We start from the raw sequence: 55,295 nt of genomic DNA on the forward strand, positions 1-55,295 counted from the left end.
ACTGGAACCGGCTTCCGGGATTTAATCTGCTAACGCTGGTAGTGAATAACGTCCCGTTTAAGGACGGGGTACAGGTCCACGAAACATCAGATCAGATCGTTGCCTGATTGCTCCGTACACCAGATTTGACAATAACTCGAAAGTGCCAGGACTTCAACACTCTTTTTATCTTCCCCCGCTCGACTTTCGGCCGTCACTTCAAAGCGCGCACTCACACCTTCAACATTTTTTGGAATAACCACTTCCACCGTAGCGCCTTCCTGAGTTTTGGTGTAAATGCGGGCATCACCCGCAATACGTTTCCAGCGATAACTCACATCGGCCTGATTACTGCTGGCAGTCACGCTATACCCGAAACTGGTGTTGTAGGTCGCCACGGCCGCGATCTTATCCCGACTCAAGCTTATCTGCAGGCCTTGCTCTTCACCCGGCTGAGGTAACTTCATATCGGCCACTTTTTGTCCTGCCGTCGCGCTGAAGAGTAATCCCCATTGAGTGAAGTATTGGCGCAAGTCATATCCTGCCGCCTGGCTGTAAGCCACGACACTAAAGTCAATCACCTTTTCTTTCGAACCCAGAACGTAATTTGTCTTATCCCCCTGGCTACTACCCGGTGCGGCCTGAATGGCTTTTAAACGGGCTTGGTTAACTTTAGGGAAGAAGTTCTCTCCATAAGAAAAGCGCAGACGAGAGAAGAAACCCAGCTGCTTAAACAGGTCTTTAATTGCGCTGTAGTCTTGATATTGAACGTTTGATGCCAGGAAGTTTTCAACGGCCTGCTTATCCCAATTCCCATCTTCAGCAGTAATATTCGAATGACACTGGTTCAGCGGAACTTCACGGCCCTTAAACAATTGGCAGGCTTCTATCGAATATCGGTTAACTTGTATTTCAGAAAAGAGATTCAAGCCTTCACGGGTTGGCTCATACTGATGCCCTAATTCATGCCAAACTCCCCAGTCATTGTGCATCTTGTCGGAACTAAATCCGATCCCCACATACCCATTACGATAATCGGCATAACAGCAGGTGTCATAGTTTGCGAACATGGAGCCCATCGAGGAGGTAAAGAGAGGGTCTGAGCCATCCATACCATTTATCTTCTCGTATAAGGCAATGGTGCGAAGGTTAGTCCCCAGTTCTTTGCCAATGACTTCATTGGTGCGCTGAGCCATCTTATTGGGAACGACGGTATTAGCATGACCATCATAAAGGAACGCGAAGCCCACACGGCTGGCAGTAGTCTTAGCGGCCTGCCAGTCATCCTGGGTACTTTGGCCTAAAATAAACAGGTTACTTTTTTCTGCACCACTGACTTTGAACGGAACAAATTGTCCATTCTGTTGTTTGTCGGGATCACCACAACCTAATAGCAAAATGCCTGATTGTTTAAAGGTGTAATAGTTATCACTTTTGGCTGTGAGAAGGTGTTGATCCAAATACATTTTATCTTTATTGGTAAAATCTCGCCCCGTCGCCGCATAGCAACTCGCGCCTTTTGGGATATTACCGACGTTGATGGTCACCGTCTGCCCGGCTTCGCCAAAGGTGCGGGTAAAGAAGAATATCCCCCGACCCATCGTGGCATAAAGCCCGTTAGGCCAGTCTTTGGTTTCATGGTGTGCAACAGGCATGTTATAGCGATCGGGCGTTGCAGGAGGATACATATCCATCGTGCGTTTGAGCCAGAATAAAGGGGTGCGACTGTCGGCGGATTCTTGCAGCCCCTTATCGGTATCCTGGCGTAATGCTTCGAGGCTATAGCCGATGTGTGGCAAAGCTTCGACAAACCCTGCTTCAGAGCTGAATGTCTCCCACCACGGTGAACTGTTTGCACTTACTACACCTGTAAGCAACATGGGTGAGAAGGCCAGGGTTATCCCCAGCGTTAATGGATTAATTTTCACAATGTCCCTTTGAATTAATAAATGGCAGTAACATTTTTAATTCTTTTGAAATATTTACATACCAGACACGGGGTTTGGGCGCGAAGGAGATGTCTTGATTTGAAGGGGAAAAGTGGGGCCAGAGGGGGAGATTTCTCTAAATCTGCATAAAAAAACAACGTTCAGCAAGGCTAACTCATAACAGAAAAATACTTTATCCCGGTTATGAAAATAGCGGTCAGTTTACGTCTTTACTACAGAGCGTGAAGGAAGAGAGATAAACCGCAGCCAGGGCATTGCTTTATGCCTGTAGCGACGTCAGAAATCAACGTTGCTACAGGCCAACTGGCGATGCCCTGATTTAGATTTATGCCACAGCGGAAGGCAGCAGTTTAGCAATAGCCTCAGGCCAGCTGTCACTGCAGCCCCAAAGACGCATCTGTTCAATATCCGGCGCCAGTAGACGATCTTTGTCCAGGAACGCTACGCGCTCACGGATCTCACCGAAGACGTTCTCCAGCAGCGGAGAGCTGCGAAGCGGCCTGTGGAATTCAATACCCTGAGCGGCAGCCATCGCTTCGATCCCGACAACGGCAGCAGTGTTAAAACACATAGCGCCCAGGCGACGTGCGGCATAGGTTGCCATGGAAACATGGTCTTCCTGGTTAGCCGAGGTCGGCAGGCTATCGACGCTGCCGGGATGCGCGAGCGATTTGTTTTCGGAAGCCAGCGCCGCCGCCGTGACCTGCGCAATCATAAAGCCGGAGTTAATCCCCCCTTCCTTCACCAGGAACGGCGGCAGCCCCGAAAGTCCGGTGTCCAGCAGAAGCGCCAGGCGACGCTCAGAAATAGCCCCAATTTCCGCAACCGCCAGCGCAATGATGTCGGCGGCAAAGGCCACGGGTTCGGCGTGGAAATTACCGCCTGAAATCACCTCACCGGTATCACTGAACACCAGCGGGTTATCGGAAGCGGCGTTGGCTTCAATCTGCAAAACGCGCGCGGCATGGCGCAGGTTGTCCAGACAAGCGCCCATCACCTGGGGCACGCAGCGAATTGAGTACGGGTCCTGAACGCGCCCGCAGTGCAAATGTGAATCAACAATTTTACTGCCGCCAAGGAGATCGCTCACCGCCGCCGCCACATCAATTTGGCCGGACTGGCCGCGGGCCTGATGGATCCGCGCATCAAACGGCTTTACGGAACCTTTGATCGCTTCCAGCGACAGCGCACCCGCCACCAGCCCGGCAGCAAACACCTTCTCGCCTTCAAACAGGCCTCGCAGCGCAAGCGCCGTAGAAACCTGCGTCCCGTTCAGCAGCGCCAGGCCCTCTTTTGGCCCCAGCACCAGCGGCTCAACGCCTGCCAGCTTGAGCCCCTCGACGGCAGGGATCTGCTCGCCGTTAACCCTTACGTTCCCCTCGCCCAGCAGCATCAGCGACAAATGCGCCAGCGGAGCCAGGTCACCGGATGCGCCCACAGAACCTTTCTCCGGGATAACCGGCATCACGCCCGCGTTGAACAGCGCAATAAGGCTGTCAATCACCAACAGGCGAACGCCCGAATGCCCACGTGACAGGCTAATGATTTTGCTGGCCATCACCAGCCGGACAACGTCATCAGGCAACGCTTCGCCAAGCCCGACGCTGTGGGAAAGTACCAGGTTACGCTGAAGCTCGGCGAGGTGATCGGTTGCGATGGTGGTTTGCGCCAGCTTGCCAAACCCGGTGTTGATCCCATACACCACATCACCGTGGGCGACGATGGACTCTACGGTACCCAGCGCGCGCTGAACCGCGGCAACGGCACCGGGATCAAGCCTCAGCAGCACTTTGCCGTGATAGATTTCTCGCAGGGTGGCCAGTGAAACGGAACCGGGAGTAAGACTGCATAGCTTCTTTTGCGTTGACATGTCAGCATCCTGTTTGCATCGGGTTTTGTCTATATTTGTATATACAACTTAACTAATAAACCAAATAATCCGCCAGCGGGTCATAGGACTTTTTTATCGAACGGTGAGCCGGATCGCGCTTGTGAAATTTATCCAGCACGGGATGCTGTAAAGCGATTGCAAGAAAGGGAAAGGGATAGCAAAACCGTGTATAAACAGCACATTTAGAGGTTAATCAGCAAGAAGAAAGACAATAGCCCGGCACAACATCCGGGCATCCGGCAACCCTTTCAGAGCTACAAATAGGTGATTTCGCTAAACAGCAGCTGCCCTTCATTTTTTAACAGACGCAGCGTATGGGTGCCTTCCTGCCACCATGCCCCCTGGTCCGGTGAAAGCAGTTTATCCCCAAGCTGCCACTCGCCGCTCAGCACATAAACCACGCCGCCCCGCGTACCAAAAGTGGTAAAGGTTCTGTCCGCCACGCGCACCTGTGCCCGGCAGCGATCGCGACGTGTCATAATATTAAAATCCATCGACATTCCGCGCGTCAGCTCCGCTTTCACCGGCTGTTCTCCGGCAAAGGTAAACGGCTGATGGCGCTTTAGCGTATGCCGGAACGCTTTCCCACCGTCGAGCACGATCTCGCTTCCCTCCAGCAGCGTCATCACCCGGTCAACCTGCGGGAAGACAGGAAACTCACCGTTATGGGCCAAAGAGGCAATGCTGGCCCGCCAGTTGAAGTCGCGCGTGGCCGGTGGAAAGCAGCAAATTTCGCGAGTTTCCCCTGCACCGTTGCGCCACAGATTCACCGGCACCTTTCGTATATCAAAGAATTCCATCACCACTCCTGAGGACGCGCGATGCTCGCACGCCCTGGCAATTGCTCTTTAAATTGAGCGGCACGCCGGACGGTGATTTCCGTTCTCAGCGGCCCGCTCATCAGTTCTCTGTTTTGTTCGCCGGATCTCTGTCAGGCTCCAGTATTATCGGCAGCCGCGGGCGGTTGCTGTAGCCCTGGTTCTATTTTTGTGACAATGATTTAGCGACTTTTCTGTCAGGAAGCAAAGCAAATTTCTTTCTCTGCGCGGCGGGCGGCAAAATCTGAGGAGTCAGCTGCAATTTTCAGTGTAAGTTGCTGAAATTGAGTGTTTAAAATGACTTGTATGGCCAGCGTGGCCCATGAATAAACAGCCGTTATACTCCGGGAGTCGCGTGAAACCGGGAGTTAAATGAGAAAACCGCCGGTCCTGTTCACAGCGTACATCGCTATTGTGAACAAGACCGGCGGTCTTAATTTAGTTGCTCAGGCTTACTGAGCTGCTGGCATTTTACCTTCATGCGTTGAACGTTCTGTCAGACGCTTCTCAAAATTCGCATTAAACTGCTTTTTCTGTTCCGGCGTCAGAATGTTGTAGATCTTGTTCTGGGTTTGCAGATGCGCCAGCATGCGCGTTTTGTTCTGCTCTGCCATTTTATCTACCTGCGCCTGAGCTTTAGCCTGGTCGAAGCTGTCGCTGGCAATCAGGTCGTGCATCGCCCGGCGTTCGTCAGCAGACGGACGCTGCATTTTGCCGCGCTGTTCTTTCATGATGTCTTTGATTTGCTGTTTCTGCGCATCGGTCAGGTTCAGGTCTTTGAACATCATCTCATGCATCGGGCCGCGCATCATTTTATGGTGCATCATCGGCGCATCGGTTTTTGCATCAGCAGCCGGAGTCGCATCTGCAGCGTGGGCCAGGTTAGCGGCGCCCAGAGCCAGGGTGGAAGCGACGAACAGTGCAGTTAATTTACGCATATTTTTTAACCTTCTCTTTTCATTAAATTGACGGCTCGCTTAAAACACGGTGCCGTGTTGACGAGAATGAGTTTACGAGCCTTATCGTCAAGGTGGCGGTGGCATTGGTAAATCATTGAAAGGGTATAAAACAATAATGCGTCAATTATGGAGGAAATAAGAATTAAGGCTGGAAAGAGTGCAACAAAATATAACAACACGATGATTTAAAAGATAATATGGAGAGTGTACAGTAATCACTCTGGTGAAGGAACCCTGTTTCCAGGAATTGTCTGTAAATAAATGCACAACACGAAATGATTAAGCAGCTCAATTATTCAGAGCTGCTTAAAATTTAAATGACTTCCAGCATTAATCCCGCCCGCAGCCCCAGCGCAACGTCCGGGTTGGGGAATAAAACGTACTCTTTTTCCCCCGCGACGACATAACGTTTGTCGCCATCTTCAGCCAGCAGAGTCCCCTTTGGAAATGCGGTAAAATTCTGCGTCTGCCCGGACATATGCAGCACAAACTTCTCTGACTGTCGGGTGATTTGCTGCGCCACCCGGTAGCGCAGCGGCTCGGCCTCCGTGGCGGGCGATTCTGCGCCGCTTAGCAAAGCTGAAATCGCCTCCTGGGTTACCGCAAACTGGCTCAAATCGTTCTGCCCAAACGGCTGCGCCTTTCCCAGCTCCAGCGTGCAGCTCAGGGCGCCAAAATGCTCGCTGCTGAAGTGGCTAAAGGTGCCGCCCGGTTTTTGATGGAACACCAGCGCCTGCAGGCCGGCACAGCCCAGCCACGTTAAAAACGCCTCGCTATAAGGCAGCGGCCTCGCCGGAAGTACCCCAAAGCGGGGATGATAAGAGCCACGAATGGCGGTATGCATATCGAGGTGCCAGCGTTCTTGTTCATCACTTCGCGACCAAAATTGCTCAAGAGCATGCTCAAGCCTTGCGGCTCGCTGTGTTTCGACGCTTTCCGGGAACTGCTGCCAGCGCCCGCCAAACATGCGGTTCATGTCGCTGTGGGTATAGCGTTTATCGACGCGCAGGGCCGCCGGGTTTCCGAAGATAATCATCGTGCGCCACTGCAGCGGCAGCTGCCCCGCGATCAACCTGTCGGTCAACTGGCTGAGGATCTCCACCGGCGCCGTTTCGTTACCGTGGATCCCGGCAGAAATCACTAACGCCTTCCCCGTCGCCTCGTGCGGCGTCAGCGTCAGGATGCCTTCGTCCCACCAGCGCCAGCTGAGGTGAGTATTTTCCCCGGAAGTTTGTTCAGGCGCCTTGCCGGCCAGCGTCTGCGCCAGAAAATCCATCATGCTTTCTCCTCTATTTCTGGAACGGGTATACCGAACCTAAATCCAGAATCCGCGTCAGTTCGTCAAGCGCTTCGCGCCCCTCACGCAGCAGCAGCGGGTCGGCTAAATCCGCCTGCGTTAAGCGGTCGCGGTACCAGCGATCGACCCAGCCATTCAGCGTCATAAACAGCATATCGTTCATCATCACCGCCGGGTTAACCGCTATTAACTCTTCATCCGTCAGCACCACCCGCAGGCGCAGGCACGCCGGGCCGCCGCCGTTGGCCATGCTTTCCCGCAGGTCAAAGACCTGCAGTTCGCTGATGGGGTTTTCCGCCTCCAGCAGCTGATTAAGGTAACGCCAGACGCCGGAATGCTGACGAGATTCTTCCGGCAGCACCAGCGTCATGCCGCCGTCAGCCCGGCTCAATAGCTGGCTGTTAAACAGATAGGTTGAGACCGCATCGGCAACCGAAACAAGATTGTCCGGCACTTCAATAGCCTTGAAGCCGGGAACATGTTCACCCAATTGCTGATAAAGCCCTTGCTGTTCAACAAACGCATACTGATGGCAAAACAGCACCTCACGGTTAGAAACCGCGATGACATCGTTGTGGAACACGCCCTGGTCGATAACCGCCGGGTTCTGCTGAGCGTAAATCACCTGTTCAGGCCGCACCTGATTTAAACGGGCAACCGCCTGGCTGGCTTCCAGCGTTTGACGAGCGGGATAGCGAGCGGGCGCCTGCCCGCTTTTCGAATCCTCTCGTCCATACACAAACAGCTGCACGCCTGGGTCGCCGTATTCACCGCCTAAACGGTTATGGTTTGCCGCGCCCTCGTCGCCGAATAGCGCAACCTGAGGCAGCGCGCCGTGTACGGCAAAGCGCCCGGTATCACGGAACATCGCCCGCAGCACGTTTTCCGTCGTCGGTGCTTCGCTGGCGCGGTGGAATTTATTATTCAGGTTGGCGACGGTGAAGTGCACTTTCCCGTCCAGCGTATCGGCCGAAGGCGCCACCGTCGCCGCGTTCGCCACCCACATAGATGAAGCCGAGCTGGCGGCAGACAGCAGTTGAGGAGCCTGGCGAGCCGCACGCTCGACAACCTGCTCATCGCTGCCGCTAAAGCCAATCTGCCTGAGCACGCCGATATTAGGGCGCTCCTGCGGAGCAATCACGCCCTGCGGATAACCCGCGTCCGCCAGCGCTTTCATTTTTAGCAGCCCCTGCTTCGCCGCCAGCTTCGGATTAGACACGCGAAACTGGTGCTTAGTCGACGCTTCATTGCCAAACGACAGGCCGGCGTAATGGTGGGTCAGCCCCACCAGTCCGTCGAAGTTTGCTTCGCGCGCGCGCTTCATGGCTGCTCCTCGCGGCTAAAATCGAGCCCCGGACTTAACGTCTGCGGCAGCGCAAAGCTCGTGCTTTCCAGCGAGGCCATCGGCCAGGCGCAATAGTCAGCCGCATACCAGGCGCTGGCGCGGTGGTTGCCCGAAGCGCCCACGCCGCCAAACGGTGCGGTACTGGCTGCGCCGGTCAGCGGTTTATTCCAGTTCACGATCCCGGCCCGCGCTTCCAGCAGCAGCTGGTCAAACTGCTCGCGGGACGGCGAGATAAGCCCGCTTGCCAGGCCATAACGCGTGTCGTTGGCCATACGGATAGCGTCGTCAAAGCTGTTATAGCGGTAGATAGCCAGCAGCGGGCCAAACACTTCTTCATCCGGCACGTCGGCCACGCCGCTAAGCTCGACGATGCCCGGCGTCAGTAATGATGTACCCGGGCGGATCATTTTCGGCTCCAGCAGCGGCTTGCCGCCGCGGGCGATGTGTTCCTGAAAGGCGGTGAGCACGCGCTCGGCGGCCTGCACCGAAATCAGCCCGCCGATGAACGGCTGCGGAATGGCGTCCCATTCCCCCGGCTGCAGGCGGGAAGAGACTTCAACCAGGCGGCAAATAAATTCATCCCCCTGCTCGCCCTGCTTCACCAGCAGGCGACGGGCGCAGGTACATCGCTGCCCGGCGGTGATAAACGCGGACTGAATAGCCACGTGAACGGCCCCGTCGATATCCTGCGGATCTTCGACGATAAGCGGATTATTTCCTCCCATTTCAAGGGCGAGGATCTTTTCCGGCTGCCCGGCAAACTGGCGGTGCAAATGGTAACCGGTGCCCGCGCTGCCGGTGAACAGCAGGCCATCGAGATCCGACTGCTGCGACAGCGCCTGGCCGGTTTCGCGCCCGCCCTGCACCAGATTCAGCACGCCGGCAGGAATACCGGCTTCTTCCCACAGCTTCATCACCTGCTCACCGATGCGCGGCGTGAGCTCGCTCGGCTTAAAGACAATGGTGTTCCCGGCCAGCAGCCCCGGCACGATGTGGCCGTTAGGTAAATGGCCCGGTAGATTATACGGGCCAAAGACCGCCAGCACGCCGTGAGGACGATGGCGTAAAGTTGCCGCGCCGTCCGGCATCGCGGTCTTCGTTTCACCGGTTCTGGTGTGGTAAGACTTGATTGAGATGGCAATCTTGTTGACCATCGCGGCCGCTTCGGTCGCGGCCTCCCAGCGCGGTTTCCCGGTTTCCTGGGCGATAGTCTCGGTGAGTGCGGCTTTATTCGCTTCCAGCAGCCCGGCAAAACGCTCGACAATCTCCTGGCGTTCGGCAAACGGGCGCTTCGCCCAGCCGGGGAACGCTACACGCGCGGCACGACAGGCTTCATCTACCTGCGTTTTGTCCGCCACCAGCCCTTCCCACAGCAGCGAGCCGTTCACCGGGTTATGCTTTAACAGCGCTTCGCCGCGTCCTGGAACCCATTGTCCGTTAATCCAGTTAGTCATACTTTTTTCTCCTCGGGGCACAGGCGCACCACGCGCACGGTGTCTCCGCTGGCGCACTTCAGCGCGTCGGCGGTGGCGGCATCAAGAACCAGTTTCTCGCCTTTCGGGTCAGCGTTAATCAGCATGACGCGGAACTGGTGGTAATTTTCATTGGCGACCAGGCAGACCGGCAGCGCGTCGGTAGCGGGCTGGCCGATAGCCACGGTCTGCAGGCGGCTTTTACGGATAGCACGCACGCGGTCGATATCACATTCCAGCGTCGGGCCGCCGTCGAAAATGTCGACATAGTTCCGGTAGCGGAACCCTTCTGCTTCAAGCACGGTGCGCGCAGGGGCCGTTTGCGGATGCACCTGGCCGATAACCGCCTGCGCCTCTTTAGAGAGGAAGTCGGTATAAATTGGGTGCTTTGGCATCAGCTCGGCGATAAACGCTTTCTGCCCGGTGCCGCACAAATAGTCGGCACGGGCGAACTCCATCGAGAAGAAACGGTTGCCCAGGCTTTCCCAGAACGGCGAGTGCCCGTGTTCGTCGATCACGCCGCGCATCTCGGCAACCACCTTTTCGTTAAAACGCTCGCGGAAGGCCGCCATAAACAGAAAACGGGATTTCGACAGCAGATAACCGTTCCCCTCTTTACGCCAGGCCGGATCGAGGAACAGCGTACAAAGCTCGCTCGCCCCGGTGTGATCGTGGGTGAGAAAAAGCGTAGGCAGCGCGTTGTAGATATTTAACTCTTTGGAGGCATGAACCAGCGTCCCGACCCGGTAGTTGTACCAGGGATCGTTCAGCCCTACGGCCACCTCAATGGCACAAATCCCCGCTACCTGGCCACTGCTGGTATCTTCAAGGACAAAAACATAGCCCTGGTCTCCCTTCGACAGCCCGCCCTGCCAGGTCTGCAGCGAGCGTTCGATTCGGTCGGCCAGCGTTTTTTCATCGGCGGGGAGCGAGGTCAGCCCGCCGCCGGTTTTCCCGGCAAGCTTAAGCAATCCCGACAGATCGCCTCGTTCGATCGGGCGAATAACCATCATGATGAGACTCCCGCAAGGTAGCGTTCACAGGCACGTTCAAAGCGATCCAGACCGAGCTGAACTTCCGCCTCGCTGACGATGAGCGCAGGCGCAAAACGCAGCACGTTAGCGCCGGCAATCAGCATCATCAGGCCTTCCTGCGCGGCGGCCTGCAGAATAAGTTTCGCTTTACCGGCATGTTCAGGGCGCAGCGCGCAGCCGATGAGCAGCCCTAAGCCACGGACTTCGCTGAACAGCTGATGTTTCTGGTTAATATGGTTCAGGCGCTCAACGAACCATTCATGGCGCTGCTTCACGCCGTTTAGCACTTCCGGCGTATTGATGATTTCCAGCACGCGCCCGGCCACCGCAGAAGCCAGCGGGTTACCGCCGTAGGTGGTACCGTGGGTGCCGACAACCATCACTTTGGCAAAGCGGTCGGTGGTCAGCAGCGCGCCGATAGGGAAGCCACCGCCCAGCGCTTTAGCCGTAGAGAGTACGTCCGGCGTCACGCCATAGTGCATATAGGCATACAGCGAGCCGGTGCGGCCCACGCCGGTTTGTACTTCGTCAAAAATCAGTACCGCGTTGTGTTTATCGCAAAGTTCGCGCAGCCCCTGGAGGAACTCTGGCGTGGCGGGGACTACACCACCTTCACCTTGCATAGGCTCGACGATAACCGCACAGGTTTCGTCATTAATCAGGTCACGAGCAGACTGCAGATCGTTAAAGACCGCGTGGTTAATCTGCGGCGGCAGCGGCGCAAAATCCTGAGAATAAGCGGGCTGGCCACCGGCCGTGACGGTAAACAGCGTGCGGCCGTGAAACGCATTCTTGAACGCCACAATGCCGCTTTTCTGCGAGCCAAAATTATCATGGGCGTATTTACGCGCCAGCTTCAGCGCGGCTTCGTTGGCTTCTGCACCCGAGTTGCAGAAAAACACTTTCTCGGCAAAGGTGGCGTCGATCAGCTGCTTCGCCAGCTTCAGCACCGGCTCGTTGGTGTAGCCGTTGCCGGTATGCCAGAATTTTGCCGCCTGCTCTTCCAGCGCTTTACGCATTTCAGGATGAGCATGCCCCAGGGCGTTAACCGCGATGCCACCGGCAAAGTCGATGTAGTCTTTTCCCTGTTGATCCCACAGGGTGGAACCCTCGCCACGAACCGGAATAAAAGGCGCAGGGGCATAAACCGGCATCATCCATTCGTCGAAATGTTGGCGTGTAATTGACTGCGACATAGTGACCCCTCACGGTAAACAAAAAGTTTATTAAATGTTAAATAATTGAGTGTTTGCGCTGTAAATGTAGATTGCAGGCATCGTGCCAGCCAGCGATAAAAACGCATAAACCGGGGGGTGAAACGAAAAATCAATAACTTAAGAACACTCAATATTCATATAAAATGAATAAAAAGTGCATAGTTTTAACGTACCGCCTGATTCGCAACACGAAAACAAGAAATATTATGCAGTGGTAAAATATAATGCTGGAATTGTGATCGCCTTCGGGATTTGCCTGCCGTTTTCGCCCCCTTTTTGCGCATTGAGATCAATTTTGGTGCAAATGTTGCTTTATTTCTGCCCGTCAGGCGCGCCTATGGCAGTGATTCGCTTCAGCGCAGCAACCTGCGCCGTTTTCTGCTACCATCCTGCAACAATTAACCTGACAACCTGGCAGCGACTATGAAATTTGTCTCTTTTAATATCAACGGCCTGCGCGCCCGTCCTCATCAGCTTGAAGCCATAGTAGAACAGCATCAGCCGGACGTTATCGGTCTGCAGGAAACCAAAGTGCACGACGATATGTTCCCGCTGGAAGACGTGGAGAAACTCGGCTACCACGTGTTTTATCACGGCCAGAAGGGCCATTACGGCGTGGCGCTGCTGACCAAAGAGAAGCCGATTGCGGTGCGTAAAGGCTTCCCAACCGACGACGAAGACGCTCAGCGTCGCATTATCATGGCGGAAATCCCGTCTGAATTTGGCAACCTCACGGTGATCAACGGCTACTTCCCACAGGGCGAAAGCCGCGATCATGAAACCAAGTTCCCGGCCAAAACCAAGTTTTACCAGGATCTGCAGGACTTCCTGCAGGGTGAACTGCGCCCGGAAAACCCGGTGCTTATCATGGGCGACATGAACATCAGCCCGACCGATCTGGACATCGGCATTGGGGAAGAAAACCGCAAGCGCTGGCTGCGTACCGGGAAATGCTCGTTCCTGCCGGAAGAGCGTGAATGGATGGCTCGCCTGCTCGGCTGGGGCCTGGTGGACACTTATCGCCACGCCAACCCGGAAACACAGGACAAATTCTCGTGGTTTGACTACCGCTCAAAAGGCTTCGACGATAACCGCGGCCTGCGTATAGATCTGCTGCTGGCAAGCCAGGGGCTGGCGCCGCATTGCGTGGCAACCGGGATCGACTACGACATTCGTGGCATGGAAAAACCGTCCGACCACGCCCCTGTTTGGGCGCAGTTTAAGCGGTAAGGGAAATACTGAAGATCGACACATCTTCAGACAAGGACAGCGAGATGCGGTTTTTCCCCCTGACGAGGCGCGAACAGAATGCGTAAAATCCTGTTTTTGCTGCTGGCCACGCTGGTCATCTCGCTGTTAATCCTGCTGCCGCCGGGCACCCTTAGTCTGGCGACGCTGCAGAAATATCACGCTCAGCTTAGTCTCTGGCATGCGGAGCGCCCGGCGCTAGTGATGGGTGCCTTCTTCCTCGGCTATTTCCTGATTTCCGCCCTTTCCATTCCCGGCACGCGCATTATGACGCTGATGGGCGGCGCGCTATTTGGGCTGATTGAAGGCACCGTGCTGGTCGCCACCGCCGCCGCCAGTGGCGCAACGGTGGCCATGCTGCTCAGCCGCTACCTGCTGCACGACTGGGTGCAGCGGCGTTTTTCCGCGAGAATGACGAAGATTAACGAGGGCATTAAGCACAATATCACGCAGTGCCTGTTTGCCCTGCGTCTGGTGCCGGTATTGCCCTTCTCCATCATCAACCTGCTGATGGGGCTAACGCCCATCTCCGCCGTCCGTTTCGCGGTGGTGACGCTACTCGGCCTGCTGCCGTCCATCGTGCTGTACATCAGCACCGGCCGCCAGCTTAGCCAGATAGAAAGCCTGCGGGACATTATTTCTCCCGCCATGCTGCTGCTGTTTGCGCTGATTGGCCTGCTGCCGCTGGTTTCCCACTGGCTGATAAAAAGAGCCCGGCTCAAAAACTAAACGCCCCCTGCTAGCGAAGGCGTTTTGTCATTACCCTTGCGAAAGCAACGTCACCTCGATATTGCCGGTAATCGCCCGCGAATAGGGGCAGGTTGCATGGGCCGCTGCCAGTAAAGTTTCGCGCTGGGCTTCGCTTAGTCCCGGCAGCTTAACGTTGAGCGTGACGGCGAGAGCAAAGTGGCTGTCGTTATCCACTTTACCCAGCGAGACGCTGGCATCGACAGCGGTCTCCTCCGGAATGCGGATAGCCAGTTTTTTCCCCGCCAGCCCAATCGCCCCCATAAAGCAGGCGGAGTAACCGACGGCAAAAAGCTGTTCCGGATTAGTCCCCGGTTTGCCGGACCCCGGCGTGCTGAGCTGCACGTCCAGGCTGCCGTCGTCCGAACGGCCGTGCCCGCTGCGGGTGCCAACGGTGGTGGTGTGGGCGGTATACAGCACTTTTTCGAGTTTGGCAGACATGGTGATTCCTCAATCGTGGGTGGCAAGAGGCGTCATTTAACCGCTGCCGTGTATCTGCAATATGTCCAGCGCCGGGTCAAAATGTATAAGCCTGTATCCACTTCATGACCTGGCTCAAGAAGTGGAAGAGTTCAGGCACTCCGGAATAAACACTTCGCTATACTCCACGCCTTTACGGGGTCGGAGCTTGCATGACGATGGGCAAGCAAAAGAAAAGGATTACGCGTGCGTAAGATAATCTTCGCCCTGCTGGTGATAGCCGTGGCGCTCTTTCTTTTCCTGCTGCCACCGGGAACCCTGAGCCTGCAGGCGCTTCAGCATTCTCAGGCACAGCTTGTTCACTGGCACGCACAGCATCCTGTGCTGGCGGCAGGCGCTTTTTTCTTCTGCTATTTTTTTACTGCGGCTTTTTCCATTCCGGGCGCTACGCTGTTAACGCTGCTGGGCGGCGCGATGTTTGGTCTTGTGCAGGGATCGCTGCTGGTTGCTTTCGCCGCAACCGGAGGCGCCACGGTGGCCATGCTCATCAGCCGCTATTTGCTTCGGGACTGGGTTCAGCGCCGCTTCTCGCGCATGATGGAAAAGGTCAACCAGGGCGTACAGCGAGATGGCGGTCATTACCTTTTTGCCCTGCGGCTCGCGCCGGTCTTCCCGTTTGTGCTGGTGAATTTGTTAATGGGGCTGACGCCGATTGGCGTGGTCCGCTATGCCGTAATTAGCCTGTTGGGCATGCTGCCCGCCATCGTGGTGTAAATCAACACCGGCAGGCAGTTGAGCCAGCTGGAAAGCCTGAGCGATGTTCTCTCGCCCGGCATGATGCTGATGTTTGCCCTGTTAGGGCTGCTGCCGCTGGCCTCGCGCTGGCTGGTCAGACTCACCGCTCAATAACGTTTTAAGGACACTCTCTTGCAACGCTTTATTCCTGGAATGCGGGCGCTGATGCTTGCCCTGTCGCTGGTCGGCTTTAGCGCCGCCACTCACGCTCAACGCTGGCAAGAGGTCCGTCAGCAGGCGAACGGCCAGACGGTTTATTTCAACGCCTGGGGCGGCGATCCCGCCGTTAACGCTTACCTGGACTGGGTCAGCCATGAGGTAAAAACTCACTACGGCGTGACGCTCAAGCTTGTGAAGCTGGCGGATGCGGCCGATGCGGTCAGGCGTATTCAAAGCGAAGCGGCGGCAGGCAGAAAAAACGGCGGCTCGGTAGACCTGCTTTGGGTCAACGGTGAAAACTTTAGCGTGCTCAAGCAGGCAGGTTTACTCAGCGAAAGCTGGGCTGAGAGCCTGCCAAACTGGCGGTATGTCGACCTTAATAAGCCGGTGCGCGAGGATTTTTCAGTGCCGGTTAACGGCGCAGAAGCCCCCTGGGGGGGAGCGCAGTTGATGTTTATCGGCGATAAGCAACGCACGCCCGAGTTCCCGCAGAATGCACAGCAGCTGCTGGATTTCGCCAAAGCTAACCCTGGCAAGCTTAGCTACCCGCGCCCGCCGGACTTCACCGGCACGGCGTTTCTGGAGCAGCTGCTGATTGTGCTGACCGAACGACCGGACGCGCTGAAAACCGCGCCCAACCCGGCGAGCGTAGAAAAGGTCACCGCCCCGCTCTGGCGCTACCTCGACCAGTTGCATCCTTACCTTTGGCAGAAAGGCAAAGCCTTCCCGCCGACGCCTGCGCGAATGGATCGTATGCTGGCCGACGGCGAGCTGCTATTTTCCGTGACCTTTAACCCGGCGCACGTGGACAATCTGATTGCCCGCCGCCAACTTCCTGCGTCGGCAGTCTCCTTTGGCTTCCGGGAAGGTATGCTGGGTAACGTGCATTTTGTCGCTATCCCGGCGAACAGCGGCGCAAAAGCCGGTGCGCAGGTGGTTGCCAACTTCCTGATGTCCCCGGCAGCGCAAATTCGTAAGGCTGACCCGGCGGTCTGGGGAGATGCGAGCGTGCTGAACGGCGAGGCGCTGCCCCAGAGCCAAAAAGTACAGCTGCAAAAGCTGGCGCCAAAAAGCCAGCGTCCGGTTCCCTTCCTTGCCGAACCGCACGCCGCGTGGGTCACCGCCATCGAACAGGCATGGCTTCAGCGCTACGGATCCCGATGAGCCGCAGCTTTACGCTTGCCGGATGGCTGGCGGCAGGCCTGGTGTTTATCCCTGTGCTGCCAGGGCTTGCCCTGATGGTTCCTCCTTTACTAAGGGGTGAAACCTGGCTTGCCCTCTGGCAGGACTCACAGTGGCCCGCAGCTCTACTTGCCACGCTTACCTCCACCCTTATCAGCGCCGGCGGCGCATTGCTGCTGGCGTTAATCATCATCTGCGGCCTGTTTCCCGGCGCGCGCTGGCAGCGCTATCTCCGACGTCTTCCGCTGCTGCTGGCCTTGCCGCACGTTGCTTTTGCCAGCGGCTTTTACTTTCTGTTTTCAGACAGCGGCTGGCTGACTCGCCTTCTCGGCCTCTCTCTGCCGCCGGATAACTACGGCGTTGCCCTCGGCATTATGCTGGCGTTGAAGGAAGCCTGGTTCTTGCTGTGGTTCTCGGCCGCGCAGCTGCAAAGCGAACGGCTGAGCCAACAGCTAACGCTCGCCAGAACGCTCGGCTACGGCGAGCTTCAGTCGCGTCTATTTGTGCTCGTGCCGCAGCTTTTGCCACGCCTGGGCTGGGCGCTGGTGGCCGTGGTTGCCTACAGCCTGTCCGTCGTGGATGTAGCGTTGATACTGGGTCCCGGTAACCCACCGACGTACGCCGTGCTGGCCTGGCAATGGCTAACGGACAGCGACATCTCCCGCCAGCACATGGGGCTTGCCGCATCCGGCGTACTGCTGCTGATACTCGGAGGTGTTGTTATTTGCGGGCGTGTGGTGTGGAAACGAATAAAGCAGCGCAGCACACAATTCTCAGGAAAACGTCATCCGCTGAGCATCACTCTCATTGGTGAAGGGGTAAGCCGGGCGCTTTCAGCTTTTGCTCTCGCGGCTGTCCTGATGCTGGCAGTCTGGTGCTTCGCCGAAGGTTGGTTTTACCCCGCGCTATTTCCGGAGTACCTTACCCTAAGCGGCTGGCGGCAGGCAGAACTTGCGCCGCTGTGGACAGGCCTTGCTGCGGGGCTTATCAGCGCCCTTCTCGCGTTGCCCATTGTGCTACTTTGGCTACAGGGCTGCCCTCGCCGCTACGATGGCTGGCTCTTCCTTCCGCTTTTCCTTCCCGCGCTGCCGCTGGCCGCCGGGCAGTATCAACTGTTGCTCAGGCTGGGGCTTGAAGGGACATGGCTCGCGCTTATCTGGAGCCATCTTTTATGGGTCGTGCCCTACACGCTGCTGATCCTGAAGCCCGCCTGGCAGCAAATCGATCCGCGCCTGGTGCTCGCGGCACGGACGTTTGGCTGGTCGCCCGGCAAAATTCTGTATCTCACCAAAGTCCCGCTGCTGGCTCGCCCTTTGCTGGCGGCGATGGCGGTTGGTTTTTCGGTGAGCATCGCGCAATATTTACCTACGCTTTATGCCGGAGCGGGTCGCTTCGCCACCGTAACAACGGAAGCGGTAGCGCTCAGCAGCGGCGGCGATCCGCAGCAGTCTGCTATTCAGGCCCTGCTGCAAACATTGCTGCCAATGCTGATGTTTATCGCCACCGCCTGGCTTAGTCGCGTCGTTGGCTCCCACAGAAGAGGATTACGCTAATGCTCAGCGTACGGAACTGCTCAATATTGCGCGACGGCAAGCCGCTGCTGGAAAGTATCAGCTTCAATGCCGTTCCCGGTGAAGTGGTTACGCTGATGGGGCCATCTGGCGCGGGCAAATCAACGTTCCTGAACTGGATGATCGGCGATTTACTCCCGCCGTTCAGTGCCAGCGGAACGCTTCTCCTTAACCAGCGCAGCCTTGAAATGCTGCCAGTCGAAGATCGTCGTATCGGGATCTTGTTCCAGGACGCCCTGCTGTTGCCGCATCTCAACGTTGGGCAAAACCTGCTGATGGCGGTACCGGCTAATATCAAAGGGCGCTCGTCGCGACAACGCCTTGTCGCAGAGGTGCTGGGAAATGCCGGGCTGGCAAACTGTGAACGCAGAGATCCCGCTACGCTTTCCGGCGGCGAGCGTGCGCGAATCAGCGTGCTGCGCGCCCTGCTTGCCGAGCCTGAAGCCCTGCTGCTGGATGAGCCTTTTTCCAGGCTGGATCTGCCGCTGCGTCAGAGTTTCCGCGAATTTGTCTGGCAAAAAACCAACCAGCTCGGGCTGCCGGTGGTACTGGTCACCCACGATGCCCAGGATATTCCTGATCGCAGCCAGGTTATTCAGCTTTAGCCCACCGAACATGAGATATCGCAAAGAAGCGAGAACCCACGGTGACTAAACTGGCGGCTCTTTTGCTATCCTTCAGGTTATTAGATGAAACGTGTTTCTCAGTTAACCACCGCCCTGCTACTTGCCGGGCTGTCCCATATCACTTTGGCCGCCGCGATGCCTGCTGAAATGAACCTCTCAAGCGTAAAAGCCGAAAACGGCGTGGTGATCGACACCCGTCCGAGCGCGTTTTACAACGGCTGGCCGCAAACCGTAAACGCCGTCGGCGGCCATGAACCTGCCGCGTTGAATCTCTCTGCATCGTGGCTGACGCTGATGAGCGACGAACAGCTTTTAACGTGGGCTAAACAGCATCAGTTGAACAAGTCTGGATTGATGGCGCTGTACGGTGACGACGCTCAGACTGTTAAAGCTCGCTTAGAAAAACTGGGCTTTACCCAGATTTCAATGCTCAAAGACGGGCTGCAGGATCCTTCCCGCCTGCAAAAACTGGCACATTTTGAGCAGCTGGTTTACCCGCAGTGGATCCACAATTTGCAGAATAAAAAGCCGGTGACCGCCGCGCCTGCCGGGGACTGGAAAGTGATTGAAGCGGGCTGGGGTTCGCCGAAAAAATACCTGCTCAGCCATATTCCCGGCGCGGGCTACATCAACACCGAAGAAGTTGAAAGCGAGCCGCTGTGGAACAAAGTGTCCGACGACAAGCTGAAAGCCATGCTGGCGAAGCACGGCATCCGGCACGATACCACGGTCATTTTATATGGCCGTGACGTCTATGCTGCGGCGCGCGTAGCGGCGATTATGCTGTATGCCGGAGTGAAAGATGTGCGCCTGCTGGACGGCGGCTGGACAACCTGGAGCGCGGCGGAGCTGCCTGTTGAACGAGGCCTTCCGCCCCAACCGGCTCCGGCTGACGATTTTGGTGCCCCAATTCCAGGCCAGCCGCAGCTGATGCTGGACATGGAACAGGCCCGGGCGCTGCTGCATCGCAAAGATGCTTCCCTGGTCAGCATTCGTTCCTGGCCTGAATTTATCGGCACCACCAGCGGCTACAGCTACATCAAGCCAAAAGGCGAAATTGCGGGCGCGCGCTGGGGCCACGCGGGATCTGACTCCACGCATATGGAAGATTTCCATAATCCGGACGGCACCATGCGCACCGGGGACGATATCGCCGCCATGTGGAAAACCTGGAATATCACGCCGGATCAGCACGTTGCTTTCTACTGCGGCACCGGCTGGCGCGCCTCAGAAACGCTCATGTATGCGCGGGCCATGGGCTGGAAGAACGTCGGCCTGTACGACGGCGGCTGGTATGAATGGAGCGCCGATCCGAAGAACCCTGTGGTGAGCGGCGAGCGCAAGCCAAACTGATTCTGGCTTGAGGATTATGCCTCTCACCCTCTCCTTAAAGTGGAGAGAGTGAGGGGTCTTAATCTGCGGATTTCCCCAGCCGTTTTAACGTCTTATACCCGCCCCAGACGCGGTTCAGCGTCGTGAGCCAGCACAGTCCGCCAAAGATCCACGCCAGCCAGGCAAACCAACCTGGAAACAGACAGCCAAGCACAAACAGCAGGATAGTTTCGGTGCCTTCCGTCAGCCCGCCCAGATAGTAAAACGACTTATGGGCATAGCCCGGGTTGGCGATGTCGTGCTTCTGCGCCAGGGCAGCGAACGCCAGAAAACTGCTGCCGGTGCCGATAAACGAAAACAGCAGCCACGCGCCGGCGAACGCATTTTGCGACGGGTCAGCGAGGATAAAACCAAACGGCACGAGGGCGTAAAACAGAAAATCCAGCGCGATATCGAGAAAACCGCCCGCGTCGGTTAATCCTCTTCGCCTTGCCAGCGCGCCGTCCAGGCCATCAAGCAGGCGGTTAAACACAATGGCGATCAGCGCCAGGCTATACCATTGCAGCGCCAGGAAAGGCAGCGCCAGCACGCCCAGGGCAAAGCCCGCCAGCGTAAGGCGATCCGGCGTTATGCCAGGTTTGTCCAACGCAGCGGCGAGGCAGTTAAGGGCGGGTTTGATACGCGGATGAAGATAGCTGTCGAACATTTATTTTTTCCCGTTCGTCGGGCACAGCCCCTGCGATGGGATATCCAGCGCGGCGTTAAAGCGGGCAGAAAGATTTTGAAAAGCAATCAGGGCGGTAAGCTCTGTCACCGCCTGGTCGTTGAAATGCTGCTTAAGCGCCTGTTTGAGTTCGTCAGGTACCTGCGGCGGCGTGGCGGTCATCGCTTCGGCGTAGGCCAGCGCGGCCCGCTCTTTCTCACTGAAACCCGGTTCGCTGCGCCAGTTGGCCACCGCCAACACTTTCTCCATCGACCCGCTGCGTTCCGCCAGGCGCAGGCCGTTCGCGTCGATACAAAATTCACAGCTGCACTGCTGCGACACCCTGGTCATCACCAGCGAGCGGGTTACCGGGTCTATTTTTGCCCGACGTCTTTCCAGAAAACCGATAAATAGCGCCACCAGCCAGAATAAATAGGGCAGCCTTCCCCACCAGCGGGTCGGGTTCAGCACCGCGCCAAAATGTTTTTCCTGCATCGCCACAATCGGGCGCAGGCTTTTGGGCAAAGTTTTCAGCGGCGCAATCCAGGGCGCGCATTTCGTTTCCATTGTTCAGTCACTCTTCTGATCGGATGTGATGGCGGGTATTATGCCACGCCTGCCCCATTGAGAATGGACACCGATGCTAAAAAACCTTGATGTTGTCGCGGCTATTATCGAGCGTGAAGGAAAAATTTTGCTGGCACGTCGCCCCGAATCAGGCGATCAACCGGGGCTTTGGGAGTTTCCCGGCGGCAAAGTGGACGCCGGTGAAACGCAGCCCGAGGCGCTGGCCCGAGAGTTACGGGAAGAACTGGGGATTGCGGCACAAATAGGCGGCTACGTTGCCAGCCATCGGCGCGAGGTCTCCGGCAGGGTGATTCATCTGCACGCCTGGCACGTCGCAACATTTAGCGGCGAGTTAATAGCCCATTGCCACAGCGAACTGGTATGGTGTAAACCGCCGGAAGCGTTTGGCTATGCCCTCGCCCCGGCGGATGTCCCTCTGCTAACGGCGTTTATGGCTTCACGCGGCGCCAGACCAGCGGATTAGTCCCCAAGACTTTTTCATCGCGCTGGCACTGCAGCAGAATACCTTCGCTTTTGACGACCGCGCCTTCAGAGTAGTTTTTATTTTCATAAATACAGCACTGGTTGCAGGGCGGCGTCTGCGGCTGGTTGCTGTTGGTAAACACTTCCGGCGGCACCATCACGTCAACGTCAGGCTGACGGTGCTGCACCGCCATCGCTGGCAGACTCATCATTAGTACCGCGGCGGCGGCGAGCAGGCTTTTTACTGGCATCATCACTTCCCTCTTTTTTGGCCCAACGTTTCGATTTTTTACCGTCATCCTGGGCTTTGATGCCCTCAAATGCATGGCGCACCGGCGTGGTTCGCGCCTGATGGATCAGGTTATAAAGCGTTTGCACCAGCGGCTGCATAAAGTCCTGATAGCGGCACTGCTTTTCGCTGATTTGCGTCAGCGTCGACTCCCAGTGCGCGGTCATATCCGGCCTTGCGGCCAGTTCCGGCAGCGAGTGGATCAGCGCCCGCCCGGCGTCCGTAGAATGAATATAACGCCCTTTCTTGACCAGGAAGGCGCGTTTAAATAACAGTTCGATGATCCCGGCTCGCGTTGCTTCGGTGCCTAATCCGTCCGTCGCGCGCAGGATCTTTTTCAGATCTTTATCCTGCACAAAGCGCGCAATCCCGGTCATCGCCGACAGCAACGTCGCGTCCGTAAAATGGCGCGGCGGCTGGGTTTGCCGCTCAACGACCTCACCGTGTTCACACAGCAGTTCGTCACCCTTCGCCACCACCGGCAGCGGCGTGCCGTCGTTTTCCTCATCGCGTTCTTTGTTGCCCAGAAGCGCACGCCACCCTGCTTCAGCGAGGAAACGCGCTTTGGCAATAAATTTGCCGCCGGCGATATCCAAATCGATGGTGCATTTGCGGAACACCGCATCAGCGCAGAACTGCATTAAGTATTGACGGGCTATCAGGCCATAAACTTTAGCCTCATTTTCACTTAATGAAATAGAAGAGCTGCGGGCGGTAGGAATTATGGCGTGGTGCGCGTCGACTTTTTTGTCATCCCAGCAGCGATTACGCAGGTCGGCATCTACCGCGGGCTGCGGCAGTAAATCCGGCTGATGCACGCTGATAGCGTTCAAAACCGCATGGCGCCCGGCGAAATGCTCTTCGGGCAGGTAGCGGCAGTCGGAACGCGGGTAGGTAATCAGCTTGTGGGTTTCGTACAGTTTCTGGCAGATATCCAGCACGTTCTGGGCACTCAGCCCAAAGCGTTTTGCCGCTTCAATTTGCAGGCTCGACAGCGAAAACGGCAGCGGTGCGGTTTCCGATTCCCGTTTATCGTTATAGGCAGTCACCAGGGCCGGATGGCCGTTGATACGCGCCACAACGTGTTCCGCCAGCTTGCGGTTGAGTAAACGCCCTTCTTCGTCCTGATGCGGCTCGCAGGATTCACTCGGCTGCCAGACGGCGACAAAACGCTCGTCGGCAGGCGTCACAATATGGGCTTTCACTTCAAAATAATCTTTGGCGACGAAGTTCTCGATCTCTTCATCGCGGCGCACCACCAGGCCCAGCACCGGCGTCTGCACACGGCCAACGGAAAGGACCCCCTGATAACCTGCGTTGCGGCCAAGAATGGTGTACGCGCGAGTCATGTTGATGCCATAGAGCCAGTCGGCGCGGGCGCGGGCCAGGGCTGACACACAAAGCGGGATAAATTCGCTGTTGGCGCGCAGGCGGGAAATCGCCCGCTCCACAGCCTGCGGGTTGAGGTCGTTTATCAAGCAGCGCTGCACCTGCTGGCGTTTTTCCGGCGCAAGCTGGAGGTAGTCCAGCACCTCATCCACCAGCAGCTGCCCTTCACGATCCGGGTCACCGGCGTGAACCACTTCGGTTGCCTGAGCCAGCAGCTTTTTGATCGCATTAAGCTGTTTTGTCACTGAAGGGCGCGGCTGTAGCTGCCATTTTTCCGGCACGATGGGCAAGTCCGCCAGGTTCCAGCGGGCATAGCGCCCGTCGTAGGCGTCCGGCTGTGCCTGCTCCAGCAGGTGACCGATACACCAGGTCACCACCTGGCCGTTGCCGCATTCGATAAACCCGTCGCCACGGCGATGAGGTTTGGGCAGCACGTCGGCAATCGCGCGCGCAAGGCTTGGTTTTTCCGCAATAAACAGCCGCATCGAATTAACGGATCTCAATCATTGGGCGACCGGCACGGGCGTCTCTGAGCTCCCCGATTGGGCTGAGATGAATACCGTTACGCGCCGCGACGGCAAAAACGTCGGCTTCTGCGTCAGCGCGCACCGCCAGCAGCAGGCCGCCGGAAGTTTGCGGATCGCACAGCAGGTTGCGCCATGCTTCAGGCATCTCGCCAATCAGCTGGCCGTAACTGGCGAAGTTACGGGAGGTGCCGCCCGGCACGCAGCCCTGCTCAATGTAGCTTTCCACGTCCGGCAGTTTCGGCACGCATTCGTACCACACTTCCGCCTGAACGCCCGCGCCTTCACACATTTCGCTCAGGTGGCCAAGCAGGCCAAAACCGGTCACATCGGTCATCGCGGTCACGCCCGCGATGTCGGCAAATTCCGCGCCGACTTTGTTCAGCTGGCACATGGTTTCTGCCGCCAGCCCCTTGTGCTCCGGCTTCAGCAATGATTTTTTCTCGGCGGTGGTCAGCACGCCAATGCCGAGTGGTTTGGTGAGGAACAGCTTACAGCCAGCTTCGGCGGAGCTGTTTTTCTTCACTCGCTCAGTAGGCACCACGCCGGTCACGGCAAGGCCAAAAATAGGTTCAGGGGCGTCAATAGAGTGGCCTCCGGCCAGCGAAATCCCCGCCTGCTGGCAGACGTAACGCCCGCCCTCAATCACTTCACGGGCGATTTCCGGCGCCAGCGTATTAATCGGCCAGCCGAGAATAGCGATCGCCATGATCGGTTTGCCGCCCATGGCATAAATGTCGCTGATGGCGTTAGTCGCCGCGATGCGGCCAAAATCGAAAGGATCGTCAACAATCGGCATGAAGAAGTCGGTGGTGCTGATGATGCCGGTGCCGTTGCCCAGGTCGTAAACCGCCGCGTCATCGCGGGTTTCGTTCCCCACCAGCAGATTCGGATCGACAAACTTCGCCTGCTCGCTGTGCAAGATAGTTTCTAAAACCTTTGGGGAAATTTTGCAGCCGCATCCTGCGCCGTGGCTGTACTGGGTCAAACGAACGGTTTGCTTCATGGACATCTCCTGTCGTTAGGCATTTCTACTCTAAATACTTCAAGCTGCAGCCCGAAGTATGACGAGTATATGGTAGCGCTCAAACGCCTCAGTAGTAAGTCTGACTGTCCTAAATCGCGTGTCGTTGCTCACTATGCAGGCAAAGCGGAAGTTTTGTGAAGCCAGGCCGCATTTTGCCGATGCGCTCTTTTACTCGAATATGACAGAAATGTTACAACCGGGAGGCAACAAACTGGATAACTCACGCACGTAAGGAATAACAATGAAAAAAAGCGTAATTGCCTTCTGTATTGCCGGCCTGTTCTCCTCTGCAGCCTTTGCCCTCGCACCGCCGGGAAATGACACAACCACTAAACCCGATCTTTATTACCTGACCAACGCTCAGGCCATCGACAGCCTGACGCTGCTGCCACCGCCGCCGGAAATCGGCAGCATTGCGTTCTTAAACGACCAGGCGATGTATGAGAAAGGCCGCCTGCTGCGGTCGACTGAACGCGGCAAGTTAGCCGAGGAAGATGCCAACCTCAGCGGCGGCGGCGTAGCCAACGCCTTCTCCGGTGCGTTTGGGTCACCGATCACCGAAAAAGATGCGCCTGAACTGCACAAGCTGCTGACCAACATGATCGAGGATGCGGGCGACCTCGCCACCCGCGGCGCGAAAGAAAAGTATATGCGCATCCGCCCGTTTGCCTTCTACGGCGTGCCAACCTGCAACACCAAAGAGCAGGATAAGCTGTCGAAAAACGGCTCTTACCCTTCAGGGCATACATCCATCGGCTGGGCCACCGCACTGGTGCTGGCGGAAATTAACCCTCAGCGCCAGAACGACATCCTCAAGCGTGGGTTCGAGCTGGGTCAAAGCCGCGTGATTTGCGGCTACCACTGGCAGAGCGATATCGATGCCGCCCGCGTGGTGGGCTCTGCCGTAGTGGCCACGCTGCATACCAATGCGGCCTTCCAGCAGCAGCTGCAGAAAGCGAAAGACGAATTTGCGAAACAGCAGAAGAAATAAGCAGTGAAGTCCCTGCCGGGTAAATACCCGGCAGGGTAACGCCCAATCAGAAGCGAGAAACGAAGGCGGCGGTATCCGGCACGCTAATGGTGGTAGAGGCTTTAAGCTGCGGCGTACCAAGATAAAGGAAGCCCACCACTTTATCCTGCTCACGACCGCCCAGCCCTTCACGAACCATGTCGTTTTCGGTCCATGCGCCGCTGCGCCAGATGCCGTTAAAGCCTTGGGCAACCGCCGCCATTTGCATCGCCATCACCGCACAGCCCGCGGAAACAACCTGCTCCCACACCGGCACTTTATGATTAGCATCACAATGCGCAACCACGGCAATGATTTGCGGAGCACGGAACGGCGAGGTACGCGCTTTCTCAACGCCCTTCTCATCCATTCCTGCAGCGATGGCCGCCTTCTCTAACAGTTGGGCAAAGCGTTCACGACCTTCACCTTCAATCACGATGAAACGCCACGGCTGGAGCGTACCGTGGTCTGGCGCACGCATACCGGCGCGCAGAATATTCTCCAGCACTTCACCTGCCGGTGCAGGTTCAGCCAGGCGGGACGCGCTGCGGCGGTTAATCAAAAGTTCAAGTGCATCCATTTAAAAGCCCCTTACTTACATGAAATGGCTGGCAAAGAGCAAAGCTTGTCACCAGTCTGTTAAATGATTTTCATTCACAAAATTATCACAGACGTAGTTTTTGTTACAGCCTCGCCCCGATTTCCTGCTGACATTTCCTCGCCCTCTCTTTAGGATAGCCTTTACTTTCGCCGCTTTAGCCTGCCTCATTGCGGCGTGCGGGTAATACCCTATTGAAGGTTATGGAGAAAACATGCGCACCATTGGGCGATTTATTAGCGGCTTTTTTAAGTGGACCTGGCGTCTGCTTAACTTTATTCGGGAATTTATTCTCAACTTATTCCTCATCCTGCTGATCCTGGTTGGGGTCGGAATTTGGATGCAGGTAAAAAGCACGCCAGCAGAGCCCGCGCGTGGTGCGCTGCTGCTGGACATCACCGGCGTGGTGGTCGACAAACCGTCGGTCAGCAATAAGCTGGGCGTGATTGGCCGCCAGCTGGTCGGTGCCAGTTCAGACCGCCTGCAGGAAAACTCCCTGTTCGACATCGTCGACGCCATTCGCCAGGCGAAGGACGATCGCAATATCACCGGTATCGTGCTGGATCTGAAAGATTTCGCCGGGGCCGACCAGCCTTCGATGCAGTACATCGGCAAAGCGCTGCGCGAGTTCCGCGACGGCGGCAAGCCGGTTTATGCCATGGGCGACAGCTATAACCAGAGTCAGTACTACCTGGCAAGCTTTGCCAATAAAATCTGGCTCTCGCCGCAGGGCATGGTTGACCTGCACGGGTTCGCCACCAACGCGCTGTATTACAAAACCCTGCTGGATAAGCTGAAGGTCTCAACTCACGTCTTCCGCGTCGGTACCTACAAATCAGCGGTTGAACCATATATTCGCGACGATATGTCACCTGCCGCGCGCGACGCGGACAGCCGCTGGATTGGCGAACTGTGGCAAAACTATCTGAACACCATCGCGGCAAACCGCCAGATCACCGCTCAGCAGGCGTTCCCTGGCGCGCAGGCGCTGCTGGATAACCTGCAGAAGCTGGGGGGCGATACGGCAAAATATGCGCTGGACAACAAACTGGTGGATGAGCTGGCAAGCAGCGCGACCGTGGACAAAGCGCTGGTTAAGCAGTTCGGCTGGAGCAAAGCTAACAAAGACTTTAGCTACACCAGCATTTACGACTACAACGTGAAAAAACCGTCTGACCAGGGCGATGCCATCGCGGTGATCTTCGCCAACGGCGCGATCATGGATGGCGAAGAAACCCCAGGCCAGGTCGGCGGCGACACTACCGCCATGCAGATCCGTGAAGCTCGCCTGGATCCGAAGGTGAAAGCCATCGTCTTCCGCGTGAACAGCCCTGGCGGCAGCGTAACTGCGTCCGAAACCATCCGTGAAGAGCTTGTTGCCGCGCGTGATGCCGGCAAACCAGTCGTGGTTTCAATGGGCGGCATGGCGGCATCCGGCGGCTACTGGATCTCCACCCCGGCAAACTACATCATCGCCAACCCAAGCACCCTGACAGGTTCAATTGGTATTTTCGGCGTCATCAACACCGTAGAAAACACCCTCGACGCGATTGGCGTCCATACCGACGGCGTGTCGACCTCGCCGCTGGCTGACGTGGCCGTGACCAAAAAACTGCCGCCGGAAGTTCAGCAGATGATGCAGCTCAGCATCGACAATGGCTACAAGCGCTTTATCGGCCTGGTGGCGGCTTCCCGCAACAAAACGCCTGAGCAAATCGACCAGATTGCCCAGGGCCACGTCTGGACCGGCGAAGATGCGAAGGCTAACGGCCTGGTAGACAGCCTGGGTGACTTTGACGATGCCGTCGCCAAAGCCGCCGAGCTGGCGAAGCTGAAGAGCTGGCACCTGGCGTTCTGGCAGGATGACGCGACCTTTACCGACATGGTCTTTAACGCCATGACCGGTTCCGTCCGCGCTGCGCTGCCGCAGGCTATTCAGGCTTATCTGCCAGCCCCGCTGGCCGACGCCGCACTGGCGGTCAAAGCTCAGAATGACAAGTTCGGCACCATGAACGATCCGCAAAACCGTTACGCCTTCTGCCTCACCTGCGGCGACGTGCGTTAATTTACTTCAATGAAGCAAAGCCCGGTTAAACCGGGCTTTTTTTTTCCGTCATCCTCTCTATACTCTGCCGCAAATATCGAAAGCATCGAGCAAACCCATGCAAAAGAAATCCATCTACGTTGCCTACACCGGCGGTACCATCGGGATGCAGCGTTCTGAACACGGCTACATTCCTGTTTCCGGCCACCTCCAGCGGCAGCTGGCGATGATGCCCGAGTTCCATCGCCCGGAAATGCCCGACTTCACCATTCACGAGTACGCCCCACTGATGGACTCGTCGGACATGACGCCCGAAGACTGGCAGCACATTGCCGACGACATCAAGGCCCACTACGACGAGTACGACGGCTTCGTGATCCTGCACGGCACTGATACCATGGCGTTTACCGCCTCGGCACTCTCTTTCATGCTGGAAAACCTCGGTAAGCCGGTTATCGTCACGGGCTCGCAGATCCCGCTGGCCGAGCTGCGCTCAGACGGGCAAATTAACCTGCTGAACTCGCTGTACGTGGCGGCCAATTATCCCATCAACGAAGTGACGCTATTCTTCAACAACCGCCTGTACCGTGGGAACCGCACCACCAAGGCACACGCCGACGGCTTTGATGCCTTTGCCTCCCCTAACCTTGCGCCGCTGCTGGAAGCCGGGATCCACATCCGCAAGTTGAATACGCCGCCTGCGCCACATGGCGAAGGTGAGCTGATAGTCCACCCGATTACGCCGCAGCCGATTGGCGTGGTGACTATCTATCCGGGAATTTCCGCCGATGTGGTGGGTAACTTCCTGCGCCAGCCGGTAAAAGCCCTGATCCTGCGCTCCTACGGCGTGGGCAATGCCCCACAGCAGGGCGCATTCATTAAAGAGTTGCAGGAAGCCAGCGCGCGCGGCATCGTGGTGGTTAACCTCACGCAGTGTATGTCCGGCAAAGTGAACATGGGCGGCTATGCTACCGGCAACGCGCTGGCGCAGGCAGGCGTTATCAGCGGATTCGATATGACGGTAGAAGCCACGCTGACCAAACTTCACTACCTGCTTAGCCAGAAGCTGGACGCACAGGCGATTCGTGACGCGATGTCGCGCAATCTGCGTGGTGAACTGACCCCTGACGAATAAGGAACGGCCATGACGCAGCGTGCTTTACTGCTGATAGATTTGCAGAACGACTTTTGTGCCGGTGGCGCGCTTGCCGTCCCGGGAGGCGACAGCACCATTGAGGTCGCTAACCCGCTTATCGAGCTGTTTAACGCCCGCGGTGAAAGCGTGGTAGCAAGCCAGGACTGGCACCCGGCAAAGCATGGAAGTTTCGCCAGTACACAAGGGGCTGCCCCCTTCACGGAGGGCACGCTCGACGGCCTGACGCAAACCTGGTGGCCCGATCACTGCGTCCAGAACAGCGAAGGTGCAAAACTTCACCCGCTGCTGAAAGCGTCCGGCATCGATAAGATCGTCTATAAAGGCCAAAATCCGGCTATCGACAGCTACAGCGCGTTTTTCGATAACGGCCATCGACAGCAAACAGAACTGGATGCCTGGCTGCACGAGCAGGGCATCCGCAGCCTGGTGGTGTTGGGGCTGGCAACGGATTTCTGCGTTAAGTTTACCGTGCTGGACGCTCTGAAGCTGGGTTATGAAGTCACCGTCATCACCGATGGCTGCCGTGGCGTGAACCTGCGTCCCCAAAGCAGCCTGGAGGCATTTCAGGAGATGGCGGTTGAGGGCGCAACGTTAATGACCTTCGCCGATTTTACCTGCCAATAGACTTTACCTGCCAATAATTGTAGGGGCGGCTCCCCGCCCCGCACTTTTGTATCGATTCCGCTCACACTCTACGCTTTTTTTACTCGCCCTCGACTGGGAGCGCTCTCATAATAATATTCAGTGAATTTATTCAGCACGTTAGCTGATTTCGCTTTCCGCCGTTTTCGTCTGTTAAGCGTGGCCGGGGAGCTTTTATGTTGTGCCCGTCAAAGAGGAATCATTATGTCATTCACACGTAAAATGTTACCACTGGTGGCCGCGGTGACGCTCGCCTGCAGCGGCGTTGCGCAGGCTGAATCTTTGCTTTCCGTGGGTTACTTCAACGGCGGCGGCGACGTTACTGCCGGCCCCGGGGGGGATATCAATAAGCTTGATGTGCGCCAGATTACCCACCTCAATTACTCCTTTGGCCTGATTTATAACGACGAGAAAGGCGAAACCAACGAAGCCCTGAAAGACGCGTCAAAGCTCCATCAAATCTATCTTTCCCCCAAAGTTATCTCTGACCTTGAAACCCTCCCGACGCTGCGGAAACAGAATCCACAGCTGAAAATATTGCTGTCGGTGGGCGGCTGGGGCGCGCGTGGTTTCTCTGCCGCTGCGGCAACGCCTGAAAACCGTGCGGTGTTTATCCGCTCCGTACAGGAAGTGATGGATAAGTATGGCCTGGACGGGATCGATCTCGACTGGGAGTTCCCGGTCAACGGCGCGTGGGGGCTGGTTGATAAGCTCGACGCGGACCGGGATAACTTCACCGCCCTGCTGAAAGAGCTGCGTAAAGCCGTGGGCGATAAAAAACTGGTTACTATTGCCGTCGGGGCCAACGCCGAAAGCCCGAAAAGCTGGGTTGATGTGAAGGCCATTGCGCCGGTGCTGAACTACATCAACCTGATGACCTACGACATGGCGTACGGCACGCAGTACTTCAACTCGAATCTTTATGATTCGAAAAAATGGCCGACGGTGGCCGAAGCCGACAAATACAGCGCTGACTTCGTGGTGAATAACTACCTGGCCGCCGGGCTGAAACCGCAGCAGATGAACCTGGGCATCGGCTTCTATGGCCGCGTACCTAAGCGCGCCGTAGAGCCAGGCATCGACTGGTCAAAACCCGATGCGCAGAAAAACCCTGTAACGCAGCCCTACTTCGGTGAACGCGAGCTGGAGCTGTTTAAAACCGCGCTGGGCGTGGATTTGACGAAAGACACTTACGTCAAATATAACGACCTGGTAAAGAAGATGCTGAACGATCCTCACAAGCGCTTTACCGAAGAGTGGGATGACGACGCGAAGGTGCCGTACCTGACGCTGAAGTCTGCTGAAGGTAAACCGCTGTTCGCGATTTCTTACGAGAACCCGCGCTCGGTGAAGATCAAAGCCGAGTACATCAAAGAAAAAGGCCTGGGCGGCGCGATGTTCTGGGAGTACGGCGCGGATGACAACAATCAGTTGGCGAAGCAGCTCGCCGAGTCACTGGGCATTGATCACGCTAAATAATCAGTAACACGATAAAAAATAAGGGAGGCGATAAAGCCTCCCTTTTTACTTATTGCAGCTTCATGGTCACAAACGGCGCGGGCTCGATGCCAAACTCCGCTTTCAGCTGCTGCTTGCTCTTCATCACCATCTGGCCGTTGGTGTCGATGGTCATGTGCTGCGCATCCGTGTTGTGGCGCGCCTGCCACAGCATCACCAGCTGCAGGCTATTGTCCTTCTGCTCCGGGGTTAACGCCACGCCGTCGGGCCATTTACCCAGTTCGACGGCCGTCGTCAGACGCTGGTAAATCTCCGGCGTCATCACGCTTAACATCTCATCCAAATTGCTCATTTTTCACCCCGCAGAGGAATAATTAGCTGAATCGATTCTTCAACCATCAACCTGCTCGCCGTTTTGCTCATCTGTAAAGCTAAGAGAAGCAGAATTGACGCAATAACGTTCACCGGTTGGCTGAGGGCCGTCCGGGAACACATGGCCAAGATGCGCATCGCAGGTACCGCAGCGAATTTCAACGCGTTCCATACCGTGGGAGTTATCGGTCAGATAGCGGATAGCGTCCGGATTAACCGGCTCGTAAAAGCTAGGCCAGCCGCAGCCGGAGTCATATTTCGTTTCCGAAAGAAACAGCGGCGCGTCGCACACCAGGCAGTGATAAATCCCGTCGCGTTTGTTATGCAGTAAACGCCCTGAATACGGGGGTTCTGTGCCGTGCTTCTGGGTCACGTAATATTGCATCTCACTGAGGTTTTTCTTATTTGAATCAGGGGGTAATTGATTAGACATAGGCGTACATCTCGGTCAGTTCAATTGGGACAGCTCACGGCACCATTCTAACAAAAAATTAACAACGCCGTGCTGGTTTTTGTTCTAAACTTAGGCCTGAAATTCTGGCACGGCACAAAGCGTGACGTGAATCACATTATTGTTGGGACTGGCGTTTAAAATCCCCCGCATCGTCCCCATTTGGATTTAAGCCCAAAAGGAAGCGTGAGGCGTTCAGTCGTACAAACCCTGGTCACAGGATTGATTTGTCGCAATGATTGACACGATTCCGCTTGACGCTGCGTAAGGTTTTTGTAATTTTACAGCCAACCTTTTATTCACTAAAAAATAGCTGGTGGAATACTATGACTATCAAAGTAGGTATCAACGGTTTTGGTCGTATCGGCCGTATCGTTTTCCGTGCTGCTCAGGAACGTTCTGACATCGAAATCGTTGCAATCAACGACCTGTTAGACGCTGACTATATGGCTTACATGCTGAAGTACGACTCAACTCACGGTCGTTTCAACGGTACTGTTGAAGTTAAAGACGGCAACCTGGTTGTTAACGGTAAAACTATCCGTGTTACCGCAGAACGTGACCCGGCTAACCTGAAGTGGAACGAAGTGAACGTTGACGTTGTTGCTGAAGCAACGGGTCTGTTCCTGACTGACGAAACCGCGCGTAAGCACATCACTGCTGGCGCGAAAAAAGTTGTTCTGACTGGTCCTTCCAAAGACAACACCCCAATGTTCGTTCGCGGTGCTAACTTCGAAAAATACGCTGGCCAGGACATCGTTTCCAACGCATCCTGCACCACCAACTGCCTGGCACCACTGGCTAAAGTTATCAACGACAACTTCGGTATCGTTGAAGGCCTGATGACCACCGTTCACGCTACCACCGCGACTCAGAAAACCGTTGATGGCCCGTCTCACAAAGACTGGCGCGGCGGCCGCGGCGCAGCTCAGAACATCATCCCTTCTTCTACCGGTGCTGCTAAAGCGGTAGGCGTTGTACTGCCAGAGCTGAAAGGCAAACTGACCGGTATGGCGTTCCGCGTTCCTACCCCTAACGTGTCCGTTGTTGACCTGACCGTTCGTCTGGAAAAAGCTGCTTCTTACGAAGAAATTAAGAAAGCAATCAAAGCTGCTTCCGAAGGCGCAATGAAAGGCGTTCTGGGCTACACCGAAGATGACGTAGTTTCTACCGACTTCAACGGCGAAGTACTGACTTCCGTGTTCGATGCTAAAGCAGGTATCGCACTGAACGACAACTTTGTGAAACTGGTTTCCTGGTACGACAACGAAACTGGCTACTCCAACAAAGTACTGGATCTGATTGCTCACATCTCCAAATAAGTTGAGATGAGAACCTGATCCTATGGGGCGACTTCGGTCGCCCTTTTTTTTGCCTGAAAGACCCAGGACTGAGGAAATAAGAAATGATTAATAAAATTTTTGCACTTCCGGTCGTCGAACAAATTACCCCCTCCCTTACCCGCCGCGTAAACGATGAGCTGGACGTCATCGTGGTCGATCATCCACAGGTGCGGGCGTCCTTCGCGCTTCAGGGCGCTCACCTGCTCTCCTGGCAGCCTGTCGGAGAAGATGAAGTGCTGTGGCTGAGCGACATCACGCCTTTCCATAAAGGGAAAGCGCTGCGCGGCGGCGTACCGATTTGCTGGCCATGGTTTGGCCCGGCGGAAAAGGCTGGCCTGCCAGCGCACGGCTTTGCCCGTAACCTGCCGTGGACGCTGAGCGCGCACAACGAAGACGCCAACGGCGTGGTCCTGACCTTTGAGCTGCATAACAACGAAGAAACGCTGAAACTGTGGCCGCATGAGTTCACGCTGTATGCCCGCTTCAAGTTAGGGAAAACCTGCGAAATTGAGCTGGAAGCGCACGGTGAGTTCGAAACCACTTCGGCCCTGCACACCTACTTCAACGTCGGCGATATCGCAGATGTGAAAGTCAGCGGCCTCGGCAAGCCTTACATCGATAAGGTACTGAATGAAGCGGCTGGCCAGCTTACCGACGGCGTGCAGACCTTCCCGGACCGCACCGATCGCCTCTACCTGGAGCCGGAGGAGTGCAGCGTCATTCACGACGCAAGCAGCCTGAAACGCACCCTGAACGTGGTTCATCACCATCATTACAACGTGGTGGGCTGGAACACGGGTCCGGCGCTGTCCATTTCGATGGGTGATATGCCGGATGACGGCTACAAAACCTTCGTCTGCGTAGAGACCGCCTGCGCGTCTAAAAAGCAAAAAGCCAGCGCGGAGAAACCGACTCGCCTGAGCCAGACCATCAGCGTGGCGAAGAAAGGCTAAGCGGGTTTCACCCGCTTAGGGCAAAGGCGGTAAGCCTCTGCACCACAGAAAAGCAAACGGGGCGCAAGCGCCCCGTTTTAGTGCATGACTTGCACCCATTAGAAGCTGTAGTTCACACCCGTCAGCAGCACGCCGGTCCAGTTACTGTCGACCATTGGGCTGTCGGTCACTTCTTTGGACAGGCGCATGTAGCGACCCATACCAAATACATTCCAGTCTGCGTTCAGCTTGTAGTTGACGGACAGCTCAACGTATGGCGACCAGCTGTTGCCGGCGTCATATTCGTTCAGGCCACTCCGGTTCGCTTCTTTGCCGCTTACGCCGTAGTAGTAATCGTTCTGTTTCTTGCTGTCCCAGACAACACCCACGCCCGGCGTCAGCGTCAGGCTATCGGCGTTGTAGCGGTACAGCCAGGCGGTATCCCAGGTGATGCCGTTGCTGTTGTCGAGGATATCCCCGGCCAGCACAGTACGCAGGAAACCATAATCCGTGTTATGCACCCAGGAAAGGCCAGCCATCACGGTAGAATGGCGGTAATCCAGCGCGCGCATACTGTCGTAGTTGCTGTCTTTCGGCCTGAAATGCAGCGGCGAGTAGTAGGCGGTCACGGAGAGCTTGTCGGCTTCGTCATTCCACAGGTAGTAACCCGCGTTGAAGCCGCGGAAGTAGAAATTGTCACCTTCATAGCCAAGCAGAGGAGCCGGATAAACGCGGTTCTGGTCGCCTTTATAAGGGTTTGGCGATACCAGCGCACCGGCCCCAATAGACCATGGGCCCTCTGCGTGTACGGCGCTAACGGAGGAGGCAAGCAGTACGCCTAATGCGAGAAGTTTGAATTTGGTCACAATCCTTTCAGTCCTTTAATCAAATAATCAGCGCAAGAAGTGTAACCGCCCTTGGCTCCCATCCCAAATAATTTACTTAATCACAACCTTCAGCCAACTCATTAGCATCCTGCAGTCAGATGACGGCGGATTTTCATCTTTATGTCAGCCATGTGAAAGCGAACTCTGCCGCTTATCTCAAAAGCGAAATTTTTAGGATGAGTTATTGATATGTCATTGAAATTGAGTTTTGACCGTATGCAAGTTTTGCAAATGCCATCTACGCTTTATTTTAGGAAGGTGATTAGCTGATACGGCAGCATCGATGCCCGGTATCAACCTGGCACAAGGGTTGCTGTTTATTTAGCAGACGTCTTCCGGGGAGCCCCTACTACACATACCAACGGCTCTTTAACCTGTGCTAAAAACGAAAGGACGGCATGCCATGAATATATTCGATCACTATCGCCAGCGTTATGAAGCTGCCAAGGACGAAGAGTTCACACTGCAGGAATTTCTTGCTATCTGTAAACAAGATCGCAGTGCCTATGCCAATGCGGCAGAACGGCTATTGACGGCCATTGGTGAACCAGTGATGGTCGACACTGCCACAGAGCCACGGCTGTCCCGTCTCTTTTCAAACCGCGTGGTGGCACGCTACCCGGCGTTTGAAGAGTTTTATGGCATGGAAGAGGCTATCGAGCAGATCGTGGCCTACCTGAAACACGCCGCTCAGGGGCTGGAAGAGAAGAAACAAATTCTGTATCTGTTGGGCCCGGTGGGTGGCGGTAAATCGTCGCTGGCCGAACGCCTGAAAGCATTAATGCAGCGCGTGCCCATTTACGCGCTGAGCGCCAACGGCGAGCGCAGCCCGGTCAACGACCATCCGCTGTGCCTGTTCAACCCGCAGGAAGACGCCAATATTCTGGAAAAAGAGTATGGCATTCCTAACCGCTATCTCGGCACGATCATGTCGCCGTGGGCGGCGAAACGCCTGCACGAGTTTGGTGGCGACATCACGAAATTCCGCGTGGTAAAAGTCTGGCCGTCCATTCTGGCGCAAATCGCGATAGCGAAAACCGAGCCGGGTGACGAAAACAACCAGGATATCTCTGCGCTGGTCGGTAAAGTGGACATCCGCAAGCTGGAACACCATGCGCAAAACGACCCGGATGCTTACGGCTATTCCGGTGCGCTGTGCCGCGCGAACCAGGGCATTATGGAATTCGTCGAGATGTTTAAAGCGCCAATTAAGGTGCTTCACCCGCTGTTGACGGCGACCCAGGAAGGCAACTACAACGGCACAGAGGGGATTTCCGCCCTGCCGTTTAACGGCATTATCCTTGCGCACTCTAACGAATCCGAGTGGGTCACCTTCCGCAATAACAAAAACAACGAGGCCTTCCTTGACCGCGTGTATATCGTCAAGGTGCCTTACTGCCTGCGCATCTCGGAAGAGATCAAAATCTACGAGAAGCTGCTTAACCACAGCGAACTGTCCCATGCGCCATGTGCCCCTGGCACCCTGGAAACGCTTTCTCGCTTCTCTATCCTGTCGCGCCTGAAAGAGCCGGAAAACTCGAGCATCTACTCAAAAATGCGCGTCTATGATGGCGAAAGCCTGAAAGATACCGACCCGAAAGCCAAATCCTACCAGGAATACCGGGACTACGCCGGGGTCGATGAAGGCATGAACGGACTCTCAACGCGCTTCGCCTTTAAAATCCTCTCCCGCGTGTTCAACTTTGACCATGCAGAAGTGGCGGCTAACCCGGTTCACCTGTTCTACGTGCTGGAACAGCAAATCGAGCGCGAGCAGTTCCCGCAGGAACAGTCAGAGAAATATCTGGAATACCTGAAAGGTTACCTGATCCCTAAATATGCGGAATTTATCGGGAAAGAGATCCAGACGGCCTACCTTGAATCTTATTCAGAGTATGGGCAAAACATTTTTGACCGCTATGTCACCTACGCTGACTTCTGGATTCAGGATCAGGAATACCGCGATCCGGATACCGGCCAGCTGTTTGACCGTGAATCCCTGAACGCGGAGCTGGAGAAAATTGAAAAACCGGCAGGCATCAGCAACCCGAAAGATTTCCGTAATGAAATCGTCAACTTCGTGCTGCGCGCCCGTGCCCATAATAACGGTCGTAACCCAAACTGGACCAGCTACGAGAAGCTGCGCACGGTTATCGAGAAAAAAATGTTCTCGAACACCGAAGAGCTGCTGCCCGTTATCTCGTTCAACGCCAAAACCTCCACCGACGAGCAGAAGAAACACGATGATTTTGTCGATCGGATGATGGAGAAAGGCTACACCCGCAAGCAGGTTCGTCTGCTGTGTGAATGGTATCTGCGGGTTCGTAAGTCTTCTTAAGGGAGTTTCCTGCGGGTCACGCCGGGCGGCGTGGCCCGTTTGCGCACCTGGCATAAGCAGTTGGGGGAACTATGGCCTACTTCATAGACAGGCGGCTTAACGGCAAAAACAAGAGCGCGGTGAACCGCCAGCGCTTCTTGCGTCGTTATAAGGCGCAAATAAAACAGTCGATTTCCGGGGCCATTAACAAGCGTTCGGTCACCGACGTGGACAGCGGCGAGTCCGTTTCCATCCCAAATGAGGATATCAACGAACCGATGTTTCATCAGGGTCGCGGCGGCCTGCGTCACCGCGTCCATCCCGGCAACGACCACTTCGTACAAAACGATCGCATCGAGCGCCCACAGGGCGGCGGCGCCGGCGGTGGGAGCGGCCAGGGTCAGGCGAGCCAGGACGGCGAAGGCCAGGATGAGTTCGTATTCCAGATCTCCAAAGATGAATACCTCGACCTCTTGTTCGAGGATCTGGCCCTGCCCAACCTGAAGCGTAACCAGCACCGGCAGATAACCGAATTTAAATCACACCGCGCGGGCTTTACCTCCAACGGCGTCCCGGCCAATATCAGCGTTGTGCGTTCGCTGCAAAACTCGCTGGCGCGCCGTACGGCAATGAGTGCCGGTAAACGCCGCCAGCTGCACGCGCTGGAAGAGAGCCTGGAGGCGGTCAGCCACAGCGAGCCAGCGCAGCTGCTTGAAGAGGAACGCCTGCGCAAAGAGATTGCCGAACTGCGGGAAAAAATCGCCCGCGTGCCGTTTATCGACACCTTCGATTTACGCTACAAGAACTACGAAAAGCGCCCGGAACCTTCCAGCCAGGCGGTGATGTTTTGCCTGATGGACGTCTCCGGTTCAATGGACCAGGCCACCAAAGACATGGCAAAACGCTTTTATATTCTGCTCTATCTGTTCCTGAGCCGAACCTATAAAAACGTGGAGGTGGTCTATATTCGCCACCACACCCAGGCCAAAGAGGTGGACGAGCACGAGTTCTTCTACTCGCAGGAAACCGGCGGCACTATTGTCTCCAGCGCCCTGAAATTAATGGATGAAGTGGTGCAGGAACGCTACGATCCGGCGCAGTGGAACATCTATGCGGCGCAGGCCTCGGACGGTGACAACTGGGCAGACGACTCGCCGCTGTGCCACGACATTCTCGCTAAAAAACTGCTGCCGGTGGTGCGCTACTACAGCTACATCGAAATCACCCGCCGGGCGCATCAGACCTTGTGGCGTGAATACGAAAACCTGCAGGCCACCTTCGATAACTTCGCGATACAGCATATTCGGGATCAGGATGATATCTATCCGGTGTTCCGGGAACTGTTTCAGAAGCAGACCAGCGATACACATTAGTCGCTGAAACGAAAAAGCCGGTAATTTACCGGCTTTTTATTCTCACTTAGTGGTGAAGTTCAATGTCATATCCCCACTGTTTCCAGTGAGCAAGCTGCTTTTGCTGCGCTTCCGACAGCGCTTTTCCCGTCCACAAAAAAATATGCTGCCCGGGGAAAAGCTCCGGGCGTAACGTTTCAACCGGCTCGGCAAGCACGTTAACATTCTTGTCTCTGCGGGATAGACGCCACGCCTCCAGCCACAAGGCTGTTCGATCGTCCGTTTGCCAGCCAATAAGCAGGATCTCTTCCCCACTTTGGCTCTGCGCTTCTGTCAGGCATTGAGCGCAGTGGCGGATCAACACGCCATCGAGCAGGCTACGCATCAACGAAGCCGTAGATTCATCCTGAGCGAGTTTGTTTCTGACGGGTAACAAGAGATTGTCGATAAGCAGATCGGGGCTGTGTTCCCGGCTCAGGGCCACAATTTTCTCGCGCAGCTTCGCAGGGTTTACTTTCCTGAGCAGGAGCATCATTTCTTCCTGCAACGTCACCCACAGCTGCTCTTCCGGCACGTGGCTACGCTCCAGCAGGGCTTTTACTTTGCCCACGGAAACGCCTTTGCTCATCCAGTACTTAATTTCTTCAATGCGCTGAACGTCTGCATCATCAAACTGCCGATGGCCGCCCTCGCTGCGCTGAGGTTTCAGCAAACCGTAGCGGCGCTGCCAGGCCCGCAGGGTGACCGGGTTGATGCCACATCGCTCTGCTACATCACCGATAGTGTAATAGGCCATAGTGTCCCTCCCCGTACACAGATCTCACGCTTCCATTAAAACACTAGTCAATTTGTTCAATGTGTACAATTTTTTTCCGGGTTGTACAAGTGAAACCTAAAAGCTTTTAGGGAGCCACCAGAACAGAAATCACAGTTCGGCCTTACGTTCTGGCCAGGCAATCCTGAAAGCGCCTCCCCCGCAGGGTTTGGCGAACAGGTTGCCCTGGAAGTGCGAGATACCCGCCGCCTCCAGCCACATCCACTCTTCCGGTTGTTCAATACCGGTGGCAGAGACCGCAATTTCAAGCGAGGCGCAGCACCTGATGATCGCCAGAATAATGGCCTGCCGTGGCCCACTTTTATGGATGTCCCGAATCAGCTCCCGATTAATCTTGAGTCTCTCAGGCTGAAACTGCGCCAGCAGCTGCAGGCCCGCAAACCCTGCGCCAAAATCGTCAATCGCCAGCTTAATACCTGCCGATTTAAGGTGCCTGATGGCGTCGGTAAACGCCTCCATATGAGGAATGATCTCGCTTTCGGTGAATTCAATCACCACCTGCTCGGGGACAAGTCTGTTTGTTTCTATATCCGCCAGCAGTTGTTCTACGGTGCCAGGAATCATCACCAGCGTCATTGGCAGCAGATTGACGCATAGCGTTTGCCGGCCAAGGTTAGCGGCCTGAGCTGCGGCAAAAGCCGCCTTCGCGTTCAGCAGATCGCGTTGGTAAACATCGCCATCCAGCGCTTCAGCTGAAACAGGATCCGCGGCTAACGCCTCGATAGCCGCGACAGAACGGGCCATCGGGTCAACAATAGGCTGAAAGGTTATGTGTTCACGGGGGACATGCTTGCCGGATGCCGGATGAGCTGGCGCATCGATGATAAATTCCCATGAATCACGCGGAGGGATCTCAAAATAGTTTTCTTTTTCCGTCGACTCGATAAAAGTACGGAAAAAACTTAAAGCGCGGTCATCGTAATCAAGCTGATAGCGGCTGGTGCCCTTCTCCAGCACAACCTGCAATACATCGTTTTTATCGTGCTCTCTTAAATCAAAAAGCTCCATTCCCACCCGCCCGAAGCGGCGGGCCGGCGCGTAATCGTAAAGCAGCTCAACAATGTTGTAATGGCGGTCGTCTTTACAGATAGCGTCATAAATCTTCTGCACGCCAGCTTCCGGGCCCTCCAGCAATTGGAAAAAATGCGTGCCGTTGAAAAGCAGTATTCCCGTCACATCTGCGTCAATATTTTTCGCGTTTGCCGCGGTAACCATCTCCAGCAAATCCTCAAAAGGGGTGCCGGTATGAATATGGCTGCGATAGATGACAGTGGTGAGCATGGTCGTTCCCTGCGGAAAGTAGAGCTCATAACTTAACAGATCCCTGCCCTGGCGTCGCCAGAAACTCAACAAAACCTAAACAACTGAACAACATCCAACGTTTTCGACGTCGTTTCATCGCAAGGCAAATGTACAACTTAGCGCATCATTAAGTTAAAAAGAAATACATATAACTTATTGATAAATAATCATTAGCACTTTTAATCAAAAAATAGCAAGCGAAGTAATACACCTTTATGTACAGTTTTTATAGCAATTGCATAACTTAGTTAACATCTTGCAAAGTGTGAACTTACAGGAGCGACTTATGCGACAGAACACTTTTACATCCGGCCAGAACACCGCAGAAAACGATATTGCCCGCTACTTCAGCGGCGCCGCACCGCTCTCCCAGCAGGAAACTATGGGGCAAATCGTGCTCGAAATTCTTAGCGATGGCCGCAACCTGAACCGAAAGGCGATCTGTACAAAATTGCTCTCTCGCCTGGACCGGGTTTCCGAGCCAGAAGAGGAAAAGCATTATCAGGCGCTACTGGGCATGCTTTTCACCCGCTAAGGTGATAGCCAAATTGGAGTGCCAGAAGATTAATGGCCTGCGCGCCCTCTCGGGAGTGAAGCCACAGAGTTGTAAATGCTGAATCCTTCCTCATTCTCAGGCTCCGGCTAATGACTTCATGCCAGCATTTATTCAAACACTGGCGGGGAAATCAGGAGTAACGACATGCAGAGAAGCGACGATGAACAATTAACGGATGAGATTATCGGTGAAGCAGCGTTATCGCTGCTCAACGGCAACAGCGCGATAAACACCCGCGCCCTGGTGGCCAGATTAGAAGCGATGCTCATGACAGAACAGGATCCACGGCGGCGTCGAGTGCTGCAGAAAATTATCGGTGAAATCGAGGGCAATATTTCCCAGGCCTCAGCGGGAAAGACAGAAAAAGAAGCGCGTTTAAAAGCGGTAGAGATTAACCAGCGTAACGCAAAAAACGTCCACTAGCGGCCCATGGCCAATAACTGAAAACGGTGAGTGACTATGACGACACAGCTAATTTCCAATCCCTCTGCAATGCACACCGGACTTGCTGACAAAGCATTATCCGATTACATCAGAAGCACCGGAGACAGGCATGCCGAAGAAAACGCAGCCATTTCTCAGGCAATCACGGCCATTCTGTCTGCTAATAAGTCCGTCTCCAACAAAGCCATTATTATCTGGCTGGTTGACGCCCTGGAGACCACCGACGATGTGGTAATGTGTGATGTCTACCGCAACGCGCTGGAAATTGTTGTCGGCCACACCATGGACGATATTTAAAAAGCGTACAACGCATAAGAGGCCGGCATTGACCGGCCTTTATTGTTGTTAACCTAAAGCGCCTTCTTCATAAAATACCTACTGGTGCCTTCGGGCAAACAGTCGATTTTGCCAAATTCTTCCCAGCCGTGCTTGCGGTAAAAATCGGGAGCCTGAAAACTGATGGTATATAAAAAGGCCGCCACACAGCCACGCTTACGCCCTTCTTCTTCAAACGCCCTCAGGATCTCGCTTCCCAGCCCGTGGGCTCTTAGCGCCGGCGGCAGGTAAAACAGATCGATAAACAGCACGCCCAATGAAGAACGTCCCAGCATCCCGCCCACAACGTTTCCGCTTTTGGGATCGCGGACGACGACCGCCAGCGGCATGCGATCGTTAAGCCCGCTCACGGCGGCGTTAAACTCGCTAAGCCCCGCTTCGATAGGCAGCGAATGTTCCTCGCTGATGTAATCAGAAATTTCTAGCTTGAAACCCGACATCGCCTTCTCCACTGATTCTCCCCCTTACCACCCTACCCGTTTTTGCGTTGCGCCTGGCCAATAACACTGTATATATTTACAGACCACAAAAGCAAGAGTCGAAAATGATGAGAAGAGAACGCTATCAGCTTTCCGTCGCGGTCTTTGTTGTGCTGCGCCGTGACGATGAAATTTGTCTTATCCGCAGGGCCAACACCGGCTGGATGGACGGCTTCTACAGCCTGCCTGCGGGCGGACTTGAGAACGGTGAAACGCTGCTCAGCGCCGCGGCCAGAGAGGCAAATGAAGAAACGGGCGTCACTATCAAGGCAGAACAGCTAAAGCTCGGTCATTCAATGCACGTTAAAACCGAAGATCGCTCCTGGATGGGCCACTTCTTTCTCTGTTCAGACTGGTTGGGGCAGCCTTACGTCGCCGAACCAGATAAGCATTCTGAGCTGCTATGGGTAAATATCAGGCAGCTGCCGGAAAACACCGTACCCTATGTTAAGCAGGCCATCAGCGCTATTATCAACGGCGAAATCTATTCCGAATACGGCTGGTGACGCTATCCCTGTGGATGTGCCCACAGATGCTGCGCCATCGGTAACCAGCCAGGTAATGTTGCTCTATACCAGCTGAGATATTTGGGTAATAGCTGCGGATGACGATGGTGCAAAATACTCAGCACCTCCGTAATCAACCAGGCTTTTGCCACAACGACATGCCGTACCAGAACAGGTACTGACCACTGAGGTGCGGCTTGTCGATAGCGCTCCACCATCTGGTTGATGCTGGCGGGATCGCCCATGCCTTTAATCAAAGGTGCAAGGTCTATTGCCGGGCTGCCGTAGCCAAAACGTTCCCAGTCAAACAAGACCAAATCCCCCTTTGCACGACGCCCCCAGTTCCCCGCATTCGTATCACCCGACACACGTTGCTGCGGCTCAAACAGCTCATCGCTGCACGTCCGGAAGCTCAGCAATACGGCCTCCTGGTCTGTTGGCAGTTGGAGCATGCTCAGCGCCAGGTCGGTTTGCTCGTCACTCCAGGAATGCTGCCTGAATGCCCCTGAAGGTTTCGGCGGGCTGTGATGAATTATCGCCAGCTTTTCACAAAGTTCGGTTGCTGCAAGCAGTGCCTCCAGCGTTAAGTACTGCGGAATGAACTCAATAACGAGCCTTCGCTCCTGTTGACTGAGGAAATAAACGTCAGGGATACCCAGCCCTTGTGCCCTCAGTACCGGAGCATGATGCTGGTAAAAATCGAGCTCAACAACAGAGGCATTTTGCTTTTCAATGGCGGGTTCTTGCTGAAAAAAACATTCGCGCACGGTAGCGCTTCCCATCTGCGTCAGTAAGTTACTCGCCATTTTATTCTCTGATTTTTTGCATGTCAGATAACTATTATCGCGATACGATAAAAATTCAAAACGGACACTTAGAAAAGCGACAAGAGGTAGTGCCATGACACCGCAGGCAAAAGGCGAAGACATCCATCAACAACTCATCGATTTACTGGAACAGCAGCAGGCTCGCTACCGCGTGGTAAACCACGTCGCGGCGGGGAAATGTGAAGAGGTCTCGGCGATTCGCGGCACCGAACTTGGCCAGGGCGCAAAAGCGCTGGTCTGCAAGGTCAAAGGGAACGGCGTCAAGCTGCACGTGCTGGCCATTCTCGCGGCGGATAAACAAGCGGATCTGAGCCAACTGGCGCAGCAGCTTGGCGGCCTGAAAGCGTCGCTGGCAAGCCCGGCGGAAGTGGATGAATTAACGCGATGTGTGTTTGGCGCTATTCCGCCGTTCAGCTTTCACGCGCAGCTGCGGCTGGTGGCCGACCCGTCTATTTTCGAGCGTTTTTCGGAAATTGCCTTCAATGCGGGCTTGCTGGAAAAGTCAGTGGTGATGGATACACAGGATTACTTGCGTATTGCGCGCCCGGAGCTGGTTGATTTTCACCGCCCGGAATAACTACCAGCGGCGTTCGAGGTAAAGGACCGACAGCACCAGCACCGAAGCTATTCCGAGGAACACTGCGGTGATGCACATCGTATCGAATAAAGCCGGGTCGCTCATCCTTTTCTCCTGTAAGCCGTTTCCTGCTGTCACATCGCTTAATTATTGACCACAAAAATGACAGAATGATGAACGGCCACAGAATCGCTGTCGGCCATTCACCACAACAATAAAAGTTAAAAACCTCTTATTTGGCAAGGATATATCATGATTTTTGACCCCACGCTATTAATCCTTCTGGCCCTCGCTGGATTAGGTTTTGCCAGTCACAATACGACCGTTGCCGTTTCAATTCTGGTGCTGATTATTGTGCGCGTGACTCCACTTAGCACCTTCTTTCCGTGGATTGAGAAACAGGGTCTGACGGTGGGGATCATTATTCTGACTATCGGCGTAATGGCCCCCATTGCCAGCGGCACCCTACCCGCCAGCAATCTCATCCACTCTTTCACCCACTGGAAATCACTGGTCGCGATCGTCGTCGGAATTGCCGTATCGTGGCTTGGTGGGCGGGGCGTAACGCTGGTGGGCGGCCTGCTTGTCGGCACCGTCATTGGCGTCGCTCTGTTCCGCGGCGTGCCCGTTGGGCCGCTGATCGCGGCCGGTCTGGTGTCCCTTATTGTGGGTAAACACTAGCGCCCTGACGCTGCCAGCGGTAAATACGCCAGGCCAGCGCGCTACATAACAGGTAATACACAACGCCGGTAAAGATAAAAATGGCCGCCGGGTAAATCTGTACCCGGCTATTCACCTGCCCGGCAACGGTCGTCAGCTCCGGTACGTTGACGATAAACGCCAGCGACGTGTCTTTGATAAGCGCAATTAATAGCCCGGCAAACGACGGCAAGGCATTACGCAACGCCTGCGGGAGCAAGACTAACCTCAGCGTTTGCCACGGCGAAAAGCCCCCCGCAACGGCGGCTTCGTTTTGCCCCTTCGCCAGCGAGTTCAGCGCCGCCAAGGTGGTATACATCACCGCTGCAGAGGTAAACCAGGCCAGCGCCAGCGTCACGGTTAACGGCCCCGGCAGGTCGCGCCCGGTAATGGCGGGCAGCAGAAAATAGAGCCAGAAGATGACGAAGATCAGCGGGATACCGCGGATCAGGTCGGCCCAGATGAAAAGCGCACGCCGCACAATACCGCCATAGCGCCAAGCCACGCACGCCAGCCCCAGCCCGATGACAAGCGCCAGCGCGCCGGCCCCGACGGCCATCATCAAGGTTAACAGCACGCCCCCCGGCTCGCCCTGAGCCATTCTCCCCCACAGCAAATAGTCGAGGTTATCCGTAATCACCGTAACGTTAGCTATCATGCTGCGCCTCCTGCCTCATCGCCGCAGGTTTTCGCTGCCCACGCCGCCCCGGTGCAAAAAGCGTAAACAGCCCGCTCATCGCCAGACCCAGCAGCAGATAAAGCACCGTACCGACGGCAAAAGCCGCCAGCGCATGCGCGTTATAGCTCTCAATCCGGCGAACCTGACTGGTGAGTTCGGCAAAACCAATACCCGTTGCCAGCGAGGAGAGCTTCATTAGATTGAGATACTGCCCGACCACCGGCTGCCAGGCGTTAACCACCCCCTGCGGCAATAACACGCTGCGGAAAAGCTGCCAGTTGGAAAAGCCCTGAGAAAGCGCGGCTTCGGTTTGCCCCTTCGGCACCGCCTGGAGTCCGCTGCGGATCTCTTCCACCAAAAAAGCCGAGGTGAACAGGCCAAGCCCCCACGCCGCGCAGAGGAATTCCGGCGTCAACCACCAGACGCCGCCGGGCAGCTGAGACCAGCTGCGATCATCGTTAATAAACCCGCGCCAGCTCTGCGGCAGCGTGTTCCAGGCGGCGAAATACCAGAACAGCAGCTGCACCAGCAAAGGCGTGTTACGGAAAACTGAAACCCAGCTCGCCGCAATAACGCGCCCCGCACGGCCACCCGCGAGCCGTAGCCCCAACAGCAGAACGGTAAACAGCGTCGCGATAATTATCCCGGCAAGCGTCACCCACGCGGTAGTTAACAAGCCAGATATCAACCAGGCGCGCGGTGCCCCGGTCAGGACGCCAGCCCAGTCAAAATAGCTGTTCATGGCTCAGCCCTGGCGTCAGCATGCAGCGGGTCAAGCACCTTTTGCAGAAAACGTCGCGCGCGCGGGTGCTGCGGCGAGCGGAAGAAGCGATCCGGCTCGGCCTGTTCGAGAATCTCCCCGCCGTCAATAAACACCACGCGATCGGCTATTTCACGCGCGAACTGCATCTCATGCGTCACCACAATCATGGTAATACCGCTGTGGGCGAGATCCTTCATCACCTGCAGAACTTCGCCGATCATCTCCGGGTCGAGCGCCGAGGTCGGCTCATCAAACAGGATAATTTGCGGAGATGATGCCAGCGCCCGGGCAATGGCGACGCGCTGCTGCTGCCCGCCAGAAAGCTGCGACGGGTAGTGGTGAGCCTTTTCCGCCAAACCGACACGAGTCAGAAGCACCAAAGCCTGCAGATGCGCCTTTTCGCGGTTCCAGCCATGAACGTGGGTTAGCGACAGCGTAATGTTTTGCTCGGCCGTAAGATGGGCGTACAGGTTGAACTGCTGGAAAACAAAACCGATACGGCTTCTCAGGCGGCGAAGCGCGGCACGACTCAACCGTCGGGTTGGCTTTCCGTCGATGAGAATGTCGCCGTCGCTGAGGGTTTCGAGCTGGTTGATAAGCCTTATCAGGGTGGATTTACCCGAGCCGGAGGGGCCGCAAATCGCCACCACTTCGCCCGGTGCAATAGTGAGGTCAATACCGCGCAGAACGGGATTATCGCCATAGCTTTTGCTCGCTTTGCGAAACTCAACGCTGGCGGACTGCAGATGCAAAAAATCCGCAGCCGAAGCTGCGGACAAATGAGGCGGTCTTTTAAACATATTATTTGGCTACAATTTTAAAACTGCGCGGCTGCGGGGTTTTGCTCTCAGGGCCAAACCAGGCGTTATAAATTTGCTCCGCCTGGCCGTTTTGCTCCAGCTTCACCAGCTCGTCGTTAACCGCTTTCAAAAGGGCCGGTTCCCCTTTCTTGACGCCAACGCCGATCTCTTCCTTGCTCAGCAGATCCGGCAGAATTTTAAACTTCGCCTTATCCGGCGCTTCAGCCAACAGCCCGGCAAGAATAGTGCTGTCCTGGGTGATAGCCTGGACATTACCGTTACGCAGCGCGGTAAAAGCCAGCGGGATATCATCATAAGAAAGCACTCGAATTGACGGGAAACGTTGCACCAGCGCCTGTTCTCCGGTGGTGCCTTTTACCGCACCCACGCGCCCTTTCGCGTAATCATCAAGCTTATCCGGCCCGGAAGCCGGGACCAGGAACTGCTGCCCGGTCACAAAATATGGGGTAGAGAAATCCACCACCTGGGCACGCTCCGGGGTAATGGTGATATCCGCAACGATTAAATCGACCTTCCCGGACTGCAGCAGCGGAATGCGGTTCGCCGGGTTGGTGGCCACCAGCTCAAGCTTAACGCCTAAGGATTTTGCCAGCGCTTTTGCGAAATCAACGTCATAGCCCACGATATCGTGCGTTTTGGCATCTATGGAACCAAAAGGTGGATTAGCGTCAAATGTCGCCACTTTAATTACCCCTGCCTTGTGGATATCCGCCAGTTGGTCTGCGTGGACCGCGGCGGAGGTCAGGCCGGACAGGGCCAGAACCAGAGAGGCAAGAGCCGTTTTGCTGCGTGTCATGTTGTGTGAAGTTGTTTTAGATAAAGACGTTACCTGTGCCATTGATTTTCCTTGTTATCCCGTCTGTAAGCGAGCTATGTGCTTACGCTCGCATAAGCCTTCCCCCCTCGCCAATGCTTAATCCTCCATTGCATATGCGAAAAATGTATTAGTTAAATCTCGGTTAAATTTTTCACTTATAGATGTAATAAATAGTTGTGCTAAGTGATTATTTTAAAAATAAAAACATCCCTGTTTCAGGCATAAATTTGTGACTGAGGCAGGAGTTTTCAGATTCGATGGAAAAGTTTCTATTCCCTCTCGCCGATAAGCTTTTCAAATAACAGGAGAGGCAAAATGAAATCACTGGCTCACAATTTGTTGCTATTAATTTGCTGTTCGATTTTGATGTCCGCCCTGGTGACCGCCATTTCACTCTACGGCAGCCATCGAAGCGCGCAAAGTACCGAAAGCGGCCTACTGTCTAAGGATTTGATGTCTGACATTAAGCCCGCGCCGGTTTACCTGATTGAGATGCGCCTGGTGCTTTCGCGCGTGGTAGAAGGCACGCTCAGCGTCGACCAGGCCGATGCGGAGATCAAACGCCTGAGCGCGCAATGGCACCAGCGCGTTGATTACTGGAAAAGCACTCTGCCGCCAGAACTGCAGGAAAACCTGCTCGGAGAACAATACCGTGCGGGGATGGCAATGATTAAAGATGCCAATGACCTGGTGGAGCTTATTCGCTCGGGCGCACCGACGCCGCTATTTGAAAAGCTAAAGGCGGCGGATACAGACTTCTTCGCCCATCAGAAGGGCATTGAGTCATTCGTCAAAGCGTCCGGCCAGTATGCCGATAACGCGGTCGGAAAAGCGCAGCACAGCAGCGCCAACTCGACGCAATGGCAGCTGATTGGCTCAGGCGCCGCCGTTTTACTGCTGCTGGTTGTCGGCTGGTGGGTACACCGCACCATTTTCCGTTCCCTCGGTGGAGAACCGAGCGAAGTGGCCGAAATTGCCAACGCCGTAGCCTGCGGGGATCTCACCTGCGAAGTAAAAGTCCGCGACGGCGACAGAACCAGCGTGATGGCGGCGATGGAAACCATGTGCCAGCAGTTAACCATGGTCATCCACCTGGTTCACGAGAGCAGCAATCAGATCTCCAGCCGCTCCAGCGAAATCGCCAGCGGCAATATTGACCTCGCCTCCCGCACCGAAGAGCAGGCCAGCGCGCTGGAGCAAACGGCTTCATCAATGGAAGAGATGACCGCCACGGTTAAGCAGAACGCCGAAAATGCTCAGAGCGCCAGCCAGCTGGCGAATACCGCCTCAAGAAGCGCGGAACAGGGCGGCGCGGTTGTGGCGCAGGTAGTAGAAACCATGGACGGCATTTCAAGCTCGGCCAACAAGATAACCGACATTATTGGCGTCATCGACAGCATCGCCTTCCAGACCAACATCCTGGCGCTGAACGCGGCGGTGGAAGCCGCCAGAGCCGGTGACCAGGGGCGCGGTTTTGCGGTCGTAGCCGGTGAAGTTCGTAGCCTGGCCCAGCGCAGCGCCAGTGCGGCCAAAGAGATTAAAGAGTTAATTGAAGATTCGGTGAATCAGGTGGCCAGCGGCAGTAAGCTGGTTAACGAAGCGGGCAAAACCATCAACACCGTGGTGCAGGATGTGAAGCGCGTGGCGGCCCTGATGGTCGAAATCACCCACGCCAGCGATGAGCAAAGCAGCGGTATTGAGCAGGTCAGCACGGCTATCAGCCAGATGGACGTCACCACCCAGCAAAACGCCGCGATGGTGAACCAGGCCTCAGAAGCCGCCGAGTCGCTGCTGGCGCAGACCTACGAACTGAATACCGCCGTCTCCCAGTTTAAGCTGGCTAGTCTGTAAAATCGTCCCCGGCCAGGGTGCTCAGATAGCGCCCTGGCGTGGTGCCGAGCGCCTTTTTGAACATGGTGATAAACGCCGTGGTGGAGTCATAGCCGAGCGACTCCGCCACGATTTGCACCGTCATTCCGCTTATCAGCAGGCGCAGCGCAACGATAAGCTGCAGCTGCTGTCGCCAGCGTAGAAAGCTTAGCCCCGTTTCTTTCACCACCAGCCAGGCAAGATTGCGCTCGCTCATCGCCATCTCACCGGCCCATTGCGCAAGCGTCTTCTTCTGCTTCAAGTTTTTCGCCATACTGTCCGCCATCGCACGTATTTTGGGGTGCGAGGAGATAGGCAACTGGAGCTGCTCAACCGGCTGATGGGGAAGCTCATCAAACAGCACCTGCACCAGCCGTTGAATGGGCGCGCAGCCGAGATGTTCGTGGGTAACGTTAGACAAACGCAGAATCAGTTCCCGCACCAGCGGCGAGATCTTCAGCGCGCAGCACTCTTTTGGCATCGCCACCGCATCAGGTTCGATAAACAAAAAACACAGCCGCGCGTCCGCCGTCACCCGGTTGCTGTGCGGCATTTGCCCCGGCACCCAGACCGCATACTGCGGCGGCACCATCCACATCGAGTTGGTCACTTCGCTGGTAATACCGCCGTGGAGCGCCAGAATCAGCTGCCCTTTTCGGTGGGTGTGGATGGGTTTTTCGTTGTAGGTTTGCGCGGCGCGAATGCGAAAGGCCAGCGCGGGCGTCACAATGCTGTCCGGGTCAAAGCCTTCGAGATCCAGGTCACGTTCCATAGTATGTCCGAATTTAGCGATAATCTGTCATTTTAGCTTGATTCGTAAAAAGGCAGAAGCGTGTATCTTTGCCTTACCGTTTTTCAGGACACAGACATATGACCTCCACGACTTCAGCGAGCAAGAAGAGCCGCATTCTGCTTCTGCTCGGCATTCTGATGATTGCCACCACCCTGCGCGTAACCTTTACCGGTGCAGCACCTCTGCTGGACATGGTGCGAGATGCACTTTCGCTGTCCACCGCGCAAATTGGTATTCTGACCACCCTGCCCCTGCTGGCCTTTGCGGTTGTTTCCCCGCTTGCCGCCGGGATCGCCCGCCGCTTCGGCACCGAGCGCAGCCTGTTTGGCGCGTTGCTGATCATCTGCGCCGGTATCGCTTTGCGTTCCGCCGGCCACGCCGCGTTTCTGTATATCGGCACGGCCATCATCGGCTGCGGGATAGCGATGGGCAACGTGCTGCTGCCCAGCCTGCTTAAGCGCGACTTCCCCGGCCAGGTCGCCAAACTCACCGGCGCCTATTCGCTGACGATGGGCGTGGCCGCCGCGCTGGGCTCGGTGATGGTGGTACCGATTGCCCTGCACGGTTTTGGCTGGTCCGGCGCGATGCTGTCGCTGATGGTTTTCCCGCTGCTGGCGCTGATTGTCTGGCTGCCTCAGTTGGGCAGCAGTACCGTGATGAACCTTTCAGGCAACCCCGCGCTGCACAGCCGCGGCATCTGGTCCTCGCCGCTGGCCTGGCAGGTGACGCTGTATCTGGGCATTAACTCACTGGTCTATTACGTGATTATCGGCTGGCTGCCTTCTATTCTGATCAGCCACGGCTACAACGAAGCCGAAGCCGGGTCGATACACGGGATCCTGCAGCTCGCCACCGCCATTCCGGGGCTGTTTGTCGGCCTGATCCTCAGCCGCCTGAAAGACCAGCGCGGGATTGCCGCTCTGATGGCGCTGCTTTGGTGTATGGCCACCCTCGGCCTGTGGCTGCTGCCAGCCTTCTCTATCTTCTGGGTGTCGCTGGGCGGCTTTGGCTCTGGCGCGGCGATGATCCTGGGGCTCTCGTTCATTGGTATGCGCACCGGTTCCGCGCATCAGGCGGCGGCGCTGTCCGGTATGGCGCAGTGCGTGGGCTATCTTCTTGCCGCCTTTGGCCCGCCGGTAATGGGTAAAATTCATGACATCACGGGCAGTTGGGCGATTCCTTTATTGGGTTGCGCACTACTTTCTGTCGTCATGGGCATTTTTGGGGCTTATGCTGGGCGCCAGAAAGAGATCGGCGCGGCGGAGTAAGCCGCAGCCTGAACAGACCCACAAGGAGGATCGAATGGCATCATCAGCACCGCAGAACATTTTTGACGACCCGGTATTTTTTGAAAATTACCGCCGGTTACGGGAGCAGGACTCCGGCCTTAACGGGCTGCTGGAGATCCCCGAGCTTTACTCCCTTCTGCCCGCTCTGGATGGTCTGAAGATCCTCGACCTGGGCTGCGGCTTTGGCGACTTTGCCCGCTTCGCCCGCGCCCACGGGGCGGCAAGCGTGACCGGTTTTGATCTCTCGGAAAAGATGCTGGCCCAGGCGCGTGCCGCCACACAGGACGCAAACATCAGCTACCACAATTTACCGCTGGAGCAGTTCTCACCGGAGGGTAAAACCTGGGATCTGGCTATTTCGTCGCTGGCGTTACACTACATTGAAGATTTTGCCCGCCTGAGCAATACGATCTTTGCCGCATTAAAACCCGGCGGGGAGTTTATCTTCTCTGTAGAACATCCGATGTGTACCGCTTTCCCGGTAGGCTGGCAGCCGTATAAAGAAGAGGTTATCTGGCCGGTCAATCACTACCACCAGCAAGGCTTACGCCATACCAGCTGGTTTGTGGAAGATGTGCAGAAATACCATCGCACCACGGAAACCTATGTCAATACGCTGCTGGACAGCGGCTTTGCCCTCACCCGAATGCTTGAAACCAAGCCCACAGAGGAAACTCTGGCGCAGCATCCCCGGCTGGCAAAAGAGATGCGCCGCCCGGCCTTTTTAATTCTTCGGGCGACCAGGCCTCGTTAAAGAGAAAGCCCGTGATGCGGGCCTTTCTGTTTTATCTCTCCGCAGCGGCAAGGAATGCCTCAACCAGTGGGGAAGGTTTTCCTTTCAGCGCATTGCGTTCATGCTGGAACAGCGTCCCCACAAAGAACGGGTGCCCCTGAAGTTCTACCGCACGAATCTCGCCCTGCTTATCCCAGCCGGTCGGCTTCAGCGGTTCATCGGCAAGCGCAGTGGCAAAAAATTCAGCGATGCCATAGTTGCAGTGGTAGCCCTCTTCGATTTCCGTCTTGCCGTAGGCTCGACCGGCAATAGAGTCAGGCAAAAGCGTAATCGTATCCGAAACCTCCACCAGCGAGCAGCTCAGGCGGCCAATCACCAGACGGCCTTCGCTTGCGGTTTCAGCATGACCCGCATCTTCCCAACCCAATACATGACGTGCATATTCAACAACCGCGTACTGAAAACCTCCGCAGGTACCCAGGAAAGGAATGCCGTTTTCGCGGGCGAAGCGGATGGCAAGGTATGCCGCCTCTTCATTCAGATAAGGGCTGGCGGGTACGCACCAGATGGCATCGTAGCCCACGAGATCTTCATTACTGGCCACTTCCAGTGAGGAGAGCCAGTCATAATCCGCGCTAACGCCAAGGGCAGCGGCCGCATTATCTAATGCCTGAGGAATGGCCTGATGAGCAATAACCGCAGAGTTATAATCGCCGACAAGCGCAATACGTAACGTGGACTTCAGCTGTGTGTCTGACATACTTTTGTTGGCCTTATGTTTGAGGGAAGAGAACAACATAAGGAATGACAGAGTAGGCGTTTTGCCGCACGCTGACAACCGCAAAAATTGGCAGTCCTCTCCCCTTCCCTGAGGGGTAAACAATGTAGTACCGTGGCAGGTTCACTTCGCCGATAAAAAACGATGAAAACAAAAATACTGGTTAGTGCCTGCCTGATGGGATTTAAAGTCCGCTATAACGGTAGCGAAAAATCGCAGACTGGCGCGGCCCTCGCCCGCCTGCAGGATGAAGGCCGCCTGGTGATCCACTGCCCGGAGCTTGCCGCCGGTCTTCCAACGCCGCGCCTTCCCGCTGAACTTAGCGGCGGCGATGGTGAAGCCGCATTTCTCGGTCATGCCGCCATTCTGGAAAGCGATGGCAAGGACGTCACTGAATCCTATCTTCTTGCCGCCTGGCTCGCGCTGCAAACCGCCCAGGAGAATAACTGTCGCTTTGCTATTCTTACCGACGGCAGCCCGACCTGCGGCAGCCAGAAAATTTATGATGGTCACTTTGCAGGTAAAACAGTACCGGGTCAGGGCGTGGCAGCGGCGCTGTTGCGCCAGCACGGCATCGAAGTCTTTGCCGAGCATCAGATCCCGCAGCT

56 protein-coding genes and 1 pseudogene (1 of these 57 running past the window's edge) are annotated in these 55,295 nt (G+C 55.8%); 27 read left to right on the forward strand and 30 right to left on the reverse strand.

The features are described from left to right. Nucleotides 1–86: 86 nt before the first annotated feature. The 9 genes from VGM55_RS08245 to VGM55_RS08285 all read right to left on the reverse strand — a co-directional run bounded on the left by VGM55_RS08245 (nt 87) and on the right by VGM55_RS08285 (nt 11,940). Nucleotides 87–1,907 carry a M60 family metallopeptidase gene (locus tag VGM55_RS08245; protein WP_331635209.1) on the reverse strand — a complete coding sequence of 607 codons (1,821 nt, stop codon included), beginning with the start codon at nt 1,905–1,907 and terminating at the stop codon, nt 87–89. Nucleotides 1,908–2,253: 346 nt separating this feature from the next. After that, complete coding sequence (gene hutH, locus VGM55_RS08250) at nt 2,254–3,798, reverse strand: histidine ammonia-lyase (RefSeq protein WP_154187548.1); 1,545 nt, start codon at nt 3,796–3,798, stop codon at nt 2,254–2,256. A 275-nt stretch (nt 3,799–4,073) separates the two neighbouring features. Continuing rightward, nucleotides 4,074–4,619 carry an environmental stress-induced protein Ves gene (ves, locus tag VGM55_RS08255; RefSeq protein WP_154187549.1) on the reverse strand — a complete coding sequence of 182 codons (546 nt, stop codon included), beginning with the start codon at nt 4,617–4,619 and terminating at the stop codon, nt 4,074–4,076. A 470-nt stretch (nt 4,620–5,089) separates the two neighbouring features. Then, entirely contained in the window at nt 5,090–5,575 is a 486-nt protein-coding gene (gene spy, locus VGM55_RS08260; RefSeq protein WP_154187550.1) for an ATP-independent periplasmic protein-refolding chaperone Spy, read from the reverse strand. 334 nt (nt 5,576–5,909) lie between these two features. Continuing rightward, nucleotides 5,910–6,875, reverse strand: a complete 966-nt coding sequence (gene astE, locus VGM55_RS08265) for a succinylglutamate desuccinylase (protein ID WP_331635210.1) — start codon at nt 6,873–6,875, stop codon at nt 5,910–5,912. A 10-nt stretch (nt 6,876–6,885) separates the two neighbouring features. Further along, nucleotides 6,886–8,217: an N-succinylarginine dihydrolase gene (astB, locus tag VGM55_RS08270; RefSeq protein WP_154187552.1), complete on the reverse strand. Its 1,332-nt coding sequence runs from the start codon at nt 8,215–8,217 to the stop codon at nt 6,886–6,888. After that, entirely contained in the window at nt 8,214–9,692 is a 1,479-nt protein-coding gene (gene astD, locus VGM55_RS08275) for a succinylglutamate-semialdehyde dehydrogenase (RefSeq protein WP_331635211.1), read from the reverse strand. The genes astB and astD overlap by 4 nt, the downstream gene beginning before the upstream one ends. Beyond that, nucleotides 9,689–10,723 carry an arginine N-succinyltransferase gene (astA, locus tag VGM55_RS08280; protein ID WP_154187554.1) on the reverse strand — a complete coding sequence of 345 codons (1,035 nt, stop codon included), beginning with the start codon at nt 10,721–10,723 and terminating at the stop codon, nt 9,689–9,691. Before astA ends, astD begins: the two co-directional genes overlap by 4 nt. After that, nucleotides 10,720–11,940, reverse strand: a complete 1,221-nt coding sequence (locus tag VGM55_RS08285) for an aspartate aminotransferase family protein (protein ID WP_154187555.1) — start codon at nt 11,938–11,940, stop codon at nt 10,720–10,722. Before VGM55_RS08285 ends, astA begins: the two co-directional genes overlap by 4 nt. A 444-nt stretch (nt 11,941–12,384) precedes the next feature. On the opposite strand from VGM55_RS08285, the gene xthA reads away from it, so the two are divergent. Beyond that, nucleotides 12,385–13,191, forward strand: a complete 807-nt coding sequence (gene xthA, locus VGM55_RS08290) for an exodeoxyribonuclease III (protein WP_154187556.1) — start codon at nt 12,385–12,387, stop codon at nt 13,189–13,191. A 78-nt stretch (nt 13,192–13,269) separates the two neighbouring features. After that, nucleotides 13,270–13,938, forward strand: coding sequence for a TVP38/TMEM64 family protein (locus tag VGM55_RS08295; protein ID WP_154187557.1), 669 nt, complete (start codon nt 13,270–13,272; stop codon nt 13,936–13,938). 30 nt (nt 13,939–13,968) lie between these two features. Here VGM55_RS08295 and VGM55_RS08300 read toward each other — a convergent pair whose 3' ends face one another. Further along, nucleotides 13,969–14,397: an organic hydroperoxide resistance protein gene (locus tag VGM55_RS08300; protein ID WP_331635212.1), complete on the reverse strand. Its 429-nt coding sequence runs from the start codon at nt 14,395–14,397 to the stop codon at nt 13,969–13,971. Nucleotides 14,398–14,622: 225 nt separating this feature from the next. Here VGM55_RS08300 and VGM55_RS08305 point away from each other — a divergent pair. The 5 genes and pseudogenes from VGM55_RS08305 to VGM55_RS08325 all read left to right on the forward strand — a co-directional run bounded on the left by VGM55_RS08305 (nt 14,623) and on the right by VGM55_RS08325 (nt 20,062). Next, nucleotides 14,623–15,285: pseudogene (locus tag VGM55_RS08305) on the forward strand (TVP38/TMEM64 family protein). A gap of 39 nt (nt 15,286–15,324) precedes the next feature. Then, entirely contained in the window at nt 15,325–16,494 is a 1,170-nt protein-coding gene (locus VGM55_RS08310; protein ID WP_414648226.1) for an ABC transporter substrate-binding protein, read from the forward strand. Next, complete coding sequence (locus VGM55_RS08315; protein ID WP_331635213.1) at nt 16,467–18,065, forward strand: ABC transporter permease; 1,599 nt, start codon at nt 16,467–16,469, stop codon at nt 18,063–18,065. Before VGM55_RS08310 ends, VGM55_RS08315 begins: the two co-directional genes overlap by 28 nt. Then, entirely contained in the window at nt 18,065–18,688 is a 624-nt protein-coding gene (locus VGM55_RS08320) for an ATP-binding cassette domain-containing protein (RefSeq protein ID WP_154187559.1), read from the forward strand. Before VGM55_RS08315 ends, VGM55_RS08320 begins: the two co-directional genes overlap by 1 nt. Nucleotides 18,689–18,772: 84 nt before the next feature. Continuing rightward, complete coding sequence (locus tag VGM55_RS08325) at nt 18,773–20,062, forward strand: rhodanese-like domain-containing protein (protein WP_331635214.1); 1,290 nt, start codon at nt 18,773–18,775, stop codon at nt 20,060–20,062. A gap of 58 nt (nt 20,063–20,120) precedes the next feature. On the opposite strand, the gene VGM55_RS08330 is transcribed toward VGM55_RS08325, so the two are convergent. Continuing rightward, nucleotides 20,121–20,747 carry a CDP-alcohol phosphatidyltransferase family protein gene (locus VGM55_RS08330; protein ID WP_331635215.1) on the reverse strand — a complete coding sequence of 209 codons (627 nt, stop codon included), beginning with the start codon at nt 20,745–20,747 and terminating at the stop codon, nt 20,121–20,123. Next, a complete protein-coding gene (locus tag VGM55_RS08335) occupies nt 20,748–21,311 on the reverse strand; it encodes a carboxymuconolactone decarboxylase family protein (protein ID WP_331635216.1) in 564 nt (187 codons plus the stop codon). Between the two features lie 73 nt (nt 21,312–21,384). Here VGM55_RS08335 and VGM55_RS08340 point away from each other — a divergent pair, with 73 nt between their 5' ends. Next, complete coding sequence (locus tag VGM55_RS08340; protein ID WP_331635217.1) at nt 21,385–21,795, forward strand: pyrimidine (deoxy)nucleoside triphosphate diphosphatase; 411 nt, start codon at nt 21,385–21,387, stop codon at nt 21,793–21,795. On the opposite strand, the gene VGM55_RS08345 is transcribed toward VGM55_RS08340, so the two are convergent. Genes VGM55_RS08345 through selD form a run of 3 tightly spaced genes read right to left on the reverse strand, consistent with a single transcriptional unit; the run spans nt 21,761 to nt 25,002 of the window. After that, nucleotides 21,761–22,006 carry a YnjH family protein gene (locus VGM55_RS08345; protein ID WP_331635218.1) on the reverse strand — a complete coding sequence of 82 codons (246 nt, stop codon included), beginning with the start codon at nt 22,004–22,006 and terminating at the stop codon, nt 21,761–21,763. The genes VGM55_RS08340 and VGM55_RS08345 overlap by 35 nt on opposite strands. After that, on the reverse strand, nt 21,963–23,957 hold the full coding sequence (locus tag VGM55_RS08350; protein WP_331635238.1) for a DNA topoisomerase III: 1,995 nt from the start codon (nt 23,955–23,957) through the stop codon (nt 21,963–21,965). Before VGM55_RS08350 ends, VGM55_RS08345 begins: the two co-directional genes overlap by 44 nt. 4 nt (nt 23,958–23,961) lie before the next feature. Then, complete coding sequence (gene selD / locus VGM55_RS08355) at nt 23,962–25,002, reverse strand: selenide, water dikinase SelD (RefSeq protein WP_331635219.1); 1,041 nt, start codon at nt 25,000–25,002, stop codon at nt 23,962–23,964. A gap of 262 nt (nt 25,003–25,264) precedes the next feature. Between selD and phoC the strand changes: the two genes are divergently transcribed. Continuing rightward, nucleotides 25,265–26,014, forward strand: a complete 750-nt coding sequence (gene phoC, locus VGM55_RS08360) for an acid phosphatase PhoC (RefSeq protein WP_331635220.1) — start codon at nt 25,265–25,267, stop codon at nt 26,012–26,014. Nucleotides 26,015–26,060: 46 nt separating this feature from the next. Here phoC and VGM55_RS08365 read toward each other — a convergent pair whose 3' ends face one another. Next, on the reverse strand, nt 26,061–26,612 hold the full coding sequence (locus VGM55_RS08365; RefSeq protein ID WP_154187566.1) for an NAD(P)H nitroreductase: 552 nt from the start codon (nt 26,610–26,612) through the stop codon (nt 26,061–26,063). Between the two features lie 232 nt (nt 26,613–26,844). Between VGM55_RS08365 and sppA the strand changes: the two genes are divergently transcribed. The 4 genes from sppA (at nt 26,845) to VGM55_RS08385 (ending at nt 31,951) form a co-directional block, all read left to right on the forward strand. Further along, nucleotides 26,845–28,695: a signal peptide peptidase SppA gene (gene sppA, locus VGM55_RS08370; RefSeq protein WP_331635221.1), complete on the forward strand. Its 1,851-nt coding sequence runs from the start codon at nt 26,845–26,847 to the stop codon at nt 28,693–28,695. A 97-nt stretch (nt 28,696–28,792) separates the two neighbouring features. Continuing rightward, nucleotides 28,793–29,809 carry an asparaginase gene (gene ansA, locus VGM55_RS08375; RefSeq protein ID WP_331635222.1) on the forward strand — a complete coding sequence of 339 codons (1,017 nt, stop codon included), beginning with the start codon at nt 28,793–28,795 and terminating at the stop codon, nt 29,807–29,809. A 9-nt stretch (nt 29,810–29,818) separates the two neighbouring features. Further along, nucleotides 29,819–30,454 (forward strand): bifunctional nicotinamidase/pyrazinamidase, encoded by a 636-nt coding sequence (gene pncA / locus VGM55_RS08380; protein ID WP_331635223.1) that lies wholly within the window; start codon nt 29,819–29,821, stop codon nt 30,452–30,454. 222 nt (nt 30,455–30,676) lie between these two features. Continuing rightward, nucleotides 30,677–31,951, forward strand: coding sequence for a glycoside hydrolase family 18 protein (locus VGM55_RS08385; protein WP_331635224.1), 1,275 nt, complete (start codon nt 30,677–30,679; stop codon nt 31,949–31,951). 49 nt (nt 31,952–32,000) lie between these two features. Here VGM55_RS08385 and VGM55_RS08390 read toward each other — a convergent pair whose 3' ends face one another. Next, complete coding sequence (locus tag VGM55_RS08390; protein WP_154187571.1) at nt 32,001–32,282, reverse strand: YeaC family protein; 282 nt, start codon at nt 32,280–32,282, stop codon at nt 32,001–32,003. 39 nt (nt 32,283–32,321) lie between these two features. Then, complete coding sequence (msrB, locus tag VGM55_RS08395; RefSeq protein WP_154187572.1) at nt 32,322–32,735, reverse strand: peptide-methionine (R)-S-oxide reductase MsrB; 414 nt, start codon at nt 32,733–32,735, stop codon at nt 32,322–32,324. A 344-nt stretch (nt 32,736–33,079) separates the two neighbouring features. Between msrB and gapA the strand changes: the two genes are divergently transcribed. Together gapA and VGM55_RS08405 are read left to right on the forward strand one after the other, a co-directional pair. Continuing rightward, nucleotides 33,080–34,075 carry a glyceraldehyde-3-phosphate dehydrogenase gene (gene gapA / locus VGM55_RS08400; protein ID WP_008456666.1) on the forward strand — a complete coding sequence of 332 codons (996 nt, stop codon included), beginning with the start codon at nt 33,080–33,082 and terminating at the stop codon, nt 34,073–34,075. A gap of 83 nt (nt 34,076–34,158) precedes the next feature. Then, complete coding sequence (locus VGM55_RS08405) at nt 34,159–35,049, forward strand: D-hexose-6-phosphate mutarotase (protein WP_331635225.1); 891 nt, start codon at nt 34,159–34,161, stop codon at nt 35,047–35,049. A gap of 98 nt (nt 35,050–35,147) precedes the next feature. On the opposite strand, the gene VGM55_RS08410 is transcribed toward VGM55_RS08405, so the two are convergent. Beyond that, nucleotides 35,148–35,894 carry a MipA/OmpV family protein gene (locus VGM55_RS08410; RefSeq protein ID WP_331635226.1) on the reverse strand — a complete coding sequence of 249 codons (747 nt, stop codon included), beginning with the start codon at nt 35,892–35,894 and terminating at the stop codon, nt 35,148–35,150. 424 nt (nt 35,895–36,318) lie between these two features. On the opposite strand from VGM55_RS08410, the gene yeaG reads away from it, so the two are divergent. Together yeaG and VGM55_RS08420 are read left to right on the forward strand one after the other, a co-directional pair. Then, the gene (gene yeaG / locus VGM55_RS08415; protein ID WP_154187574.1) at nt 36,319–38,253 is read left to right on the forward strand and encodes a protein kinase YeaG; all 1,935 of its coding nucleotides are present in this window, start codon (nt 36,319–36,321) and stop codon (nt 38,251–38,253) included. A 71-nt stretch (nt 38,254–38,324) separates the two neighbouring features. After that, nucleotides 38,325–39,605 carry a YeaH/YhbH family protein gene (locus VGM55_RS08420; RefSeq protein WP_331635227.1) on the forward strand — a complete coding sequence of 427 codons (1,281 nt, stop codon included), beginning with the start codon at nt 38,325–38,327 and terminating at the stop codon, nt 39,603–39,605. A 46-nt stretch (nt 39,606–39,651) separates the two neighbouring features. Here VGM55_RS08420 and VGM55_RS08425 read toward each other — a convergent pair whose 3' ends face one another. Together VGM55_RS08425 and VGM55_RS08430 are read right to left on the reverse strand one after the other, a co-directional pair. Continuing rightward, on the reverse strand, nt 39,652–40,380 hold the full coding sequence (locus tag VGM55_RS08425; protein ID WP_154187576.1) for a MerR family transcriptional regulator: 729 nt from the start codon (nt 40,378–40,380) through the stop codon (nt 39,652–39,654). Between the two features lie 129 nt (nt 40,381–40,509). Beyond that, nucleotides 40,510–41,700 carry a diguanylate phosphodiesterase gene (locus VGM55_RS08430; protein ID WP_154187577.1) on the reverse strand — a complete coding sequence of 397 codons (1,191 nt, stop codon included), beginning with the start codon at nt 41,698–41,700 and terminating at the stop codon, nt 40,510–40,512. Nucleotides 41,701–42,007: 307 nt separating this feature from the next. Between VGM55_RS08430 and ycgZ the strand changes: the two genes are divergently transcribed. The 3 genes from ycgZ (at nt 42,008) to VGM55_RS08445 (ending at nt 43,018) form a co-directional block, all read left to right on the forward strand. Continuing rightward, nucleotides 42,008–42,256, forward strand: coding sequence for a regulatory protein YcgZ (gene ycgZ / locus VGM55_RS08435; protein ID WP_154187578.1), 249 nt, complete (start codon nt 42,008–42,010; stop codon nt 42,254–42,256). A gap of 165 nt (nt 42,257–42,421) precedes the next feature. Then, entirely contained in the window at nt 42,422–42,700 is a 279-nt protein-coding gene (locus VGM55_RS08440; RefSeq protein ID WP_154187579.1) for a hypothetical protein, read from the forward strand. 36 nt (nt 42,701–42,736) lie between these two features. Continuing rightward, the gene (locus tag VGM55_RS08445; RefSeq protein WP_154187580.1) at nt 42,737–43,018 is read left to right on the forward strand and encodes a biofilm development regulator YmgB/AriR family protein; all 282 of its coding nucleotides are present in this window, start codon (nt 42,737–42,739) and stop codon (nt 43,016–43,018) included. Between the two features lie 53 nt (nt 43,019–43,071). On the opposite strand, the gene VGM55_RS08450 is transcribed toward VGM55_RS08445, so the two are convergent. After that, a complete protein-coding gene (locus VGM55_RS08450; RefSeq protein WP_154187581.1) occupies nt 43,072–43,497 on the reverse strand; it encodes a GNAT family N-acetyltransferase in 426 nt (141 codons plus the stop codon). Nucleotides 43,498–43,601: 104 nt separating this feature from the next. Here VGM55_RS08450 and VGM55_RS08455 point away from each other — a divergent pair, with 104 nt between their 5' ends. Beyond that, complete coding sequence (locus VGM55_RS08455; protein WP_331635228.1) at nt 43,602–44,042, forward strand: NUDIX hydrolase; 441 nt, start codon at nt 43,602–43,604, stop codon at nt 44,040–44,042. A gap of 2 nt (nt 44,043–44,044) precedes the next feature. Here the strand turns inward: VGM55_RS08455 and VGM55_RS08460 are convergent, their stop codons facing one another. Continuing rightward, the gene (locus VGM55_RS08460; protein ID WP_331635229.1) at nt 44,045–44,848 is read right to left on the reverse strand and encodes a phosphotransferase; all 804 of its coding nucleotides are present in this window, start codon (nt 44,846–44,848) and stop codon (nt 44,045–44,047) included. A gap of 94 nt (nt 44,849–44,942) precedes the next feature. Between VGM55_RS08460 and VGM55_RS08465 the strand changes: the two genes are divergently transcribed. Beyond that, nucleotides 44,943–45,446: a YbaK/prolyl-tRNA synthetase associated domain-containing protein gene (locus tag VGM55_RS08465; RefSeq protein ID WP_331635230.1), complete on the forward strand. Its 504-nt coding sequence runs from the start codon at nt 44,943–44,945 to the stop codon at nt 45,444–45,446. Here VGM55_RS08465 and yoaI read toward each other — a convergent pair whose 3' ends face one another. After that, nucleotides 45,447–45,551, reverse strand: a complete 105-nt coding sequence (yoaI, locus tag VGM55_RS08470; RefSeq protein ID WP_331635231.1) for a small membrane protein YoaI — start codon at nt 45,549–45,551, stop codon at nt 45,447–45,449. A gap of 150 nt (nt 45,552–45,701) precedes the next feature. Between yoaI and VGM55_RS08475 the strand changes: the two genes are divergently transcribed. Beyond that, nucleotides 45,702–46,127: a DUF441 domain-containing protein gene (locus VGM55_RS08475; protein ID WP_331635239.1), complete on the forward strand. Its 426-nt coding sequence runs from the start codon at nt 45,702–45,704 to the stop codon at nt 46,125–46,127. Here the strand turns inward: VGM55_RS08475 and VGM55_RS08480 are convergent. From VGM55_RS08480 to VGM55_RS08495, 4 genes are read right to left on the reverse strand one after another with little or no spacing between them, the layout of a single operon-like run. Next, nucleotides 46,108–46,803 carry an amino acid ABC transporter permease gene (locus VGM55_RS08480; protein WP_154187585.1) on the reverse strand — a complete coding sequence of 232 codons (696 nt, stop codon included), beginning with the start codon at nt 46,801–46,803 and terminating at the stop codon, nt 46,108–46,110. The two genes, VGM55_RS08475 and VGM55_RS08480, sit on opposite strands and share 20 nt — an antisense overlap. Next, nucleotides 46,793–47,566: an amino acid ABC transporter permease gene (locus VGM55_RS08485; protein WP_154187586.1), complete on the reverse strand. Its 774-nt coding sequence runs from the start codon at nt 47,564–47,566 to the stop codon at nt 46,793–46,795. Before VGM55_RS08485 ends, VGM55_RS08480 begins: the two co-directional genes overlap by 11 nt. Next, entirely contained in the window at nt 47,563–48,387 is an 825-nt protein-coding gene (locus tag VGM55_RS08490; RefSeq protein ID WP_331635232.1) for an amino acid ABC transporter ATP-binding protein, read from the reverse strand. Before VGM55_RS08490 ends, VGM55_RS08485 begins: the two co-directional genes overlap by 4 nt. A 1-nt stretch (nt 48,388) precedes the next feature. Further along, complete coding sequence (locus VGM55_RS08495) at nt 48,389–49,204, reverse strand: ABC transporter substrate-binding protein (RefSeq protein WP_331635240.1); 816 nt, start codon at nt 49,202–49,204, stop codon at nt 48,389–48,391. Between the two features lie 336 nt (nt 49,205–49,540). Between VGM55_RS08495 and VGM55_RS08500 the strand changes: the two genes are divergently transcribed. After that, entirely contained in the window at nt 49,541–51,076 is a 1,536-nt protein-coding gene (locus tag VGM55_RS08500; RefSeq protein WP_331635233.1) for a methyl-accepting chemotaxis protein, read from the forward strand. On the opposite strand, the gene VGM55_RS08505 is transcribed toward VGM55_RS08500, so the two are convergent. Continuing rightward, complete coding sequence (locus tag VGM55_RS08505) at nt 51,066–51,866, reverse strand: helix-turn-helix transcriptional regulator (RefSeq protein ID WP_331635234.1); 801 nt, start codon at nt 51,864–51,866, stop codon at nt 51,066–51,068. The two genes, VGM55_RS08500 and VGM55_RS08505, sit on opposite strands and share 11 nt — an antisense overlap. 98 nt (nt 51,867–51,964) lie before the next feature. On the opposite strand from VGM55_RS08505, the gene VGM55_RS08510 reads away from it, so the two are divergent. After that, on the forward strand, nt 51,965–53,155 hold the full coding sequence (locus tag VGM55_RS08510; RefSeq protein ID WP_154187591.1) for an MFS transporter: 1,191 nt from the start codon (nt 51,965–51,967) through the stop codon (nt 53,153–53,155). Between the two features lie 34 nt (nt 53,156–53,189). Beyond that, nucleotides 53,190–53,930, forward strand: coding sequence for a class I SAM-dependent methyltransferase (locus VGM55_RS08515; RefSeq protein WP_331635235.1), 741 nt, complete (start codon nt 53,190–53,192; stop codon nt 53,928–53,930). A 31-nt stretch (nt 53,931–53,961) separates the two neighbouring features. Here the strand turns inward: VGM55_RS08515 and VGM55_RS08520 are convergent, their stop codons facing one another. Beyond that, nucleotides 53,962–54,669, reverse strand: a complete 708-nt coding sequence (locus VGM55_RS08520; protein ID WP_154187593.1) for a CTP synthase C-terminal region-related (seleno)protein — start codon at nt 54,667–54,669, stop codon at nt 53,962–53,964. Nucleotides 54,670–54,831: 162 nt separating this feature from the next. Between VGM55_RS08520 and VGM55_RS08525 the strand changes: the two genes are divergently transcribed. Next, nucleotides 54,832–55,295 carry the 5' portion of a DUF523 domain-containing protein gene (locus VGM55_RS08525; protein ID WP_154187594.1) on the forward strand. Its footprint extends 40 nt past the window's final position, so only the first 464 of its 504 coding nucleotides appear in the window; the start codon lies at nt 54,832–54,834; its stop codon lies beyond the right edge, outside the window.

It is taken from the genome of Cedecea sp. (genome assembly GCF_036500665.1).
In the GTDB taxonomy this organism is placed as follows: Bacteria; Pseudomonadota; Gammaproteobacteria; order Enterobacterales; family Enterobacteriaceae; genus Cedecea.

Coding starts and splice junctions, on each gene's coding strand:
- hutH (WP_154187548.1), bottom strand. CDS start 3,798: ATGTCAACGCAAAAGAAGCTATGCAGTCTTACTCCCGGTTCCGTTTCA.
- ves (WP_154187549.1), bottom strand. CDS start 4,619: ATGGAATTCTTTGATATACGAAAGGTGCCGGTGAATCTGTGGCGCAAC.
- spy (WP_154187550.1), bottom strand. CDS start 5,575: ATGCGTAAATTAACTGCACTGTTCGTCGCTTCCACCCTGGCTCTGGGC.
- astE (WP_331635210.1), bottom strand. CDS start 6,875: ATGATGGATTTTCTGGCGCAGACGCTGGCCGGCAAGGCGCCTGAACAA.
- astB (WP_154187552.1), bottom strand. CDS start 8,217: ATGAAGCGCGCGCGCGAAGCAAACTTCGACGGACTGGTGGGGCTGACC.
- astD (WP_331635211.1), bottom strand. CDS start 9,692: ATGACTAACTGGATTAACGGACAATGGGTTCCAGGACGCGGCGAAGCG.
- astA (WP_154187554.1), bottom strand. CDS start 10,723: ATGATGGTTATTCGCCCGATCGAACGAGGCGATCTGTCGGGATTGCTT.
- VGM55_RS08285 (WP_154187555.1), bottom strand. CDS start 11,940: ATGTCGCAGTCAATTACACGCCAACATTTCGACGAATGGATGATGCCG.
- xthA (WP_154187556.1), top strand. CDS start 12,385: ATGAAATTTGTCTCTTTTAATATCAACGGCCTGCGCGCCCGTCCTCAT.
- VGM55_RS08295 (WP_154187557.1), top strand. CDS start 13,270: ATGCGTAAAATCCTGTTTTTGCTGCTGGCCACGCTGGTCATCTCGCTG.
- VGM55_RS08300 (WP_331635212.1), bottom strand. CDS start 14,397: ATGTCTGCCAAACTCGAAAAAGTGCTGTATACCGCCCACACCACCACC.
- VGM55_RS08310 (WP_414648226.1), top strand. CDS start 15,325: ATGCGGGCGCTGATGCTTGCCCTGTCGCTGGTCGGCTTTAGCGCCGCC.
- VGM55_RS08315 (WP_331635213.1), top strand. CDS start 16,467: ATGGCTTCAGCGCTACGGATCCCGATGAGCCGCAGCTTTACGCTTGCC.
- VGM55_RS08320 (WP_154187559.1), top strand. CDS start 18,065: ATGCTCAGCGTACGGAACTGCTCAATATTGCGCGACGGCAAGCCGCTG.
- VGM55_RS08325 (WP_331635214.1), top strand. CDS start 18,773: ATGAAACGTGTTTCTCAGTTAACCACCGCCCTGCTACTTGCCGGGCTG.
- VGM55_RS08330 (WP_331635215.1), bottom strand. CDS start 20,747: ATGTTCGACAGCTATCTTCATCCGCGTATCAAACCCGCCCTTAACTGC.
- VGM55_RS08335 (WP_331635216.1), bottom strand. CDS start 21,311: ATGGAAACGAAATGCGCGCCCTGGATTGCGCCGCTGAAAACTTTGCCC.
- VGM55_RS08340 (WP_331635217.1), top strand. CDS start 21,385: ATGCTAAAAAACCTTGATGTTGTCGCGGCTATTATCGAGCGTGAAGGA.
- VGM55_RS08345 (WP_331635218.1), bottom strand. CDS start 22,006: ATGATGAGTCTGCCAGCGATGGCGGTGCAGCACCGTCAGCCTGACGTT.
- VGM55_RS08350 (WP_331635238.1), bottom strand. CDS start 23,957: ATGCGGCTGTTTATTGCGGAAAAACCAAGCCTTGCGCGCGCGATTGCC.
- selD (WP_331635219.1), bottom strand. CDS start 25,002: ATGAAGCAAACCGTTCGTTTGACCCAGTACAGCCACGGCGCAGGATGC.
- phoC (WP_331635220.1), top strand. CDS start 25,265: ATGAAAAAAAGCGTAATTGCCTTCTGTATTGCCGGCCTGTTCTCCTCT.
- VGM55_RS08365 (WP_154187566.1), bottom strand. CDS start 26,612: ATGGATGCACTTGAACTTTTGATTAACCGCCGCAGCGCGTCCCGCCTG.
- sppA (WP_331635221.1), top strand. CDS start 26,845: ATGCGCACCATTGGGCGATTTATTAGCGGCTTTTTTAAGTGGACCTGG.
- ansA (WP_331635222.1), top strand. CDS start 28,793: ATGCAAAAGAAATCCATCTACGTTGCCTACACCGGCGGTACCATCGGG.
- pncA (WP_331635223.1), top strand. CDS start 29,819: ATGACGCAGCGTGCTTTACTGCTGATAGATTTGCAGAACGACTTTTGT.
- VGM55_RS08385 (WP_331635224.1), top strand. CDS start 30,677: ATGTCATTCACACGTAAAATGTTACCACTGGTGGCCGCGGTGACGCTC.
- VGM55_RS08390 (WP_154187571.1), bottom strand. CDS start 32,282: ATGAGCAATTTGGATGAGATGTTAAGCGTGATGACGCCGGAGATTTAC.
- msrB (WP_154187572.1), bottom strand. CDS start 32,735: ATGTCTAATCAATTACCCCCTGATTCAAATAAGAAAAACCTCAGTGAG.
- gapA (WP_008456666.1), top strand. CDS start 33,080: ATGACTATCAAAGTAGGTATCAACGGTTTTGGTCGTATCGGCCGTATC.
- VGM55_RS08405 (WP_331635225.1), top strand. CDS start 34,159: ATGATTAATAAAATTTTTGCACTTCCGGTCGTCGAACAAATTACCCCC.
- yeaG (WP_154187574.1), top strand. CDS start 36,319: ATGAATATATTCGATCACTATCGCCAGCGTTATGAAGCTGCCAAGGAC.
- VGM55_RS08420 (WP_331635227.1), top strand. CDS start 38,325: ATGGCCTACTTCATAGACAGGCGGCTTAACGGCAAAAACAAGAGCGCG.
- VGM55_RS08425 (WP_154187576.1), bottom strand. CDS start 40,380: ATGGCCTATTACACTATCGGTGATGTAGCAGAGCGATGTGGCATCAAC.
- VGM55_RS08430 (WP_154187577.1), bottom strand. CDS start 41,700: ATGCTCACCACTGTCATCTATCGCAGCCATATTCATACCGGCACCCCT.
- ycgZ (WP_154187578.1), top strand. CDS start 42,008: ATGCGACAGAACACTTTTACATCCGGCCAGAACACCGCAGAAAACGAT.
- VGM55_RS08440 (WP_154187579.1), top strand. CDS start 42,422: ATGCAGAGAAGCGACGATGAACAATTAACGGATGAGATTATCGGTGAA.
- VGM55_RS08445 (WP_154187580.1), top strand. CDS start 42,737: ATGACGACACAGCTAATTTCCAATCCCTCTGCAATGCACACCGGACTT.
- VGM55_RS08450 (WP_154187581.1), bottom strand. CDS start 43,497: ATGTCGGGTTTCAAGCTAGAAATTTCTGATTACATCAGCGAGGAACAT.
- VGM55_RS08455 (WP_331635228.1), top strand. CDS start 43,602: ATGATGAGAAGAGAACGCTATCAGCTTTCCGTCGCGGTCTTTGTTGTG.
- VGM55_RS08460 (WP_331635229.1), bottom strand. CDS start 44,848: ATGGCGAGTAACTTACTGACGCAGATGGGAAGCGCTACCGTGCGCGAA.
- VGM55_RS08465 (WP_331635230.1), top strand. CDS start 44,943: ATGACACCGCAGGCAAAAGGCGAAGACATCCATCAACAACTCATCGAT.
- yoaI (WP_331635231.1), bottom strand. CDS start 45,551: ATGAGCGACCCGGCTTTATTCGATACGATGTGCATCACCGCAGTGTTC.
- VGM55_RS08480 (WP_154187585.1), bottom strand. CDS start 46,803: ATGATAGCTAACGTTACGGTGATTACGGATAACCTCGACTATTTGCTG.
- VGM55_RS08485 (WP_154187586.1), bottom strand. CDS start 47,566: ATGAACAGCTATTTTGACTGGGCTGGCGTCCTGACCGGGGCACCGCGC.
- VGM55_RS08490 (WP_331635232.1), bottom strand. CDS start 48,387: ATGTTTAAAAGACCGCCTCATTTGTCCGCAGCTTCGGCTGCGGATTTT.
- VGM55_RS08495 (WP_331635240.1), bottom strand. CDS start 49,204: ATGACACGCAGCAAAACGGCTCTTGCCTCTCTGGTTCTGGCCCTGTCC.
- VGM55_RS08500 (WP_331635233.1), top strand. CDS start 49,541: ATGAAATCACTGGCTCACAATTTGTTGCTATTAATTTGCTGTTCGATT.
- VGM55_RS08505 (WP_331635234.1), bottom strand. CDS start 51,866: ATGGAACGTGACCTGGATCTCGAAGGCTTTGACCCGGACAGCATTGTG.
- VGM55_RS08510 (WP_154187591.1), top strand. CDS start 51,965: ATGACCTCCACGACTTCAGCGAGCAAGAAGAGCCGCATTCTGCTTCTG.
- VGM55_RS08515 (WP_331635235.1), top strand. CDS start 53,190: ATGGCATCATCAGCACCGCAGAACATTTTTGACGACCCGGTATTTTTT.
- VGM55_RS08520 (WP_154187593.1), bottom strand. CDS start 54,669: ATGTCAGACACACAGCTGAAGTCCACGTTACGTATTGCGCTTGTCGGC.